The organism is Pseudoalteromonas sp. T1lg88, from assembly GCF_002964765.1.
GTDB lineage: Bacteria > Pseudomonadota > Gammaproteobacteria > Enterobacterales > Alteromonadaceae > Pseudoalteromonas.
In genome coordinates this window covers 1-57,671 of the sequence record NZ_PQCF01000001.1, presented here as the reverse complement: position 1 = coordinate 57,671, position 57,671 = coordinate 1, and the positions used below count along the sequence as shown (strand labels likewise).

The 57,671-nt window shown below is 52.3% G+C and carries 45 protein-coding genes (1 of these 45 running past the window's edge); 29 read left to right on the top strand and 16 right to left on the bottom strand.

Going from position 1 to position 57,671, the window contains the following annotated elements; genetic code table 11:
* The 4 genes from nqrE to nqrM form a co-directional block, all read left to right on the top strand.
* A protein-coding gene (gene nqrE, locus C2M34_RS00225; RefSeq protein WP_105188154.1) for an NADH:ubiquinone reductase (Na(+)-transporting) subunit E crosses the window boundary here: on the top strand, positions 1-109 show its 3' end. It extends 500 nt beyond the left edge of the window; the window shows 109 of its 609 coding nt (coding positions 501-609); its start codon lies beyond the left edge, outside the window; the stop codon is at positions 107-109.
* A gap of 17 nt (positions 110-126) precedes the next feature.
* Positions 127-1,353, top strand: coding sequence for an NADH:ubiquinone reductase (Na(+)-transporting) subunit F (nqrF, locus tag C2M34_RS00220; RefSeq protein ID WP_105257759.1), 1,227 nt, complete (start codon positions 127-129; stop codon positions 1,351-1,353).
* A gap of 90 nt (positions 1,354-1,443) precedes the next feature.
* A complete protein-coding gene (locus C2M34_RS00215) occupies positions 1,444-2,475 on the top strand; it encodes an FAD:protein FMN transferase (RefSeq protein ID WP_105213208.1) in 1,032 nt (343 codons plus the stop codon).
* A gap of 75 nt (positions 2,476-2,550) precedes the next feature.
* The gene (nqrM, locus tag C2M34_RS00210; protein ID WP_105199703.1) at positions 2,551-2,763 is read left to right on the top strand and encodes a (Na+)-NQR maturation NqrM; all 213 of its coding nucleotides are present in this window, start codon (positions 2,551-2,553) and stop codon (positions 2,761-2,763) included.
* Between the two features lie 50 nt (positions 2,764-2,813).
* Here nqrM and C2M34_RS00205 read toward each other — a convergent pair whose 3' ends face one another.
* The 6 genes from C2M34_RS00205 to C2M34_RS00180 form a co-directional block, all read right to left on the bottom strand.
* Positions 2,814-3,971: a glutathionylspermidine synthase family protein gene (locus tag C2M34_RS00205; protein ID WP_105257758.1), complete on the bottom strand. Its 1,158-nt coding sequence runs from the start codon at positions 3,969-3,971 to the stop codon at positions 2,814-2,816.
* Positions 3,972-4,559, bottom strand: coding sequence for a DUF1190 domain-containing protein (locus C2M34_RS00200; RefSeq protein WP_105199705.1), 588 nt, complete (start codon positions 4,557-4,559; stop codon positions 3,972-3,974).
* 12 nt (positions 4,560-4,571) lie between these two features.
* Positions 4,572-4,991, bottom strand: a complete 420-nt coding sequence (locus tag C2M34_RS00195; RefSeq protein WP_233999487.1) for a DUF350 domain-containing protein — start codon at positions 4,989-4,991, stop codon at positions 4,572-4,574.
* A 10-nt stretch (positions 4,992-5,001) separates the two neighbouring features.
* Positions 5,002-5,337, bottom strand: coding sequence for a PilZ domain-containing protein (locus C2M34_RS00190; RefSeq protein ID WP_105257757.1), 336 nt, complete (start codon positions 5,335-5,337; stop codon positions 5,002-5,004).
* A gap of 112 nt (positions 5,338-5,449) precedes the next feature.
* Positions 5,450-7,123: an energy-dependent translational throttle protein EttA gene (gene ettA, locus C2M34_RS00185; protein ID WP_105257756.1), complete on the bottom strand. Its 1,674-nt coding sequence runs from the start codon at positions 7,121-7,123 to the stop codon at positions 5,450-5,452.
* 93 nt (positions 7,124-7,216) lie between these two features.
* Positions 7,217-8,104, bottom strand: coding sequence for a DMT family transporter (locus C2M34_RS00180; protein WP_234398742.1), 888 nt, complete (start codon positions 8,102-8,104; stop codon positions 7,217-7,219).
* A gap of 150 nt (positions 8,105-8,254) precedes the next feature.
* Here C2M34_RS00180 and C2M34_RS00175 point away from each other — a divergent pair, with 150 nt between their 5' ends.
* From C2M34_RS00175 to C2M34_RS00140, 8 genes are all read left to right on the top strand, one after another.
* Positions 8,255-9,202, top strand: coding sequence for a homoserine O-succinyltransferase (locus C2M34_RS00175; RefSeq protein WP_105199714.1), 948 nt, complete (start codon positions 8,255-8,257; stop codon positions 9,200-9,202).
* Positions 9,192-10,247, top strand: coding sequence for a homocysteine S-methyltransferase family protein (locus tag C2M34_RS00170; protein ID WP_105257754.1), 1,056 nt, complete (start codon positions 9,192-9,194; stop codon positions 10,245-10,247). Before C2M34_RS00175 ends, C2M34_RS00170 begins: the two co-directional genes overlap by 11 nt.
* A 13-nt stretch (positions 10,248-10,260) precedes the next feature.
* Positions 10,261-12,885, top strand: a complete 2,625-nt coding sequence (gene metH, locus C2M34_RS00165) for a methionine synthase (RefSeq protein ID WP_105199716.1) — start codon at positions 10,261-10,263, stop codon at positions 12,883-12,885.
* 154 nt (positions 12,886-13,039) lie between these two features.
* Complete coding sequence (locus C2M34_RS00160) at positions 13,040-14,071, top strand: GGDEF domain-containing protein (RefSeq protein ID WP_105199717.1); 1,032 nt, start codon at positions 13,040-13,042, stop codon at positions 14,069-14,071.
* A 68-nt stretch (positions 14,072-14,139) separates the two neighbouring features.
* Entirely contained in the window at positions 14,140-16,554 is a 2,415-nt protein-coding gene (gene hrpB / locus C2M34_RS00155; protein ID WP_105257803.1) for an ATP-dependent helicase HrpB, read from the top strand.
* A gap of 94 nt (positions 16,555-16,648) precedes the next feature.
* Positions 16,649-19,429, top strand: a complete 2,781-nt coding sequence (locus C2M34_RS00150; RefSeq protein WP_105257753.1) for a DUF2339 domain-containing protein — start codon at positions 16,649-16,651, stop codon at positions 19,427-19,429.
* Between the two features lie 66 nt (positions 19,430-19,495).
* Complete coding sequence (locus tag C2M34_RS00145) at positions 19,496-20,296, top strand: ABC transporter ATP-binding protein (protein WP_234398741.1); 801 nt, start codon at positions 19,496-19,498, stop codon at positions 20,294-20,296.
* Entirely contained in the window at positions 20,293-21,288 is a 996-nt protein-coding gene (locus C2M34_RS00140; protein WP_105257751.1) for a FecCD family ABC transporter permease, read from the top strand. Before C2M34_RS00145 ends, C2M34_RS00140 begins: the two co-directional genes overlap by 4 nt.
* A 38-nt stretch (positions 21,289-21,326) precedes the next feature.
* Here C2M34_RS00140 and C2M34_RS00135 read toward each other — a convergent pair whose 3' ends face one another.
* The 6 genes from C2M34_RS00135 to C2M34_RS00110 all read right to left on the bottom strand — a co-directional run bounded on the left by C2M34_RS00135 (position 21,327) and on the right by C2M34_RS00110 (position 31,610).
* A complete protein-coding gene (locus tag C2M34_RS00135; RefSeq protein ID WP_105257750.1) occupies positions 21,327-24,812 on the bottom strand; it encodes an Ig-like domain-containing protein in 3,486 nt (1,161 codons plus the stop codon).
* A gap of 86 nt (positions 24,813-24,898) precedes the next feature.
* Complete coding sequence (locus C2M34_RS00130) at positions 24,899-27,865, bottom strand: DUF4347 domain-containing protein (RefSeq protein WP_105257749.1); 2,967 nt, start codon at positions 27,863-27,865, stop codon at positions 24,899-24,901.
* Complete coding sequence (locus C2M34_RS00125) at positions 27,852-28,697, bottom strand: sulfotransferase family protein (RefSeq protein WP_105213193.1); 846 nt, start codon at positions 28,695-28,697, stop codon at positions 27,852-27,854. The genes C2M34_RS00130 and C2M34_RS00125 overlap by 14 nt, the downstream gene beginning before the upstream one ends.
* A gap of 80 nt (positions 28,698-28,777) precedes the next feature.
* Complete coding sequence (locus tag C2M34_RS00120) at positions 28,778-29,371, bottom strand: phage tail protein (RefSeq protein ID WP_105199723.1); 594 nt, start codon at positions 29,369-29,371, stop codon at positions 28,778-28,780.
* A 10-nt stretch (positions 29,372-29,381) separates the two neighbouring features.
* A complete protein-coding gene (locus C2M34_RS00115; protein ID WP_105257748.1) occupies positions 29,382-30,350 on the bottom strand; it encodes a formyltransferase family protein in 969 nt (322 codons plus the stop codon).
* A gap of 3 nt (positions 30,351-30,353) precedes the next feature.
* Positions 30,354-31,610 carry a hypothetical protein gene (locus C2M34_RS00110; protein ID WP_105257747.1) on the bottom strand — a complete coding sequence of 419 codons (1,257 nt, stop codon included), beginning with the start codon at positions 31,608-31,610 and terminating at the stop codon, positions 30,354-30,356.
* Positions 31,611-31,943: 333 nt separating this feature from the next.
* On the opposite strand from C2M34_RS00110, the gene cobO reads away from it, so the two are divergent.
* From cobO to C2M34_RS00035, 15 genes are all read left to right on the top strand, one after another.
* Complete coding sequence (gene cobO, locus C2M34_RS00105) at positions 31,944-32,540, top strand: cob(I)yrinic acid a,c-diamide adenosyltransferase (RefSeq protein ID WP_105199726.1); 597 nt, start codon at positions 31,944-31,946, stop codon at positions 32,538-32,540.
* Positions 32,540-33,400 (top strand): cobalamin-binding protein, encoded by an 861-nt coding sequence (locus C2M34_RS00100; protein WP_105257746.1) that lies wholly within the window; start codon positions 32,540-32,542, stop codon positions 33,398-33,400. The genes cobO and C2M34_RS00100 overlap by 1 nt, the downstream gene beginning before the upstream one ends.
* A 179-nt stretch (positions 33,401-33,579) precedes the next feature.
* Positions 33,580-34,287, top strand: coding sequence for a hypothetical protein (locus C2M34_RS00095; RefSeq protein WP_158681368.1), 708 nt, complete (start codon positions 33,580-33,582; stop codon positions 34,285-34,287).
* The gene (locus C2M34_RS00090) at positions 34,288-35,697 is read left to right on the top strand and encodes a Y-family DNA polymerase (protein ID WP_105257744.1); all 1,410 of its coding nucleotides are present in this window, start codon (positions 34,288-34,290) and stop codon (positions 35,695-35,697) included.
* Entirely contained in the window at positions 35,697-38,792 is a 3,096-nt protein-coding gene (locus C2M34_RS00085; protein ID WP_105257743.1) for an error-prone DNA polymerase, read from the top strand. The genes C2M34_RS00090 and C2M34_RS00085 overlap by 1 nt, the downstream gene beginning before the upstream one ends.
* A 194-nt stretch (positions 38,793-38,986) precedes the next feature.
* Positions 38,987-40,243, top strand: coding sequence for a serine hydroxymethyltransferase (gene glyA / locus C2M34_RS00080; protein ID WP_105199731.1), 1,257 nt, complete (start codon positions 38,987-38,989; stop codon positions 40,241-40,243).
* A 149-nt stretch (positions 40,244-40,392) separates the two neighbouring features.
* Positions 40,393-40,842 carry a transcriptional regulator NrdR gene (nrdR, locus tag C2M34_RS00075; protein ID WP_105199732.1) on the top strand — a complete coding sequence of 150 codons (450 nt, stop codon included), beginning with the start codon at positions 40,393-40,395 and terminating at the stop codon, positions 40,840-40,842.
* Between the two features lies 1 nt (position 40,843).
* Positions 40,844-41,989 carry a bifunctional diaminohydroxyphosphoribosylaminopyrimidine deaminase/5-amino-6-(5-phosphoribosylamino)uracil reductase RibD gene (gene ribD, locus C2M34_RS00070; RefSeq protein ID WP_105257742.1) on the top strand — a complete coding sequence of 382 codons (1,146 nt, stop codon included), beginning with the start codon at positions 40,844-40,846 and terminating at the stop codon, positions 41,987-41,989.
* 2 nt (positions 41,990-41,991) lie between these two features.
* Positions 41,992-42,648, top strand: coding sequence for a riboflavin synthase (locus C2M34_RS00065; protein WP_105199734.1), 657 nt, complete (start codon positions 41,992-41,994; stop codon positions 42,646-42,648).
* Positions 42,649-42,665: 17 nt separating this feature from the next.
* Positions 42,666-43,772, top strand: a complete 1,107-nt coding sequence (gene ribBA / locus C2M34_RS00060) for a bifunctional 3,4-dihydroxy-2-butanone-4-phosphate synthase/GTP cyclohydrolase II (protein WP_105199735.1) — start codon at positions 42,666-42,668, stop codon at positions 43,770-43,772.
* Between the two features lie 101 nt (positions 43,773-43,873).
* Positions 43,874-44,338 (top strand): 6,7-dimethyl-8-ribityllumazine synthase, encoded by a 465-nt coding sequence (gene ribH, locus C2M34_RS00055; RefSeq protein ID WP_105188120.1) that lies wholly within the window; start codon positions 43,874-43,876, stop codon positions 44,336-44,338.
* Positions 44,339-44,347: 9 nt separating this feature from the next.
* Positions 44,348-44,758 (top strand): transcription antitermination factor NusB, encoded by a 411-nt coding sequence (nusB, locus tag C2M34_RS00050; protein WP_105199736.1) that lies wholly within the window; start codon positions 44,348-44,350, stop codon positions 44,756-44,758.
* 45 nt (positions 44,759-44,803) lie between these two features.
* Positions 44,804-45,781: a thiamine-phosphate kinase gene (thiL, locus tag C2M34_RS00045; protein WP_105213186.1), complete on the top strand. Its 978-nt coding sequence runs from the start codon at positions 44,804-44,806 to the stop codon at positions 45,779-45,781.
* Between the two features lie 2 nt (positions 45,782-45,783).
* Positions 45,784-46,269: a phosphatidylglycerophosphatase A family protein gene (locus C2M34_RS00040; RefSeq protein WP_105199773.1), complete on the top strand. Its 486-nt coding sequence runs from the start codon at positions 45,784-45,786 to the stop codon at positions 46,267-46,269.
* Between the two features lie 9 nt (positions 46,270-46,278).
* Complete coding sequence (locus C2M34_RS00035) at positions 46,279-49,392, top strand: diguanylate cyclase domain-containing protein (protein WP_105213185.1); 3,114 nt, start codon at positions 46,279-46,281, stop codon at positions 49,390-49,392.
* A 92-nt stretch (positions 49,393-49,484) separates the two neighbouring features.
* Here the strand turns inward: C2M34_RS00035 and dxs are convergent, their stop codons facing one another.
* The 3 genes from dxs to C2M34_RS00020 all read right to left on the bottom strand — a co-directional run bounded on the left by dxs (position 49,485) and on the right by C2M34_RS00020 (position 52,551).
* Entirely contained in the window at positions 49,485-51,347 is a 1,863-nt protein-coding gene (gene dxs / locus C2M34_RS00030; RefSeq protein ID WP_105257741.1) for a 1-deoxy-D-xylulose-5-phosphate synthase, read from the bottom strand.
* Positions 51,348-51,415: 68 nt separating this feature from the next.
* A complete protein-coding gene (gene ispA / locus C2M34_RS00025) occupies positions 51,416-52,303 on the bottom strand; it encodes a (2E,6E)-farnesyl diphosphate synthase (protein WP_105199740.1) in 888 nt (295 codons plus the stop codon).
* Between the two features lie 8 nt (positions 52,304-52,311).
* On the bottom strand, positions 52,312-52,551 hold the full coding sequence (locus tag C2M34_RS00020; protein WP_105199741.1) for an exodeoxyribonuclease VII small subunit: 240 nt from the start codon (positions 52,549-52,551) through the stop codon (positions 52,312-52,314).
* Positions 52,552-52,827: 276 nt separating this feature from the next.
* Between C2M34_RS00020 and C2M34_RS00015 the strand changes: the two genes are divergently transcribed.
* A complete protein-coding gene (locus tag C2M34_RS00015) occupies positions 52,828-54,750 on the top strand; it encodes a DNA topoisomerase III (RefSeq protein WP_105257740.1) in 1,923 nt (640 codons plus the stop codon).
* Here the strand turns inward: C2M34_RS00015 and C2M34_RS00010 are convergent.
* Positions 54,747-56,066, bottom strand: coding sequence for a M20 metallopeptidase family protein (locus C2M34_RS00010; RefSeq protein ID WP_442792771.1), 1,320 nt, complete (start codon positions 56,064-56,066; stop codon positions 54,747-54,749). The two genes, C2M34_RS00015 and C2M34_RS00010, sit on opposite strands and share 4 nt — an antisense overlap.
* A gap of 75 nt (positions 56,067-56,141) precedes the next feature.
* Here C2M34_RS00010 and C2M34_RS00005 point away from each other — a divergent pair, with 75 nt between their 5' ends.
* Positions 56,142-56,999 carry a tetratricopeptide repeat protein gene (locus C2M34_RS00005; protein ID WP_105199743.1) on the top strand — a complete coding sequence of 286 codons (858 nt, stop codon included), beginning with the start codon at positions 56,142-56,144 and terminating at the stop codon, positions 56,997-56,999.
* Positions 57,000-57,671 lie beyond the last annotated feature (672 nt).

Below are 57,671 nucleotides of genomic sequence, written 5' to 3'. Positions count from 1 at the left end.
GATGAAGTATTCAGACGTGCCAGACGGTCTGCGTGGTCTAGGTATTACCTTTATCACAGTAGGTCTTATGGGTCTTGGCTTTATGTCATTCTCTGGTATTTCACTATAAGGTAGCGAGGAGAAATCATGCTTGAGGTATATTTAGGCGTAGGTGTATTCGTCGCTATCGTGGTTATCTTGGTTTTAGTTATTATTGCAGCTAAATCTAAGCTAGTACCCACAGGTGACGTCACCATTGGGATCAATGGCGATCCTGAGAAAGCAATTAAAACTTCACCGGGTAGCAAGCTACTTGGTGCACTAGCAGATGCCGGTATTTTCGTATCGTCTGCTTGTGGTGGCGGTGGCTCATGTGGCCAGTGTCGCGTAGATGTGAAATCGGGTGGTGGTGATATCCTACCGACCGAGCTTGACCACATCTCTAAAGGTGAAGCCCGTCATGGCTGTCGTCTAGCGTGTCAGGTTGCCGTTAAAGGCGACATGGAAATTGAACTTGAAGAGTCTATCTTCGGTATCAAGAAGTGGGAATGTTCTGTTATCTCTAACGATAACAAGGCAACCTTCATTAAAGAACTGAAACTAGCTATCCCTGAAGGTGAGGTTGTACCTTTCCGTGCCGGTGGTTATATTCAGATCGAAGCGCCTGCTCACCATGTTAAATACGCTGACTTCGATATTCCTGAAGAATATCGTGCAGACTGGGATCGTTTTGGCTTCTTCAAACTAGAGTCAAAAGTTGACGAAGAAACAATCCGTGCGTACTCAATGGCTAACTACCCAGAAGAGTTCGGCATCATCATGCTTAACGTACGTATTGCGACTCCGCCGCCAAACAACCTAAGCCTACCTTGCGGTAAGATGTCTTCATACATCTGGTCGCTTAAATCAGGTGACAAGGTAACTATTTCTGGTCCATTCGGTGAATTCTTCGCCAAAGACACAGACGCAGAAATGGTATTCGTAGGTGGTGGTGCAGGTATGGCACCTATGCGTTCACACATTTTCGACCAGCTTAAGCGTCTTAACTCTAAGCGTAAGATGAGCTTCTGGTACGGTGCACGTTCTAAGCGCGAAATGTTCTATGTAGAAGATTTCGACGGCCTAGCTGCTGAAAACGATAACTTCGTATGGCACGTAGCCCTTTCAGATCCTCAACCAGAGGACAACTGGGAAGGTTACACTGGCTTTATCCACAACGTATTGTATGACAACTATCTGAAGGACCACGACGCGCCTGAAGATTGTGAGTTCTACATGTGTGGACCACCTATGATGAACGCGGCCGTTATCAACATGCTTAAAGATTTAGGTGTTGAAGACGAGAACATCCTACTGGATGACTTCGGCGGCTAATTTAACGATGTATATTCGTTAACATTAGGTATAAGGGCTTCCTAGCTAAGGTTAGGGAGCCTTTTCTTTTTTCTCACGCGAGTATTACAGATGAAACCTATTCTACGTGTCACGGCCTTAGTGATTTTCGCCCTTACCTTTGGCCTACTTAGCGGCTGTGATAAGGCCGGTGAGCCCGAGCAGCAAGAGTTACTGCTGCATGGTAAAACCATGGGCACTACCTATAACATCAAGCTGTATGCCACCGGCGAGCATTTGGCAGCGCTGAATCTACATGGCGACATAGAGCAGGCCTTAAAAGCCGTGAATCAGTCCATGTCGACCTATATACCCGACTCGGAAATCAACCAGTTTAACCGCTTGAGCGCGGGAGAGGTGATGGCCATCAGTGCGGACTTTCGCACCGTGACGGCGGAGTCTATCCGTTTGGGCTTCTCTACCAAGACCCTGGATGTGACCATGGGCCCGCTGATTGACCTCTGGGGCTTTGGCCCGGATAAGCGCCCGACGCAGCGACCTACGCAAGCTGAGCTTGATGCCATGGTCGCCAATATCGGCGTTGATAAGCTGACCCTGAACGAGCAGGGCTTAGCTAAGTCGGTAGACGGTTTGGAGCTGAGCTTTTCGGCGACCGCCAAAGGTTTTGGTATAGATAAGGTGGCAGACTTACTTGAGCGCCAAGGCATAGCCAACTATATGGTTGAAATTGGCGGCGAGATGCGTATTGCCGGGCACAAACCGGGGAACAAGCCTTGGGTGATTGCCATTGAGCAACCGGATGCACCAAAGGGTGAGCGTAAAATCCATCGTACCTTAGAGCCGGGCTCTATGGGCGTGGCGACCTCAGGTGATTATCGTATCTTCTATGAGATGGACGGCGAGGTATACACGCACTTGATTGACCCGCAAACCGGTATGCCGATTAAGCACGACCTGGTGTCTGTGACCGTGTTACACCCCAGTGCCATGACCGCCGACGGCCTGGCTACGGCGCTAACGGTAATGGGTACGGAGCGCGCTAAAGCCTATGCCGAGGCCAATAACCTACCCGTGTATTTGATCAGCAAAACATCGGAAGGTTTAAAAACCTATTCAAGTCCGGCGTTTAAGCCATATTTGTAGTCAGGTTAAAGCGGGCGTATAATAACGTCCGTGGCTGACTCAGCCGTTGATTGTCATTTTTAAGGGGCACAGACAATGCAGCTATTTCTTCTTACCTTTGGTCTGCTTTTGATTATTATCGCGGCGATGGCGGTAGGTGTTATCGTTCAACGCAAATCAATGGCCAGCAGCTGTGGTGGCCTGGGCTCTGTAGGCATAGAAAAAGCCTGTGACTGCGACGACCCGTGCGACAAGCGTAAAAAGCGCATGGCCAAAGAGCAAGCCTGGAAAGAGAATCAGATTCTTTAATGCCGATAAAAAAACCGCTTAAGTTAGCGGTTTTTTTGTGTCTGCAATGCTTAGCCCAAAATAATATGGGGTACAAAGCGCGAGGTGTCCTTGGTAATGGGGCCATTATCCTCACGAATAGTCAGGCCACAGCTTTTATGACCCACCACCCAGGAGCCTATCAAGGTGTGGTTGCCGGCAAATACGGGCAGAGGCGCTAAGGCCTGGGTAATAAAGCCCTCACCGCCGTAGCTGCCACCCTGATGAACGCGACCCTTGCTGGGGTGTACCCAGGTGATGTTTTCTCCCTCACGGCTAAATAAGGGTTTGCTGACATAGCCTTGTTCGAGCCCTTCGCCTTCTTCCCCGGCAAAATAGCTGGGCAGTAAATTGGGATGCCCGGGGTACATTTGCCAAAGCAGCGGTAAAATCGCCTTATTCGAGAGCACAGCCTTCCACGGCGGCTCCACAAATAGGGTATCCGTGCTTAACAGCTGTGGCGCGAATTCATCAAAAAACAGCTCTTCCCAGGGGTAAAGTTTAAATAACTGGGAGATTGGCGTGTCATCAAGGTCGGTAAGCTGGCCCTTCGCGTCTATGCCTATGTCCTCAATGGCCATTCTTATGGTCGGCATACCCCCCTGATAGGCGCAGTCTTGCAAATAGGCGACCGTGCCCTTGTCTTCCAGCGAATCGCGGCTGTGAACAAGGTGGATGGCATCCAGGTTGCTGAAGTGGTTAAAGCGGCTGATCAAGGCTTCTTGGATGCTGTTGAATTGGTCAGCACGCCTTGGCAGTACGCCCCTGTCTACCTGTTGCTCCAGCCATAGCCATTGGAAAAAACCCGCCTCGTAGATGGAGGTGGGGGTGTCGGCATTGTATTCCAGCAGTTTAGCCGGGCCTGTGCCCTGATAACTAAAGTCCATGCGCCCATACAGGCTGGGCTCTTTGTTATGCCAACTGGTGGCGACAAAATCCCAAAAGCGCTCGGGCAGGGCAAACTTCTTTAGCCAGTATTCGTCCCGAACCACCTTATCGACCAATTCCAGGCACATCTGCTCGAGCTCGTTGGTCGGGTCTTCCAGGTCGTTTTCAATTTGCTTCAGGGTAAATTGATAATAGGCGCTCTCGTCCCAATACTTTTCGCCATCGATATTGCAGAACTCAAAGCCGAAGTAATCGGCCTGAGCGGCCAAGTCTGACCGCTCAGTGATGGGTTGGCGAAACATCTAACCACCAAAGCTGCTGCGAGATGCGGCGCGACGACCAAAACCACCGCGTGAACTGGTGACGGTTTTAGGCTTGCTTGAGTAGTGGATTTGCGATTTCTTCACCATGGTGGTGCCGCGGTTATTAACCGAGCCTATATAGCCATTGTTGGCATTACGGAAACTGAAAAAGTCATCGCGGGAGCGATACAGGGGCTTGGCGCCCGAGTAGTAGCTACCGCCCAGATAGGCGTACTTTTTACGCTTTTTCTTTTTCATCAGGTCGAGGCCTTCATCGACCGCCTCGGCCACCGCGGCTATCATAAAGCCGGCCATAATGGGGCGCCAGATACTGCCTTCCTGTTCGCATTGGTCAAAGCCAAAGTCGTTTTCACACAGGCCTTCGTTGACATACTTAGGCGCTTCCTCGGCGTGGTTGGCCAGGGCTTCCTGGTACTGCGCCTGGCACACGTCTTGCTCGACACCAAAGCTCATACAGTCTTCGGTATCGTTAAAGAGCAGAGCCGACTCGTCCGGATCGCCACAACCGCTAAGCCCTGCGGTGGCACCCAGCATCAGGGTCAGTTTTAATTTACTCGTCCTTTTCATAATCACCGCTCCTTAGTAGGTAATACAAGCGGCGTTAAGAATTCCGGTCGCCAGCGAGGCGATACCTAAAAAGGCTCCGGCGCTCATATGGCCGTTGGCAATTTTTTCAGACAATTTAGGCATATACAGGCGTACTAAGAAAAAGGTAATAAGCTGCATAACACCGGCAATGACACCCCAGATGGCGAAGTCAATAATGGATACCGAGTTCACCGCGGCACTGGCAACCGGCAGGGTAAAGCCAATAAAGGCACCGCTAAAGGCAGTTGCGGCGGCGGCATTGTTTTCCTTCATCAAAGTCCACTCACAGTGGGGGGTGACTAGGGTGTATAAAAACAAAAATGCCAAAACCAACAGGTAGCCAAGGCCAAAATACATCAAAAAGGGAATAAACCCTTGCATGGATTCCATGATCATAATTGCTGCTCTCACTGAGTCTATTTTATTGTTGTTCCACCGAGGCCGGCTGTACCAGCTCTCGGTGCAATAGCTTATCATCCCCGACATTAAGTTCAATAAGACGTTTTAAATGCGTGGCGCTATCTAAGTCAATGAGGATGCAGCGTAAACCAATATGCGGCTGTTCGATATCGGTGTCGGCTAGGGTAAAGCTCAGTTGCAGTTCTGCCCCTAGGCTGGGGGGGAAGTTCTCTGGGTGGCTGATCAGGGCACCTGTAAGTGAGAGGTCGAGTAACTGGCTGGGGTAGAGATGTTGATGGTCGGTGACTAGAGTGGGGCGTTGAAACAGTACTCGGGTAAAGTGGCGACGCTCGTGCATAAACACTCCTAAAAAGCAGGGTATTTAGTCAGTGTAGTTGGCGACGGGCAATTTTGTCTATGAACAGGGGATACAAAAAAGCCCCATTGCTGGGGCTTTTGCAATTGGTTAATTAACCAATTTTCTTATATTTAATACGCTTAGGTTGTGCGGCATCGGCGCCCAGCGTTTTCTTCAACCAGGCTTCGTACTCTGTGTAGTTACCATCGAAGAAGTTGATCTGACCTTCGTCACGGTAATCCAGAATATGCGTAGCGATACGGTCAAGGAACCAACGGTCGTGCGAGATAACCATCACACAGCCCGGGAATTCTAGAATCGCATTCTCCAGGGCGCGTAGAGTTTCTACGTCCAGGTCGTTGGTAGGCTCATCCAGTAGCAAGACGTTGCCGCCGGCTTTAAGCAGCTTGGCAAGGTGTAAACGGTTACGCTCACCACCTGATAGGTCTTTTACAAACTTCTGCTGGTCATTGCCTTTAAAGTTAAAGCGACCCACGTAGGCACGGCTTGGGAATTCGAAGTTACCCACTTTTAGCACGTCCTGACCGTCAGCGATTTCTTCAAATACGGTTTTGCTATCGTCCATATTGCCACGGAACTGATCCACTGTGGCCAGCTCTACGGTTTCACCAATAGTGATTTCACCGCTATCCGGCTGCTCATCGCCGCTTAGCATCTTAAACAGGGTTGATTTACCGGCACCGTTAGCACCGATAATGCCGACGATGGCACCCTTAGGCACGGTGAATTCCAGGTTGTCGATCAACTGACGATCGCCAAAGCTCTTGTTCAGACCTTTAACCTCGATTACCTGATCGCCCAGGCGTGGACCCGGTGGAATAAATAGTTCATTGGTTTCGTTACGCTTTTGGTAATCGCTTTGCTGTAGCTCGGCAAACTGGGCCATACGCGCTTTAGACTTGGCCTGACGACCTTTAGGGTTTGAACGCACCCACTCAAGCTCTTGGGCAATTGATTTCTGGCGTGCTTTTTCCGCTTTTTGCTCTTGCTTCAAACGGGCATCTTTTTGCTCTAGCCAAGAAGAGTAGTTGCCTTCCCATGGAATACCTTCACCACGGTCAAGCTCAAGGATCCAACCAGCAACGTTATCAAGGAAGTAACGGTCGTGGGTTACCGCCACTACTGTGCCTTCGTAATCATGCAGGAAGCGCTCCAACCAGGCCACAGATTCTGCATCCAGGTGGTTGGTCGGTTCGTCGAGAATAAGCATGTCTGGCTTTTCAAGTAGCAAACGACAAATCGCCACACGGCGTCGCTCACCACCGGAAAGATGTTCAACTTTTGCATCCCATGCAGGTAGACGAAGGGCATCGGCGGCACGCTCTAGAGCGTTGTCCAGGTTATGACCGTCATGTGCCTGGATAATGGCTTCAAGTTCGCCTTGCTCTTTGGCTAGGGCATCAAAGTCCGCATCTTCCATGGCGTATTCGGCATATACCTCATCAAGGCGGGTCAGGGCGTTTTTAACTTCACTTACCGCTTCTTCAACCACTTCACGCACGGTTTTGCTTTCATCAAGTACCGGCTCCTGTGGCAGGTAACCAATTTTCACGCCCGGTTGAGGGTGAGCCTCACCTTCAAAATCTTTATCAACGCCGGCCATGATACGTAACAGGCTAGATTTACCCGAGCCGTTTAGACCAAGTACACCAATTTTTGCGCCAGGGAAAAAGTGCAGAGAAATGTCTTTTAGGATGGTGCGCTTAGGCGGCACAACCTTAGACACTCGACTCATCGAGAAAATAAACTTATCAGGTAAAACCATGAAAGGAACCTTTGCAATATGACTAAAATTATCAGCCGCTATTGTAGAGTCTCTAGGGTAAAAGCGTCAACGAAAGGCCACGTTTTTAGCCGCTTAATTTGCCAGTAGAATGCCGACGCCGGCTAGAGCTAAAACGCCGCCGAGGATCATGTTTGCGCTCACCGGCTCACGTTTAAAAAAGCCGAAGGTCATCACCATCAACGGGGCGGTGGCAAAGAGGGTTTGCGCTATGGCCGGGTCGGTGTATTTTACCGACGCTAACTGCAGCCACAGGCCGATAAAGGTGCCGAAGAATACCGCCACCAACAACCAATGCTTCTTATCTATGCCTTTTAAGCGGATTGCCTGATACAGGTCCGGGTGTTTGATCAGCGCCACCACCAAAGCCACGGTGAGGGTGCCCGATACCAGACGTATCATCGCCGCCCACAAACTACTCATTGACTCTAGGTTCATTGCTCCTTTGGACATCACCATGCCGGTGGCCTGGCACAGTGCCGCCAGCAGTGCTAAGGATACGCCGATTACATAATGACGCTTATCCAGGCTTGGTAAGGCATGCTGTGGCCGAATGGCAATCACCACCCCGACCGTGGTGACGATAATACCGACCCAAGCCAGTGTGGACAGGTAGTGTCCCAGCAACAGGATATTGAGTATGCCTGCCAAGGCGGGGGCAAGTGACTCTATGATCAGGGTACGCGCCGGACCAATATTGCGCAGGGCGCCAAAGTAGGCGCTGTCGCCGATGGCAATGCCAATAATGCCGCCGGCAATCAGCCAACCCCAGGCGGCTACTTGCTGCGGGATGTTAGAGTCAGCGGTGATAACAATTGCTGCGACCATCATCAGTGACGCCAGCAAGCCCTTGCTGACATTGAGCTGTAAGGGTGAAAGGTGATGGCTAAAGGTTTTGTAGAGCAGGGTTGAAAATGCCCAGACAATGGCGGCACAGATTGCTGCTAATTCTCCTAATCCCACCTTGGGTCCCTTATACTTAATTCGACGCGCGGCATTATGGCAAGGGAGAGCCGCGCTGTAAAATTTATATGGACGTCTAAACATCTAGAGGTTGATATTTCCAGTGGGAGGGTCATAATAGCCCTTCTAATATTTGCATTGGAGTTCACTATGCCTATTACGGTTCAGGATGCGTTGCCAGCGATTTCGCAATTGCGCCAAGAAAATGTCTTTGTGATGCCGAAAAGTCGTGCCAGCACGCAGGAGATCAGGCCCATGCGTTTGGCCATATTGAACCTGATGCCGAATAAGGTAGAAACGGAAGTGCAGTTTATTCGTTTGCTGGCCAATACCCCCTTGCAGGTCAATGTAGACTTACTGCGTCTTGATACCCATAGATCCAGCGCCAACTCCGAGCAGCACCTGGACATGTTTTATCGCTATTTCAGCGACGTAAAAGACACTAACTATGATGCGGTGATCATCACAGGCGCGCCGCTGGCCCATCTTGAATATGATGAGGTAGGCTATTGGCAGGAATTACAGGAGTTTTTCGAGTGGGCCGAGCATCATGTCACCTCGACCCTGTTTAGCTGTTGGGCCGCTCATGCCGGTTTATATCATCACTATGGTTTGAAACGTGAACTCCAGGCCAACAAACTATGCGGTGTGTTTGAACACCAGTGTTATTTCGACCACGGCGCGCTCACCCGCGGTTTTGACGATCGTTTCTTGGTGCCACACTCGCGCTATGGTCATATCGACATCAATAAAATTGCCGCGCGCGAAGATCTCGTGGTGCTTGCCGGCTCAGAGGAAGTGGGTGCCTACTTACTTAAAAACCAAAGCGGCTCGCAGGTGTACCTGACCGGGCACCCGGAATACGACGCCGATACCTTGCAAAAAGAGTATCAACGCGATGTCGACAAGGGCCTGGATGTGGATAAACCGAAAAACTATTTTCCCGAGGATAACCCGGCCTTAAAACCGTCGAAAACCTGGCAAAGCCATGCCTTCTTGTTATTTTCCAATTGGCTAAACTACTACGTGTATCAAACCACGCCCTATGATATTAATCTGGTGAGCCAGGATGTAAGGACAGATAATTATGCCGAATAAACGTCACGCCTTCGAAGCGGCCCTCAAACAGCGTATTTTAATTCTCGATGGCGCCATGGGCACCATGATCCAAAAACATAAGTTTGAGGAAAACGACTATCGCGGCGAGCGCTTTAAAGACTGGCATGTGCTGGTAAAGGGCAACAACGATTTGTTAAGCCTGACGCAACCCGAGGTGATCGCGCAAATCCATCGCGAATACCTTGAGGCCGGTGCGGATATTATAGAAACCAACACCTTTAACGCCACCACCATTTCCATGGAAGACTACGACATGGCAAGCCTTAGCCGCGAGATTAATCTCGAGTCGGCGCGCTTGGCCCGTAAGGTGGCCGATGAATTTACCGCCAAGGAGCCGAATAAACCGCGCTACGTGGCTGGTGTGCTTGGGCCCACGTCCAAGACCTGCTCTATCTCGCCGGATGTAAACGACCCGGGTTATCGTAATATCACCTTCGATAAACTGGTTGAGGCCTATATCGAGTCAACTTTGGCGCTGATGGAAGGCGGTGCCGACCTGATCTTGATCGAAACCATTTTTGATACCCTCAATGCCAAGGCCGCGGCCTTTGCGGTGGAAGAAGCCTTCGAGCAGGCCGGCACCAGTTTGCCTGTGATGATCTCCGGCACCATTACCGATGCCTCGGGCCGCACCCTGTCGGGACAAACCACAGAGGCTTTCTATAACTCCATTCGTCATATTAAGCCGCTTTCCATCGGCCTTAATTGCGCCTTAGGCCCGGATCTGCTGCGCCAGTACGTGGAGGAGCTATCCACCGTATGTGAAACCTTTACCTCGGTGCACCCCAATGCCGGTTTGCCCAACGAGTTCGGCGAGTACGATCTGGAAGCCGAAGAAATGGCCCAGGAGATCATCGACTGGGGCGAGCAGGGCTTTATCAATATCGTTGGTGGCTGCTGTGGTACCACGCCCGAGCATATTAAAGCTTTTAGCGACGGCTTAAAGAACACCGCACCACGAGCGCTCCCCGAGCTGCCGGTGCGCATGCGTCTCAGTGGCCTTGAAGCCTGTAACTTGAATTAAGGGGCTATCAACTATGACCAATACAGCCATTTTTACCAATGTCGGTGAGCGTACCAATGTCACCGGCTCGGCGCGTTTTAAGCGCCTGATCATGGAAGAAGACTATGAAACCGCCCTGGATGTGGCCCGCGAACAAGTAGAAAGCGGCGCCCAGGTGATTGATATCAACATGGACGAAGCCATGTTGGACTCCAAGGCGGCAATGGTGAAGTTTTTGAACCTGATCGCCTCGGAGCCGGATATCTCCAAGGTGCCGATCATGGTCGACTCCTCCAAGTGGGAGGTGATTGAAGCGGGCCTTAAATGTATTCAAGGCAAGGCCATTGTGAACTCCATTTCCCTTAAAGAAGGGGAAGAGCCGTTCCGTCATCAGGCAAAAATCCTGAAGCGCTTTGGCGCCGCCGTGGTGGTCATGGCCTTTGATGAAACCGGCCAGGCGGAAACCGCAGACCGTAAGTTTGCAATCTGTGAGCGCTCCTACCGTATTTTGGTAGACGAGCTCGGCTTCCCGCCGGAAGACATTATTTTCGACCCCAATATTTTCGCCGTGGCCACGGGCATCGAAGAGCACGATAACTACGCCGTTGAATTTATAGAGGGCACCCGCCGCATCAAAGAAAACCTGCCGTACTGTAAGGTGTCCGGCGGGGTGTCGAATGTGTCCTTCTCATTCCGTGGTAATAATCCGGTGCGCGAAGCCATTCACTCGGTGTTCTTGTATCACGCCATCCAAGCGGGTATGGACATGGGCATAGTTAATGCCGGCCAGCTGGCGGTGTATGACGATATTCCCGAAGAGCTACGCAATGCGGTTGAGGATGTGATCCTCAATAAAGACCCGGGTGCGGGCGAGCGCTTGGTTGAGCTGGCGCCCAAATACTCGGGCATGGCTCAGGCCGAGAAGGTGGAAGACCTGGAATGGCGCTCCTGGCCGGTGGAAAAACGCCTGGAGCACGCCCTGGTTAAGGGCATCACCGATTACATCGAAGAAGACACAGAGGCCTGTCGCCAGCAATTTGCCAAGCCCATTGAGGTGATCGAAGGGCCGCTGATGGATGGCATGAATGTGGTCGGTGACCTCTTTGGTGCCGGTAAGATGTTCTTGCCTCAGGTGGTCAAGTCGGCGCGGGTTATGAAGCGCGCCGTGGCTTACCTCGACCCCTATATTGAAGCCGAAAAGGAAGAAGGGCAGACCAACGGTAAAATTATTATGGCCACGGTAAAGGGCGATGTGCACGACATAGGCAAAAACATCGTCGGCGTGGTGCTGCAATGTAATAACTATGAGGTGATAGACCTGGGAGTGATGGTGCCGGCGGAGAAAATTCTGCAAACCGCCATCGATGAAAACGCCGATATCATAGGTTTATCCGGCCTTATTACCCCATCCCTTGACGAGATGGTGCATGTGGCCAAGGAAATGACCCGTCGCGGCTTTGAGATACCGCTGCTGATTGGTGGTGCCACTACCTCCAAGGCGCACACCGCGGTGAAAATTGAGCCTCAATACGACAAGGGTGTGATCTATGTGAATAACGCCAGCCGCGCCGTGGGCGTGGCCTCCAGCCTGTTGAGTAAAACCGCCAAGGCGGACTTTGTGGCTAAAACCAAGGTCGAGTACGAAAAAGTGCGTGAGCAACAGGCGCGTAAGAAACCGCGCTCCAAGCCCATTGGTTTACAGCAGGCACGGGCCAACCATGCCAAGCTGGACTGGCAAAACTATGTGCCACCGGTTCCCAGTAAGCTGGGCGTGCAGGAGTTCCACGATGTGGCCATAGACACCTTGCGTCACTATATCGACTGGACCCCGTTTTTTATGACCTGGTCGCTGGCGGGCAAGTATCCACGCATTCTCAATGACGAGGTGGTGGGTGAGCAGGCGCAGTCGCTGTTTGCCGATGCCAATGCCATGCTCGATAAGTTTGCCCGTGAGCGCAGTATACAGCCCAAGGGGGTGATAGGTTTGTTCCCGGCCAACCGCGTCGGCGACGACATCGAAATTTACGCCGATGAAACCCGCTCTCAGGTGCTGCTGCGTTCCTGTCAGTTGCGTCAGCAAACCGAGAAAAAGGGCTTTGCCAACTATTGTTTAGCCGATTATGTGGCGCCGAAAGGCACGCCGGATTACTTTGGCGCCTTTGCCGTCACCGGCGGCTTGGAAGAAGACGCCCTGGCCGATGCCTTTGATGCCCAAGGTGATGACTACAATAAGATCATGGTCAAGGCCGTGGCCGACCGTCTCGCCGAAGCCTTTGCCGAGTATCTGCATGAGCAGGTGCGTAAGGTACATTGGGGCTACGCTACGGATGAAGCGCTCAGCAATGATGAGCTAATTCGTGAAAATTATCAGGGTATTCGCCCGGCGCCCGGTTATCCGGCCTGCCCGGAGCACACGGAGAAGTCGAAGATCTGGGACTTGCTGAACGTCGAAGAGCGCATCGGCATGAAGCTGACTTCGTCTTATGCCATGTGGCCGGGGGCGGCTGTGTCGGGCTGGTATTTCAGCCATCCTGATTCCAAGTACTTCGCCGTGGCGGGCATTCAGCGCGATCAGGTTGAGGACTACGCTGAGCGTCAGGGCATGACGCTGGACGAAGCGCACAGATGGCTCGGGCCTAATCTGGGCTACGACTATTAGGATGATTCACATCGAATAAAGAAAGGCGGCTTAGGTCGCCTTTTTTTATGCGTTCAATCAACCCCGAACAATTTTTAACAACCCCAGAACTTGGGCATTAATATTTTTATGATACAGTAAGTTATCGAATAACAAGGATAAGTAGTGCGGATCAGTGAAAGATACTTTTAATGCCACCGATGCCGATAAGGCCCATTTCTTACGTGTATTTGCCGCGATCGGCGCCTGTACTTCCTTGATAATGGCCATTAACAGTTACCTCGATGGCTACCTGTTGCTTAGCCTGCTGTTGGCCAGCGCCGTGCTGGTGTTTGCCTTGCCCTTTGTGATAACAAAGCATGATGCCTTTATTGCTGTGCTTATGTTGTATTCCCTTTACGCGCTGATGTCGTACCTGGTGGTATCCGGAGGCAGCCATGGTACCGGGCCCTTGTGGTTATTTATTGTCTCGCCGGTGACCTTCTTCATTCGCGGTTTAAAGCAAGGGGCGGTGGACCTTATTTTACTGGCCGTGGTGGTTTTGCTGTTGTTTATCTTTACGCCCAACCTTGGCTTGTATCAATACGATAATTACCATTTTCCCGCTCGTGTGATGCTGTGCTTTGCCATTCTCTGTGCGCTGGCTGGCTTTTATGAGTATTACCGCAATAAATACAGCCGGGCGTTAATGCAACAGTTGCAGATTAATGAGCAACTGGCGCGCACCGATGCCATGACCGGGCTCAGCAACCGCCGTTATGCTCTGGAATGTCTGACTCAGCCTGGTTTCGGCGCCGGTGCCGTGTATATGTTGCTTGATGCCGATAATTTTAAGCAGATCAATGATGGCTATGGTCATCAGGTCGGCGATCAGGTGCTGCGCTTTATCGCCGCGACTCTAAAGGACCATGCCGGGCCCGATGATATTGTCGCTCGTTGGGGCGGTGAAGAGTTTTTGCTGGTGGTGCATAACACCGCGGCGCGCAGTGCCAAACGGGTTGCTACGCAGATAATGCAACATCTGCAGGATAACGCTCTGCACACAGATGGCCATAGCTTGCAAATGACCCTGAGCATAGGTGCTCACCAGCGTCAGTTCGGTGAGAGCATAGATCATTGCCTCAATATTGCCGATAAGCGTTTGTATCTGGCCAAAAGCAGTGGTAAAAACCGAGTCGTATTCGACGACGATGTGGCCATGGATTAGCCCTAGCTGCTGATCCTGAGCGGACAATGGCATACAATAGCCACCATGAATCGCTTCGTGTGAACGCCGTGCTACCAATACAACAAAGCTACCCTCAGCTTATAGAGCAACTCAGTAACCACCCCTTGTGTTTATTACAAGCGCCTCCCGGTGCCGGTAAATCAACCTGGCTGCCGCTGCAATTGCTGCGCGATGGCCACTTTCAGCGCATTATTATGCTTGAGCCCAGGCGCTTAGCGGCGCGCAATATCGCCCAGTTTTTGGCATCGCAACAAAACGAGCGGGTGGGGCAAAGCGTGGGGTTGCGTTTGCGTCAGGAAACCAAGGTGAGTGCTGACACGCGGCTGGAGATCGTCACCGAAGGGGTGTTGACGCGCATGTTGCAAAGTGATCCCGAGTTGAGCGGCGTCGACCTGGTGATCTTCGATGAATTCCATGAGCGTTCACTGGCCGCCGACACGGCCCTGGCCTTTGCCTTGGAAAGCCAGTTGCTGCGCGATGACCTAAAAATTCTGATCATGTCGGCTACTTTGGATGGCGAGCGTTATCAGCAGTTTTTCGATTGTCCCATGGTGTCTGCCGAAGGGCGCAGTTATCCCATAGAGGAAGTGTATGAACCCCTGGCGCAGAGCGAGCGCTGGTTAGAGGCCATGGCGCCGCTGGTGAAGAAGGCTCTGAGCGAACAAGAAGGCAGTGTGTTGGTGTTTTTGCCCGGTCAGCGCGAGATCAACCTCGTGGGCGAGCAACTGGCGGATTTACCGGCCGACATTGAGGTGCATAAACTCTATGGTGAGCTGGATAAACAGGCGCAGCAAGAGGCCATTGCCCCGGCACCCGAGGGTAAGCGCAAGGTGGTGTTAACCACCAATGTGGCGGAAACCAGTTTAACCATAGATGGCATTCGCGTGGTGGTGGACAGCGGTAAACGTCGCGCCGCCGAGTTTAATTTAAAAACCGGGGTCACCGAGCTTAAAACCGTGAACATTTCGCGTTCCTCCGCCACCCAAAGGGCCGGACGAGCCGGGCGTTTGCAACCTGGCGTGGTCTATCGCCTTGGTGCCAGGGAGCAGCTTGAACGCCGCGCCAGTCACGATGCCCCCGAGATGCTCACCAGTGATATCAGCCCCTTGTTGTTAGAGGCCAAGCTTTGGGGGGCCAGTCTTGACGAGCTGCAGTTGCTGGATCCGCCAACCCAGGCGCAGCAACAGCAGGCCCAGGTGTTATTACAGATGCTTGAGGTGCTGGAAGGCGATAAATTATCGCCCCAGGCCCACATCATGCACGCCATGGGTACCGAATTGCGCTTTGCCCATCTTTTGTATAAGGCCGAGAAGTTTGAACGCCAGTGGCCGGGTTTTTTACAGTTGGCGGTCCATTTTGTTGCCCTGATGGAAGCGCGTATTAGCACAGCCGCTGAGCTCAGCACGGCGCTTAATGCGCAATTGCATCGCCCCCATCCGGCGTTTCGCCAGCAGCTCAGGTATTGGCAGCAAAGGCTCAAGTTAGCGCCCAGCCAATCTTTGCCCATGTCCTTATTGCCCTTGGTAGTGGCGCTGGCCTACCCGGATCGTCTGGCCAAGCGCCGTGGGCAGGGCATGCTGATGAGTAATGGCGCCGGAGTGCAGGCGTCCGCTGAGCACTGGCTTGATGAAGACTACCTGGCCATTGCCGAGGTGGGTGGCCAAGGCGGCCTACGTATCTTTTCTGCCACCGCTTTTTGCCCCCAGCAATTACAGGAGCAGTTGCCGCATTTATTTAGCGAGCAAGAGGTGTGCGAGTTTAACGACAAAACAGCGCAGTTCACCAATGAAACCCGCTTTAAACTGGGCGCCATTACTTTGCGTAGCCAGCCTTCCTCGCAAGCCATTAGCTCGCAAATGAAATGCCAAGCCTGGCTCGGGTTGTTGCAAAAACAAGGGTGGGCGCTGCTTAAGCATCCGCAGGCGCAACAGTTGCGAACCCGCTTATTGCTGGCAGGCCAGTTAGTGGGCGCACCTTTTACCTACAGCGACGAGCAGAGCTTGCTGGCGGCGGCGCCTACGTGGCTGGCGCCTTATCTGAGTGAGGTGCAGTCATTGGCCCAATTACAGCAACTCGATTACCGTCCGGCCTTGCTAAGTTTGCTGGATTACCCGGCGCAACAGCAACTGGATCAGCAGCTACCGAGCAAGCTGGTGGTGCCTTCGGGGTCGACACATCGCATCCAGTATCAGCTTGACGGCCCGGCTAAACTGAGCGTGCGTATGCAGGAAGTGTATGGCCTTACCGAGAGCCCGAAACTGGCGCAGGGCAAGCTGCCAATTCTTATGGAATTACTGTCGCCGGCACAGCGTCCACTGCAATTAACCCAGGATTTGGCGCAGTTCTGGCAGGGCAGTTATCGTGAGGTGCAAAAGGAAATGAAGGGACGCTATCCGAAGCATTTTTGGCCCGACGATCCTGCGAATGCGCAGGCAACTACTCGGGTAAAGAGCAGAATGTAGTCAAAATCAGGTTTTAATGCGCTCTGACGCGGCGAACTTTCCTTTTTCATTTTTGTGAGTATAGTTAAACGAGTCAATAACTTAAGGTTAGGCCATGGATACGATGATCGCTTTTATGGGCTTACTAATGCTGGTTGTAGTGATCGGCAGTGTGTGCGGGTTAGTCGCGCTCACACAAATAGGTGAGCTTAAGCGTCAACTGGCGCATTTACAACGGCAATTAAAGGCTGCCCCGGGTGCTATGGGCGCAGCTGCCGCTAAGGAAACACCACCCCAGACACCTCCCGAGTCCGCTACCGCGGCTAAAGACTCGGCTGCAAGTGCGACTGCAGGCGAAACTGCCAGTGCGGCTGAGAGTGCTGCCGCAAAAACGGCACAGAGCACGGCAAGTATTACCACTAAGCCTCCTGCAAAGGCTATGGCAAAGCCTTCGGCGGCGACCACGCTTGAGCCTGCCGCCACATCCGTGGCTACTCCAGCAGCGGAGCCGCAGGAAGCGAGCTATCAGGATGCAAACGATTCTATTTTGCCGCCCAAAGACCCGGCAACGCCTGGTTTATGGCAGCGTTTTACTGCTCAATTTAAAGAGCACTGGATGGTGTGGATAGGCGCTCTGGCGTTGGCCTTTGGTGGCATTTTCTTTGTTTCTTATTCTCTTGAGGCGGGGCTCTTGTCGGTCACCGCACGTTTGGTGCTAGGTGCGGCCTTTGGCTTGCTGTTATTGGTCGGTGCCGAATATGTGCACCGTAAATTCTATCGTGACAGCGAGGCGCAATACGCCATGATTGCCTATGTGCCGGCGGCGCTGGCGGCCGGTGGTTATATCAGTTTATTTGCGCTGACCGCCCTGGCGCTGGTGAGTTATAAACTGCTGTCCCCGGGCAGCGCCTTTGTGATGTTGACCTTGGTATCTGTGGCGGCCAGTTGGACGGCGCTGCGTTATGGCCCACTGCTGGCTATTATCGGCATGTTGGGTGCTTATAGCGTGCCTCTGTGGGTCTCGACCGGCTCCTCAAATTACCTTGAACTGGTTATTTTCTTAAGCGTGCTGACCCTGAATTTAACCTTTGTGGTGCGCAAGGTCAGGCGCATGTGGTTGTGGTACAGCATCTGGGCGCTGCACCTGTTATGGCTATTGCTTATTGCCTTGGACATACCGCGTGAACACGCCATGGCCATGGTTGTTTTCGTGCCCATCAGCGTGGTGCTCTTGATTATGATCCCCCGTTTGGGCTTCTCATTTTCGCAACTTGAGCACAGGGTTTGGTCGTTTAAATCTCTGGTGCTGCAAAAGCCGGATCATGCCTTGCTGTTGGTGATCTTTGGCGCCACTGTGCTCTTCTCAAGCGGCCAGGAGATGGCTGTGCTAAGCGTGCAGTTTTGGCTGCTGAGCGCCTTGTTTGCGGTTGCTGCCTTACTTAACACCCGCTGGCAGCTGTGGCCGATACTCAGTGCTGTGTTGCTGGCGCTGCTATTAGATCAGCCTTATCCGATGAACGTTGATTTAAACCATGATGGCCTTTTGATGTTCCACGGAGCGCTGGGGCAGGCGCAAATTGCCATGGTGGCGTTTTTAGTTTACGGCTCTGTGTTTGCCAGTCGTTCCCCCCGGCATATGGGCTTTAGCTTTATAGCCGGTGGCGCCGTGCTGGTGCCCCTGGTATTGGCTTATCTGGCCTTACCGCAAGTCTGGCTGGATGATGTTAAATGGTTCTGGGTAATTGAATTGTTACTGGCCGGCGCCTTCTTGGTCTTTCTTGCCAATCGCACCCGCAACAAGGTGCAGCAGATGATTTACTGGTGTGCCATCAATGCTCACCTGGCCTTTGCGGCGACTTTGGTGTTGGGCACTCATGCCCTGACCTTGGCGCTGGCGCTTCAGGTGGTGTTGATGACTTATCTGAGTAAGCGCTTTGCGCAGCCCATTCCTTTTTGGTTGCTTAAGGCCTTGGTTACTGTAGTGGCGGGGCGCCTCACCATCTTGTGGATTGACCCATCTTATGGCAATGGGCTGAGCGAGCCTTCTTTATGGTTATATCCAAGCGTTGCGGCACTCTTTACCCTAGGTTATCGATTCTTTGCCAGTGAAGGTTTGAAACCTTGGCTGCTGGGCGTGATTTTACACGTGTTGGCACTGTGGGTAAGCGCACTGACCAGCTATGCCCTGGTGGGTCATACCATTCATTTGGAAGACTTGTCGCTGCTCGAAAAGCTGGTGCTGAGCATTAACTGGGGATTACTTGGCTGCGTTTATCTGTATCGTGCCAAAGCGGCGCAAACCATGGCGCAGTACTATACCATTGGTGCTTATCTTCTGCTCGGTGCTGCGGCCTTGTTGCAAAGTCAGCTATGGCTGGAGTACAACCCCTGGTTTGACCGCGTGCCCATGGGCGAGTCTTTGCTGAGCAGTTATGCCTGGTTATACTATTTTGCGCCGGCTGGTATTGGCGCCTGGCTTGGTTATCAACTGCGCCAGTCTCAGGCGAGCTTAAGCCGTGTGCTCTTTGGTGCCACGGGCTTTTACCTCTTTGTTGGTATCAATGCTTTGGTACGGCAATATTGGCAGGGGCCCATTATTGCTCTTTCCATGGGCGTGGAGGATGCGGAGCTCTACAGCTATTCGGTGATCTGGTTACTGCTTGGCGCCGCCTTAGTCGCCGTGAGCTTAACGCTTAACAAGCTGCTCATTCAGCGTGTCGGTGTGGCCTTATTGGCTTTGGTGATCGCCAAGGTGTTCCTGGTCGATATGGCCAACTTAACCGGGTTATTGCGAGCGCTGTCCTTTATCGGTCTTGGCTTGGCTCTGGTTGGTTTAGGGGCGCTGTTTAAGTGGTTGCAGCGCCAGCATATGCCGAGTGAACAGACGTCTGGATAGACAAAATTTACTTTAGCTGGCAATGCTTTCATAATAGCGCCTTGCCAGTTTATCTAAGTGGGTGTTGTGTCTCATCATTCTTTACTGACCGTGGAGCAGTTGCAGTGTCGTTTACAGGAGCGACAAGTGCTCGACGGCATCAGTTTTTCCTTGCAGCAGGGCGAGTTTATCGGTCTGCTCGGCCCCAATGGCGCCGGTAAGTCAAGCTTGCTGCGCTGCATTTATCGCTATTATTCCAGCGCCGTAAATGCCGTACGCCTTGATGGTCGCTGCATTCAAGGTATGGCACCGCGAGCCTTGGCTCAGGATATGGCCGTGGTATTGCAGCAGGCGCCGAGCGATATGTCCTTGACCGTGGTCGATGTGGTGGCCTTGGGTTTGTTGCCCGGCATGGCTCTGTGGCAAAGCCCGGATAGCGAGGCGCTGGCCCGGGTACAGCAAGCCATTGCCGATGTCGGCTTGGCGGCGCAGCAGCAGAAGCAACTGGCGCAACTCTCAGGTGGTGAGCAGCAGCGGGTACACATTGCCCGGGCTCTGGTACAGCGACCTAAGTTATTGATTATGGACGAACCCACCAGTCATTTAGACATAAAATATCAAATCGAACTCATGGAACTGGTGCGCTCGTTAAATTTAACCGTGCTGGCTTCATTTCATGATTTAAATCTCGCTTCGGCCATGTGCGACAAGCTGCTGGTACTCGATGGCGGTAAACTGGTTGCCAATGGCACACCGAAAACGGTGATCACCGAGTCCTTACTGAGTGAGGTGTTTGGCGTCTGTACTCAGGTTGGCGTTCATCCGCAAAACCCAGAGCATTGGCCCCTGGTGCACTATTTCTACGCTGATAGGAGCCAAAAGTCATGATAAATCAGCGTAAAATCGCCATTGTCGCGCTTGTTGTGATCGTGCCGCTGAGCGCCTTATGGGCGCTAAAGCTGGGGGCGGTTAATTTAAGCTGGTCGCAGTTACTGGCTGTGCTTGGCGGCGAGGGCGACCCCCTGTGGCAACAGATTATCTGGCAGCTCAGGGTACCGCGCGTGGCCTTGGCCTTTATGGCCGGAGCCGGGTTGGCTTTAGCCGGCGCCATGCTGCAAACCGTGACCCGCAACCCCTTGGCCGATCCTTATTTGTTTGGTATCTCCTCCGGGGCGGCGCTGGGCGTGGTGGTGGCTATGACTTTGCTTGGCATCAGTGCCGGTATTATGTTGACCCTCAGCGCCTTTGTCGGGGCCATGCTGGCCACCGCCTTGTTGCTATCCGTGGCTTTATCACTGCGCTATATGCAAAATTCCATCATGGTGCTGTGCGGTGTGGCTCTGTCTTTCGGTTTTAGCGCCCTCACCAGTTTATTGCTGTATTTTAGCGAACCCCAGGCGATCAGCGCCGTGGTGTTTTGGACCCTGGGCAGTTTTGCTCGCGCCAATCTCGCCATGCTGTTGCCCATCGCCTTGTTGTTACTGGTTGTGCTGGCACTGGTGGTGCTGCTGCGCCGCGCCCTAAACGCCCTCTTGTTGGGGGATGAAAGTGCTCATACCCTGGGGGTGAATGTGCCCATGCTACGTATTATTATGTTGCTGCTCAGTGCTTTGGTCACCGCCGTATTGGTGAGCGTGTGTGGCGGCATAGGCTTTGTCGGCTTGATGATCCCTCATTTGGTGCGCCTCAGTGGGCGTTTTAGTAGCACCCAAGTCTATCCGTTAAGCTTTGTTTGTGGCGGTCTGTTTATGCTCTGGGTGGATGTCTTGGCCCGTACCTTGATGACCAATCAGGAATTGCCCATAGGGGTGATCACTGCATCTCTTGGCAGCGCCTTTTTCTTTGCTTTGTTATACACACAACAGCGTCAACACCAATAGAGAAATAAGAGCCCCGCAACCAAGCGGGGCTCTCGGGCTCAGTTGCGCTTGGCGCGGCGACGAATGGTCACGAATCCCGCCAGTAACAGCAGCCAATACATGTTGAGCGCGCCACTGCTGATCTTACGCTTAGGTGGCTCAACCACCTCCACCGTCACCTTGGCCGTCGCCTGGGCACCAAACTCATCGGCAATCACATACTCGATGGTGGCGGTACCGCGAAACTCATCCATAGGCGTAAAGTTCAGGCTGTAGTCGGCGTTAATAGTCACCTCTCCCTGTGCACTGCTGGCCTCGACCACTCTAATGGCACGTCCCTCAGGATCGCTGTCGTTGCTAAGCACATTCAGGGTGACCTTGGTGCGATACCAGGTTTCGGCCTCGTCATCATTGGCAATTGGCGCCTGATTGGCGGCTATGTTCACCTGCACCTTGGCACTGTGTGTATTGCCTTGGCTGTCTGTAATGCTGTAGAGCAGGGTATCCATGCCCAGGTACTGACTCGGGGTGCGATAGAGTATTTGATTATCGAGGATTTCCGCCTGACCCAGAGTGCTTTCCACATTGAGTAGTTGCAGCTCGTCGCCATCGGCATCGGTGTCGTTACTGAGCACATCCAATGAGGTATCGCTGTTTTTTGGCACCCGATAGACATCATCATTGGCTATCGGCGCCTGGTTGCCCGACACGCTCAGGGCTATCACTCCGGGGTCGTCTATATAGCCGTTAACCATGCCGTCACCGTCGTTGGCGCCCCCATCTTCAAGAGTGAGTTGCACGCACCAGTGGCCAATATTCAGTCCGCTTTGCCATTGCTTGCTGCCCGGCGCCGGACAATAGCCGCGGCTTCCTAAGGCCGAGGCCACCGCATTACCCTCATCGAGATGTAAGTCCCGCCATTGTGAGGAAACGAACTTGCGGTACTGGGCATTGCCCGGCAGCGGCTGATGCTGGGGCAACACGAGATTGACGCTGCTGCCCTGAGTCGCTAATGCCGACACCACCACGCCATAGAGGGTGCCGACATGGCGCTTGTCTGGATCCGGGCTGAGAGCTTCAGGGTTTAACTGAGCACCGGCCTGGGCACTGTCGGCATAGGGACTGCTGTGCAGGCAGGTTCCCGGCTCACTGGCGAGGATAAAGTCTTGCTCCTGACCCGCCACCGCCGCCATTAGATGGCATGGGCGCAGGGCATCCAGGTGGTCGCTGACGCCATCGCCATCCTGATCGATAAAACCTTCCTCCTGATCCGGCAGTAAGTCACCGTCGCTGTCGCCGTTATCAAGCGGCGGCAAGGTGGCGCGAATATCCAATTGCCCCTGTACTGTGGTGCTCAATGCCGGAGTGCCATTGTCACTGACCGTCACTGTGACCTTATACACCCCCTCGACAAGGGTGTCGGCGGCCAGGGTCGCATCGGCACTGTGGGCATCGCTGAGAGTCAGGGTCGGCTCCAGTTGCCAGGAGTAGGTGTGGCTATCGCCATGATTGGCATCCGTCACCTGGGCATGTAACCGAATGTCCTCATCCAGGCGATACAAGGTGCGGACTTGCTGTCCTTGCTGTACCTTAATGTTAACCGCGGGGGCAAGATTGGCTTCGCTGATGGTGACCTTGTGTTCACCGCGCTCGCCAAGGTTACTTTGCTCCGAGAGGGAGATAAGTATGGTTTCGTCGCCTTCATCCAAGTTGTCATCGTAAATATCCATGCTCAGGGTGCTGTGCTCGGAATGAAATACCAGCTCGCCGTCGACCAGGGAGTGGTCGCTGTTGTCACTGCTACCGCCGACACTGTAGGGCACCACCAAGGGGTAACTGGGCGCAGAGCCGCTCAGGTAGGCATGAACCTTATGACTGCCGCCTTCACTGGCAGTACTGTCGGCAGCGAAACTGATCTGCGGATGGACGCGGACATGCTGAGCTGCAAGTGCGCTGCGGCCCTCATCATCCGTGGCTTGCCAATAGACCTTGTGCTCACCCGAGGTGAAGTACACAGGGTTATCAAGCAACTGAACTGGAATTGACTGCCCAGCGCTGTCTTGTGCCGTGGCGATACCTAAATTCACCTTGGTATAGAGCCCCGTAGCATTTGCTTCCACATCGGCAGGCACCGTCAGTTGCGGCGTACCTGCGGGAAGCTCTCCCGAGAGGGTAAAGTGCACCGTGGCACTGTCTGCAGCTCCGGCTTTGTCGACCACGCGATAGTTTAGTGCCACGGTTTCATTAAGCCCGGCTATGGGGGTATACATCAGGCCATTATCATTGATGCTGACCCCGCCTAGCTCGGCGTTAGCGGAGGTGATGGTCAGTTGATCGTCGGCATCTGGGTCGCTGTCATTGGCTAGAACGTCGAGGAAATAGCTCCCCGAGTCGGCACGGGCCAAGGTAATAACATCATCTTCCGCCACGGGCGCATCGTTTTCGCCGCTGACTGTGATCATTATGCTGGTTGGCTGGCTTTGCAAGCTACCGTCACTGGCGATCAGAGTGACACTGTCCTGGCCATTAAAATTGGCATCCGGCGTATAGCTCAGTGTGATGCCGTTTATAGTGACCTGACCATGTGCCGGCTCGACACTGACGCTTAATTCCACGGCTTGCGGGGTTTCGTCACTAATATCCAGCTCGGCCGTGAGCGTCGTATCTTCCTCTGTGCTCAGGCTGGTGGTATTGATAACAGGTGCCAGGTTCTCATCATCCTTGATGCTAATAATGACTTGTTGCGTTGCGTCCTCGATAGCCCCGCCACTGAGGGAAGTGATATCGACAATAATGGTTTCTTCGTCTTCGGTAAGAGCGTCATCAATGGCGGTAATGGCTATGCCCGCCGAGCTTGTTAAAGCGCCAATGGTAATACTCGGCGAGCGACTGTAATCCGTGTCCACCGCGGCGGTGCCGCTGTAACTTAAGGTGACGAGGATATTTTCCGGCCATTGATTATTCAGGCTATTACCTATGCTGGCGGTGAGCTGCGCCGAGCCGCCGGCTTCGTCTATGCTGCTGGTGTCACTGCTTAGGCTAATGGCTGGTAGGTTGGCATAAATGGCATCGTTCGCCTGGCTGATTGGGGCTGTATAGCTGCTTTGGTTATTTAAGCCATCGGCCAGCACCAGGTTCACCGGCACATCGGCGCTTGCGGCAATATTCTGGCCGCCATCATCAATAGTAAACTCGGCACTGTAGTTACCACCGCCTAAATCGCTAAAGCCGTTTAAGGCATAGCCGTTCACCGTACCCAAAACCAGGCTGGCGCCCGGTTCGGAGGCGTTAATACTGACACTGACCGTATCACCGACCTTATGCGCCGTATCGGCGATACTCAGGGTATTGATGACGGGCCCTGCTAAATCAAGCTGATACGTCTCGCCCCCGGTAAAGGCCGGGGTATAACCGTTGTTGCCATTCCCATTGCCCAGGGCGTCGGTAATATCCGTATTCGCCTTCAGGTCCAAGCGTAAAGTGCCACTGCCCGCCATATTGTTGACCGTAACCGTAACGCTGCTGCCACTGGATGCCGACACCATGGCTAGGGTGCCGCTGGCATCGCCACTGAGGGTGGTCAGGGCGAAATCATCGCTGGAAATATTTTGGACTTGACTGTCAAAGCTTACTAGGTAGCTGATTGCGTGGCATTAGCCGGGGGAGTACCAACCAGTGTAATACCGGTGACTCGCGGCGGTATGGTATCCAAGGCGGTGAGCGCGGTGCTGTTGGCAGTGGCCAAGCCGCCCGATGAAGCCTGCAGGTTAAAGACTTCCGAATCCGCTCCGGCGGGGCTGTAGGTTAATTGCAAGTTGGTGAAGGTGGCCGACCCTGAGCTCGGGGTGATGGAAACCGTGCTGGCATTACCATCAATGTCGCCAGTTGCCGTCATTATGGCGGTGCCTGGGCCATTGACCTCGGCGAGCGTGATACTGGTGCTATAGCCCTGATCCACCACGTTAATTGCATCCACCGCCTGGACTACGGGCACAGTGGTAAAGCTGGTGCTTTGCCATGCGGGTATCGAGGTGGGGGCGGGCTCGGTGCTAAACACCAGTTTAGTGGCCACCACATCGGCAATAACGGCATTGGCGTTGACACTGGGTAGGTCACTGCCAACGCCGTCTTGGTCATTGGCCGTTAACGTAAAGGCTTGTTGGTCGGCGGTGGCGGTATAGGTCAGGCCGCTGAAGGTGGCGATACCACTGCTGGCGCTGGCGCTGGCGTTAGTGAGCACACCGGCCGAGCCTTCGCTCAGGGTAATGGTTTCACTAAAGTCGGTATCCGTATTGCCAAATGCGTCGGAGGCTGTCACAACGGGCTGTGTCATAAGCGCACTGCCCGAGACACTGCCCGCCGGCTGAGTGCTAAAGCGCAGCTGGGTGGCCAAGACCTCTATGGGTGACCCGGTACCATTGTTGATTAGGCTGGTGGCCCCCATGCGTGTACCTGCACCTAAGGTGACATCGGTATCGCCATCAATGCTCAGCAGGTAGGCATGTTTTTCAGTCAGGTTCGTATTGTTATTGAAATAACCGTTGATGGTGTAGGTTTCATTGTCGCCATCGGCAATTGATATATTCAACCCGGAAAATGTGATCACGTCAGCGAGGGCATTGTACACACCAGTGACGTTATTCGCGTCAGGCCCACTTAATCGCCAGGTCACTTTATCACGTTCAGGGTCGCTGGAGGTGCCAGCGACCTGCACCCGGATAGCCGACACAGCCATGGCCAGATTATCGCCACCGCCGCCATCGCTTAAGGTGAAATCGAAGAGGTTAACCGCTTCGCCGCTGGTATCGACCGTGGTGGACAGAGCGACCGGTTCAATTACGCCATCCGCGGCGCTTAAATTACCATCGCTGTTAGCCGCTAACACGGTGACGGTTATATCCTGGTTCGCCGAGGTGCCACCATCGCCGTCGTTGATCGTCACACGTACATTTCGAGCTCCCGTGGTGGGGCTGACTGAGTCGGTATTTTCATAGTTGAGGGCCCGTAACAGGGTTTGTACTCTGGCTGGGGTGGCGTTGGCGTTGAAGTTGGCGGTAAAGTCGTTGCCGGCGGCGATATTATTCGCGAGCGTGCCGATCACTGTCCCCGACACCGACAGATTACTGCCGGCCGTGGGGCCCGACAGGGATACTGCGCCCGAGGTATCGACACTGAGCAGATCCTCGGCGGCATCTTCTCCTGAGGTAATGGTGGCACTGAGGTTACCGCCACTAAAATCCGAGCTGTCAGCGTCGCTGACCGTAGCATTGCTGCCTTGGTCTAGGAGTGTCGCACTGCCGGGGTAAGTATTGAGGCTATCGCCATTTAGGTTGGCGATGCTTGGCGCGCTATTGTAAGGCGTGGTATTGAATTCTATTACGCCAAAAGAAGTTGAGTTTGGTACGCAGTTAGTTCCGGTTACTCTAAATGAGGAGATGTTTGTAGTATTTCCTCCCAAAGTGAGGGTGTGTTGCCCGGTAGTGAATTCCGTGCTGGCGTAAATAGTACTACCTGAGTTATTTGTCACTTCAATACGGCAAGAGTTATAAACATCTAACTTTAGGGAATTTAGATTAAAATTTGTGTAACTAGCTGATTTTGTAAACTCTATGTGCCCTGTAGCCGTAGGGGGAGCAGGGTAGCTTAACGTATAAAGAGACTGGGTCGTGCTGTATTGATGAATATAAGTACCGCTTGGCCCGCTTGCTACTAAGTTACCATTGGCTGAGGTTTCTGTTGTGCCGCATTCCCCATTGGTTGGTAGCTCATCGGGGCAAAAGTCATCGGCAACATAGGTTGCCAGCACATCACTAAAATCCTGCAGAGTCAGGGCATCAAACGGCGATTCACTGTCGATATCGCCCTGAACGATTTCCAACTGCCAGTCGCCACCCTTATCGCTGGCTCCGGTTAGGTCATTTGATGCTGCGATGTCGGCACCGGTATGGGCGCTGAGGAGTTCTATAAACTCAATACCTTGTTCGCCTTGGGCCAGATTACAGTTATAAAAACGAATGTCGGCGCCGGCGCTCAGTTTAGTACCTAGGCGTTTGATATCGGCCACATAATCATTGAGGCTGGTGGCACTGATTTGTTGTTGGCCAACATGAATTTTTCCCTGTGAGCCATGGCTTACCCAATGTAAGGCATCGAGGCTTTTATAAGCAGCCAGCTTGCTATTAAGCTGGGCAAATATCGGCGTCTGATCATCAATTTCTATCACCTCTATGCCCGGTTTTAGGGCCTTGTAAAAAGTGGACTTATCAGGCAGTGAGGCATCTATGATCATTACTTCCTGGCTGAGCTGTCCTGCTTTTAACTCGATTCCAGCGTGGTTTGGCAGGGCAGTGGGGGAGGCGGTTATTGTGCCTTGCATCAGGCTTAAATCTGCCGGTGGCAGCGGCTTTTTGTTGCTTGGCATCTTGCTGGCATCAAAGGTCCTGTGCCTCTCCTGGCCCAGCGTGTGTGATGCCAGTGGCGTGTGCCGCTGTTGTTGCGTACGAATATAACCGCCGTAGGCCCCGGCTAAGGTGGGGAGTGCGCTCAGGCCCAAGGGCATCAGCAAGGCGGCGGCCTTATTGAGTTTAAAATGATGCATAGGTGTCTCCTTGGGGGGCTGTGGCGCAGATCAGGCTGGCTTGTGTGCCCGATGTGTCTTGCCAAAATGCCATGTCACTGTATTTGTTGAATAACTCGGGTGGCAAAATGCTGCGCCTTGGGGTGAATTTGACTTCTTTTTTGACCGTATGCAGGCCTTTGACGCCAATATTGCTATCGAATTCACCCTCTTCATATTCCACATGATTAAAGTCGTGGTCGAACGTAGGCAAGTCTAAAAACTGGTAGAGCAGCTCCATGGTGCGCGCCGGATGCTGGGTAAGTAAGTCGTAATCCACTAGCAATAAGCGCTGCGAATATTCGCCATAGTAGGCTTCTTTCAAGGCCGTCCAGGCACTGCCGAACACCCCCTGATGATGGGCCATGGACTCGCAGCGGGTATATACGGTTTGCCGGCTTTGCGGGGAATACATGCGACTGTAGTCAAAGGGGTTTTTACGATAGATGCACTCAAAGCTGTCCATCACCCAGGCAGGGTTGCGAACACAGCAGATCACCTTAAAATCGTCAAACAGCTCTACCAGCTGATGCATACGTGCCGTCCAGATACGATTGGTATCGAAGATCACCTGCTTATCGGCGTGTTCGCTGTAGTAACTATTCACCAGGCTTTGGCACAGGGCGCGGCGTTTTTGCTCGCTAAAAAAAGGGGCGAACTCACTGCCGGCACCGATTTGCTCTAAACACCCGGCCATCAGTGGGGCCACCGGGCTACTCATGGCGGCATGATAGGCGGGGTTTTGTCTTAATAAACCGGCCAACAGTGTGGAGCCAGAGCGGGGCAAGCCTGAAATAAAATGATACTGCGTCATTGTTGTTGTTCCTACCTTTATAAACGCAAAAGGGTGGCGCCTTTTGACGCCACCGAGTTACTTCCTGTTGATAAAACAGTCTAGCTTCTGGATGGATAAATGCCCTCTAACGCCATGGAGTAATTAACCCCCAGGCTGGGTTGGCTGATATTAAAGGCCTGGCTATTGCCCGGGCTCTGTACCGGGGCGGTGCCGCTGAGGGTGACACCCCCTAGTGCGACCTCGGTGGCGCTGTTGCTGGGGGCATAGATTTTTTCCGGGGTATCACTGCGGCTATCGCCGGCTACGGTCGTTGCAAGTACATAGCCAGCTTGCGGCGTTTCCGTGGTGCCGCCATCCGTAGTGGCGCTCAGGGTTCCCGTTACGCCGTTAAGGTTAGCCTCGGCGGTATGAGCTGGAAGCTCGTTCACCGATAAGATATGTGTTTCCGCACCGCGTTTTTGGCCCATGGTCCAAGGCGTAAGGCCCGGTCCTGAGCCTTGGCTCACCGCTGTTCTGCCACGCAAATCGGGCAGCGCAAAGTTAGTGCGACCGTCACCGCCAAAGTTGGTGCCTACTAACGAGAAGAGCGCAGTGTACTCGGTGATAGGCAGCAATTGCCCATCACAGGTGGCCCAGTTTCTTGGTGCAAAGTTAAAACCAAAGGGCTGAATTTGAGCGATAAAGGGGTCCATGTAGTTGTCCTTATACTTGCTGTTGTAATGGGTGCGGTGGGCGTTGCAGCTGCTCACCGGCATCGAGGTAAATTAATTGTGCTAAACGTTCGGCGCTCATAACGCCTAATTCGCAGGCGACAATATCCAGGCGAATACAACCATCCTGCGTATTGACGACCAGCCCCTGCGTCGAGGAAATCATCACTATGGTGCCCGGTGCCGTGCCATAGCCCGGGTAATCGGCCAGGCTGACTTGAATAAGCTCAACCGCCATACCTTTAATATTGAGCAGCACCCGGCCATAGTGACCGTTATGAGCGCGTGTGAGCGCCTCAATTTGCGCCCCGGTGAGGGCATTAAAATCCAGTGTGATAAATTCCGGCGCAGCACTTGTTTGGTCTGCTTTTTGTCCCTTTGGCGGCAGTGCGACTGTAGCGGTTGTGAGCTGGTGAAAAAGCTGTTCCAGGCTGCTAAGAGCCAGATAAGCGAAGCGCTGAACCAAACTGGCATAAGTATCTTGACCGCCAAGGGGCAGCGGCAGCTGCAGCAGAATGTCGCCACTATCGAAGTGCTCATTCATGACATGCCAGGTCAGGGCACTGTATGTTTCTTGGTTGCGCAGCTGCCAATAGATGGGGTCCCTTCCCCCGTAAGCGGGCAATGGAGACGCATGGCAGTTATAAATTCCTAACCTGTAGTGTTCGAGGACCGGTTGCGGTAATAAATGACTAAAGCCCAGGCACAGGGCAAGATCGGCGTTAAAGTGCGGTAAGTGGCTGGGAATTAAATGCAGCTTCTCCTTGCATACCACTTCAAAGGGAATGCCATTGGCTTGCAGCTGATTCAACAGCTGCAGCAAGGGCTCTTGTCTGTGCCCCAATGTTTGCGGGTCCGGGGTGATCACCCCGACAAGCTGCTCAGTGGCAAATAGCGCCTCAATACAGGGCCAGGCAAACAGGCTGCTGGCATACACAAGAGTCCTGGGTTGTTCCTTCATTGCCTATTCCTTAATGACCAAAAAGCCGGGAAGACCGCTTAAACTGTAGTAAAACCTCAGGGTGTCGCCAGAATTTGCCAAGGTGTCATCCGCTTGCGGGTCGCTTGGGATAAAGTTGATGCAGACACTGAGATCTGGAAGCGGATGGGTGATCCCCGAGTCATACAACCCGAGTCGCTCATCGGCGAACAAGCTGATCTGGGTGTACAGACTCAGGGTTTGTTTATTGGCATGCTCGGCGAGCTGAGGCAGAACCAAGGTAGCGGCACCAAGCAGTGCTTGTTGTTCAATCTGGCTAGGAGCTATGGCCCTGAGGCTTTGTGCCGTGATCGACATGACCACGCCGAGCTCGGTGCGTTGTTGGCTAATGGCCCTTAATTTTTCACTGAGTTGTTGGGCACTGAGACCCTCATTGCGCCACTGCTCCACATACTCAAGCTGGGCTATATTGAGCATGGCGTGAACATCGACCTGCTGCGGAATGAGGTAACCATTGTTACTTAACTGCTGAGCAAAATGATGGGCAATGGCGAAGTGTCCTTCCCGACTAAAGCCATGTTGCATGGCCTCGACAATGACCAGATCGAAGAGCATAGGGGCGTTATAAGCACAGGCATCACCACAATACATTTGCTGTATGTATTCTTGCAGCCCCAACTCGGTGATCAGCTTATGCAGTGAGGCGATGGCCCCGGGTTGAATATCGATCAGGGTGATGCGCAACCGCTCGCCGCTTATGCCCTGGCGTTGATAGTGACTCAACAGTGGCAACAATAAAGGAGCAAAGGGGCCGCAGGCGGGATAGGCGATAAAGATTTTTTCCTGGCCGCCACCAAATAAGGCGGTGATAGCCTTGTCTATGGCGCGCATATAGGCGCTCACCCGTAAACCATCTTTAATGGTGTGAATACAGTGATCTGGTGCCATTACCAGGCCGTGTTTACTGATAAACTGTTGGCTGCGTTCGGCTTTAGCAATATCGGCGTGTTGATAAACGGCGTTATAGGCCGTAAAAAGCGAATTAAAAAGCGGGGTAACCAGCTCGCGGCTTGGTTTATGTGCTTGCAAAATGGTGGCAGCGGTGCCGGCGTTAAGTGTTTGGAGTTCTTTTTTTGTAAGTGTTGGTAAAACTTGGGTGCTGAGCTGTTGCTTTAGTAAACTACGTTGTTGCTGGTGGGCAAACAAGCCGGCAACGCTGCCGTCACAAAGGTGAGTTTGGTTGCAATTGGCTATGGATTGTTGATCTTTATAGGCGTGCATGACAAGGTTCCGTTTATTGCCCTTTAGTCAAGCCTAGTCGCGAGTTGTGGGATTGCCACTATTTGTAATCAGATGAAATATTTCACTTAATAATAAAGACTTAGTTCTCTCAACTTTGATGCTCGACGTTCTTATATTGGCGACGGGAGATAAGTTGGGCATCTTGGTCATTGCAATATTGTCAGTATTCTCGCAAGTAAAAATGTGCGTTGTGAATGGGTATAATGGGTGCGGTATAGAGCCGACAGGCATAAACATTAAAACGAGCCCCTGTCGGGGTGTGATAATCGTACCTTGATATCAGTAATCTAATTTAGTTCATGGAGTCGTGGCATGACGGATAAAAATGCGCAGCATCAAAAGCGCCAACAAAAAGTAAAGGCCGAAGTGGATAAGCGTATTGAGCAGGCGCAGACGGAGCAGGGCATATTGCAGGTGATCACCGGCAATGGCAAGGGCAAGTCGACCTCCGGCTTTGGTACCGTGGCACGCTGTGTCGGTCATGGGCAAAAAGCGGCGGTAGTACAGTTTATTAAAGGTCTTTGGGAGTGTGGCGAGCGCAACCTGCTGGAGCAGGTGGGTGTGCCCTTCGCGGTAATGAAAACCGGCTTTACCTGGGAAACGCAAAACCGTGAGGCCGACACTCAGGCGGCGCAGGCAACCTGGCAACAGGCCAAGCAATTTCTCGCCGACGAGAGCCTAGATCTGGTCCTGCTCGATGAGCTCACTTATATGCTGACCTATGACTATATCGATTTAGACGAGGTACTGGAGGCGCTGGCAAATCGACCGAAAATGCAATCTGTGATCGTCACCGGGCGTGGTGCCCACCGTCGTTTAGTGGAGCTTGCCGACACCGTCAGTGAGGTGCGCAATGTGAAACACGCCTTCGATGCCGGGATTAAGGCACGCGCAGGGTTTGATTACTAATGGGCATCTCTCGCTGGTTAGCGACCTTTACGGCGCTCTTTTTTGCCAGTGTGGCTGCAAGTGCGGGTGCAAGTGCGGCTGCAAGTGAAGAGCCTACGGCGGTACAGCAGCGTATTGTCGCCCTCTCTCCCCATATAGTGGAAAACCTCTATGCCATAGGCGCCGGCGAGCATCTAGTGGCCAGCGTCGATCATGCTGACTACCCGGAGCAGGCCAAGGCCTTGCCTCGTGTTGGCGGCTATTACGGGGTGCAAATAGAGAAAATATTGGCATTAAAACCCACCTTGGTAGTGGTGTGGCAAGGCGGCAATAAGGCCGCCGATGTGGAAACCCTGGAACGCTTAGGGGTGCCCTTGTATATCAGTAATATACAAGGGGTGGAGGACATTGCCACCGAGTTGCGACAACTAGGAAAGCTCACCGGTAATGTGGCCCAGAGCGAGCGGGTGGCCGCACAATTTGAGCAAGGTTATCAGCGCTTGCAACAAGATTATCGGCGCAGTGAGGGGCAAAAGCCCAAGGTGTTTTATCAACTTTGGTCGGCGCCCATGATGACGGTCAATAACAACACCTTGATTGGCAAGGCGATTACCCTGTGTGGCGGCGAGAATGCCTTCGCCGATAACAGCACCGACTATCCGCAGATCAGTGTCGAAAATGTCGCTCTGGCGCAGCCGGATATTATTGTTTTAAGCAGTGAAAAAAATGCCGCCGAACAAACCCAGCAGTGGCAACAATGGGGCATGATCCCGGCGGTACAAAATAAGGCGATCCGCGCCATCGACGCCGATTTGCTGCATCGCTACAGCACCCGAATACTCGATGGCATTAGCAAACTATGCCTGGCTATTAATTCGTAATAAGGTGTTTTTAGCTTTTTCAGTTTCTTACAAGCCCAGCCCAACACGCTGGGCTTTTTTGTTTTCCTCCTCCTGGCAAGCCTCTGCACCTGTCTTTTTGCTCGAATAAAATCGATCCTTTGTGCATCCGCGAAAATTATTTATACTGTATTTATATACAGTATTTTGAGGTGATGTGGATGAACACAACTTTAGCAGCGATGCACCATCAAGGACTGATCTTCAGCGCCAATCAAGACCGGGGCGCTGAGCAGCAAGAAAGCGAGGCGGTGCTTAGCAGTGGTTTTTCGGCCCTGGATCGGCTGCTTGGTGGCGGCTGGCCGCAGAGCGGGGTGATCCACCTTAGCAGCGAGCCGGCCATAGGCGAATTTGCCCTGCTACAGGGGGCGTTGGTGAAGGCGCGCGAGCAAGGCCTGGTGGTGCTCATTAATCCGCCGGCAGAGCCCTGTATCCAATGGTTGCTTGCCCAAGGTGTTGCTCCTGCCCGCTTACTGATTTTACGCCCGCAAAGTACGGCGCATGCGCTGTGGGCCGCAGAGCAATGCTGTCGCAGCAGCAGTTGTGCCCTAGTGTGGCTGTGGCATCAGGGTCTGTCGTTTACTCAGGCGCGGCGCTTTAGCCTGGCGTGTCAGCAATCACAGGCGCTTTTGGTGCTTGTGGATTATCAGTGTCAAAGCTCGGCCTTACCGGTGCAAATCAGTATGCGATTGCAACAGCGGCAACAAGGCTTGCAGCTTGTTTTATTGCGTCAGCAAGGGCGTTTTGCCCGTGGCGAGGTGACCTTGAGTAAGGTGCAGCTCTGGCCCTTTCTCCGCCATAGCCACAAACAAATGGCGTCATCTTTGACACAGCTGCAACCGGCTGCCCAGCATTACGAGGTAGGGTAAATGTATTTGGCTGTGTATTGTGCGCACTTGCAATTGCAGCGTCGGCAGTTGCAGGAGCCTGCGGTCTTGGTGGCCAAAGAGCATGTGGTGCAAGTAAATGCTGCGGCGCAGCGTCTGGGTGTGCGCTTGGGTATGGGCCTGGCCAGTGCCGCGGCGCTGTGCGCCACCTTACAAGTGTATCCCTACGAGCCTGAGCTGGAGCGGCAATTATTGCAGGAGCTCGCGGCGCACTGCTATCAAGTCTGTGGCGACATCATCCTGGCCGGCAGTGATTGTTTGATTGTGGTGGCCACCAGTATGCGGGCTCTCTATCCCAGTACAGAGCAGCTTTTTGGCGCCTTAGCGCCGGTCATTCGTGCCTTTGTGCCGCATTTTTACTATGCCTCGGGAGAGAGCATGGAGGTGGCGGAGCTCTTGGCCCGCGAGCAACGAAACTTTATCAGTGATGAGGCAAGCGTCTGTCGCCAGCATCTGGCCCGCGTTGAGGTGACGGATCTCTTACTCGCAGTCGAACATAAACAGCAATTGGCGCGCTTAGGAATTGAGCGGGTCGAGCAGCTCCTAGCCCTGCCCATGAATCAGCTGCGCCAGCGCTTTCATTATGAGGTGGTGGATTATTTAACCCGTCTACAGGGGCAACTGCCCCATGCGGGCCTTGCGAAAAAGTCCGGGTATTATCGCTTTTACCAGCCAACCCAGAGCTTTAGTGAAAGCCGGGAGCTGAATTTTGAAATCGATAACTGTGAGCGTCTGTTGCGGCCCTTAACTCAGTTGTGTGAGTGTTTGTGTCGTTATCTGCGCCAGCATCAATTGCATACTCAACGCCTGGTTTTTAGTCTTTTTTTTCGCGAGCAAGTGGCACTGGAACTCTGCTTAGACAGTGTTGAGCCACAAGGACAGCTGGCTCCTTGGCAGGCCTTACTGGAAATTAAGCTGGCGGCTTTAGTGCTGCCGGCGCCGGTCATTGCCATACGTTTGCAGTGCGAGGAATTTGTCAGCGCCGACGGTCACAGCGAAAACCTTTTTGCCAAGCGCCAGCAGGGGCTGGCAAAGCAACAACTGCTGAGTTTGCTTAACGCCCGTTTAGGGCCGCAGCATTGCTATCGTCTGCAACCGGGGCGGGCGCATATCCCCGAATTTACTCAGGTGCAGGAGGCCACCTTGCATCCTTATCAAGATGGGCTGCCCGCATCACCGCAGGCCCTCTTGCGACCCAACTTTATGATCGAACCCGTCCCCTTACAGGAGCAACTTTGTTTACTGCGCGGCCCGGAGCGGATCCAAAGTCATTGGTGGCAGCAAGCGCAGTTAGAGCGCGATTACTATATCGGTGAAAACAGTCGTGGCCAGTTGTGCTGGGTGTTTAGGGATAAACACAAGGGCTGGTTTATACAGGGGTATTTTGCCTGATGGCCGGCACGTACAGTGAATTATTTTGCCAAAGTAATTTCAGCTTTTTAACCGGGGCCTCACACCCGGAAGAGCTGGTAGGCAGGGCCGCGGAGCTGGGTTACAGCGCCCTGGCCTTATGTGATGAATGTTCGGTGGCGGGGGTGGTCAGGGCCCATAGCCACATCAAGGCGCAGCAATTGCCCATTAAGCTGATCGTTGGTAGTTACCTTTGCTACGAGGAATTAGAGCTGGTGGTGTTGTGCCCCACCAAGTCGGCGTACAGCCAGCTCTGTCGGGTGATCACCAATGCCCGCAGGCGCTGTGAAAAAGGGCGCTATCAACTCAGTGAATGGGATTTAAAAACCCTGAAGGGCTGCATCCTGATCTGGCTCGTACATGGGCGCAGCGAAGCAGCGAAAACGGCGGATAAAGAGTGGGGGCCCTGGTTGCAACGCCATTATGGCGAACAGCTTTACTTAGGTGTGCGCCGTGAGCTCAATGGCTTTGAACCTGAGCAATTGGCCTATATACGCACCCTGAGCGAGCAATGGCAGATAAGCGAAGTGGCGCTCGGTGCCGTGCTAATGCACACGCCGGAGCGCCTGCCTTTACAGCATGTGCTCAGTGCCATTAAGCAAGGGCAAACCGTGTCTTCGCTAGGACAGAGCCTGTTAGCCAATGCCGAGCGGGCTTTGCGCCCTTTGGACAAATTAGCCAAGCTGTTCAGTCCGGCCCAGTTGGCAACCAGTGAGCAGATTGCGCAAAGCTGCGCCTTTAATCTGGATGAGCTCAGTTATCAGTACCCCTATGAACTGGTGCCGCAAGGTCTAAGCGCCAGCGAACATCTTAAATCCCTGGTAGAACAAGGGGCGAGGAAGCGTTTTAAGGGGGTAGCGCCGCCGGCGATCCAAGCTACCATAGACAAAGAGCTCGCGCTTATTGCCGAGCAAGGCTATGAGCCCTTCTTTTTGACTATTCACGATATTGTGCAATTCGCCAAACGCCACGATATCTTGTACCAGGGGCGGGGCTCTGCGGCGAACTCTGTGGTCTGCTATTGCCTGGAGATTACCGCCGTCGACCCCAGACAAATCGATGTTTTGTTCGAGCGCTTTATCTCCAAAGAGCGCAACGAGCCGCCGGATATTGATGTCGACTTTGAACACCAAAGGCGCGAGGAGGTGTTCCAGTATATTTATCAAAAATATGGTCGGCAGCGCGCCGCCCTGGCCGCGACCGTGATCACCTATCGCTTAAAAAGTGCCATGCGCGATGTGGGCAAGGCCCTTGGTTTTAGCGACACTCAGCTTGATTATTACATTAAGCAACTTAACCGCCGCCACGGCGGCGGGCAATGGCAGGCGCAGCTGATCCAACTCGGGCTCGACCCTGAGGCGACCATTAACCAGCACTTTTTCCGTTTGGTGGATGAAATAAAGGGCTTTCCCCGGCACCTGTCACAGCATGTGGGTGGCTTTGTGATCTCCGAAGGACCGCTGCATGAGCTGGTGCCCGTTGAGAATGCCGCCATGCTTGAGCGCACCGTGATCCAGTGGGATAAAGACGATCTGGAGAGTTTAAAACTGCTTAAGGTGGATGTGCTGGCCTTGGGTATGTTGAGCGCTATTCAACGCAGTTTTAAACTTTTGGAAAAGCACTATCAGCACAGTATTAGCATTGCCGATATTACTCGCCTGGGGGATGACCCTCAGGTATATGCCATGTTGCAAAAGGCCGATACCGTGGGCGTGTTTCAAATTGAATCGCGGGCGCAAATGAGCATGCTGCCACGCCTGAAGCCGCGTTGTTATTACGACCTGGTGATCCAAATCGCCATTGTGCGTCCCGGGCCGATTCAAGGGGACATGGTGCATCCCTATTTACGCCGCCGTGACGGCGATGAAGCGGTGGAGTACCCCTCCAAGCAGGTAGAGCAGGTATTAAAGCGCACTTTGGGAGTGCCCATTTTCCAGGAGCAGGTGATCAAGGTGGCCATGGTTGCTGCTGGGTTTAGTGGGGGCGAGGCCGATCAACTGCGCCGCGCCATGGCCAAGTGGAAACGCGACGGCGAGCTGACCCAGTTCAAACAAAAGCTGATCGATGGCATGCTGCAGCGCGGTTATGACTATCAGTTTGCCGAGCGTATCTATCAGCAAATTTGTGGTTTTGGCGAGTATGGCTTTCCCGAGTCCCACTCCGCCAGTTTCGCGGTGTTGGCCTATGTGTCGGCCTATTTAAAATACTACTACCCCGAGGTGTTTTTCTGCGCCTTGGCAAACAGCTTACCCATGGGCTTTTATTCCCTCGACCAATTGGTTCAGGATGCTCGGCGTCACAATATCAACATACTGGCCGTAGACGTAAATCACTCCCTCTGGGAGCATCAAGTCATACGCCAGGGCGAGCATGTTGCCGTGCGTTTGGGTTTTTGCTGTATCAAGGGCTTTAGCGCGGCAAGTGCAGATAAGCTGATTGCGCAGCGCCCTACGTCGGGCTATCGCAGCATTAGCGAGCTTTACCATCATGGTTTACAAGAAGGGGAGCTGGAAACGCTGGCCAGCAGCAACGCCCTGGCGGCCATTGCCAAGGACAGGTTTAACAGCCGCTGGCAAATTATGGATAAACAGCAGCGTTTGCCCCTCTTTGCCGATGATGAAAGCATTATGGAGGAAGAGTCGGTCTTGGCGGCGCCCAGCGGCATCCAGGATACCTTGGAAGACTACGCTAGTATGGGCGTTAATATGGGAGCGCATCCATTAACCTATTTACGTCAACAAGGCTTGTTTAGCAATGCTAAGAAAGCCAGCGAATTAAGCCAATGCCGTAATGGCGCCAGTGTCACCATTGCCGGTTTGGTCACCGGGCGTCAGTCGCCGGGCAGTGCCGCGGGGGTGACCTTTTTAACCCTGGAAGATGACACTGGCAATATCAATGTGGTGGTGTGGCTGGCCACCGCCAAGGCGCAGCAAAAAGCGTTTTTAACGGCTCGCCTGCTGGAGGTTAAAGGTGTGGTGGAGCATCATAAAGGGGTGGTGCATGTGATTGCTGGGCGTTTAATCGACCACAGTGATAAATTACCGGCTTTAATTCTAAAGAGTCGATTTTTTCATTAGTAATAAAAATGGCTTTCGGTTTATTTATTTTAAATTTTTATGTATTAGATAAAAAAATATCATTTTTTTAGGGCTGTGAAAAAAATTCAATCCCTGTTTAAATAAGCTCAACCTTAGCCAATAGGCAAACGCGCCGTTTAAGCGTACAATAGCGGCCTTTCATATCGACAATCACGTTGCACCTAGGAGACAGCATGTTAGAACGTAACATGAACATTGCAGACTTTGACCCAGAATTAGCTAATGCGATGAACGCAGAAGTAGCTCGCCAAGAAGAGCACATCGAGCTTATCGCATCAGAAAACTACTGTAGCCCTCGCGTACTTGAAGCACAGGGTTCACAGCTAACTAACAAATATGCAGAAGGCTACCCGGGTAAGCGTTACTACGGTGGTTGTGAGCATGTTGACGTGGTTGAGCAACTGGCTATTGACCGTGCGAACGAGCTATTCGGTACCGAGTATGCAAACGTACAGCCGCACGCGGGTTCACAAGCAAACGCCGCTGTTTTCCAAGCGCTTCTTCAGCCGCACGATACCGTACTAGGCATGAGCCTGGCACACGGTGGTCACTTGACTCACGGTGCACACGTAAACTTCTCAGGTAAAATGTACAACGCTATTCAGTACGGCCTAAACGAAGCAACCGGTGAAATTGATTACGATCAGGTTGAAGCGCTAGCGCTTGAGCACAAGCCAAAAATGATCATCGGTGGTTTCTCTGCTTACTCAGGTATCGTTGACTGGAAACGTTTCCGTGAAATCGCTGACAAAGTAGGTGCTTACCTGTTTGTTGATATGGCTCACGTTGCTGGCCTTATCGCCGCTGGTGTATACCCAAGCCCAGTGCCTTACGCGCACGTGGTAACAACCACTACGCACAAGACGCTTGCTGGTCCTCGTGGTGGTCTAATCGTTTCTAACTGTGGTGACGAAGAGATCTACAAAAAGCTAAACAGCGCCGTATTCCCAGGTGGCCAAGGTGGTCCTCTATGTCACGTAATCGCGGCTAAAGCGGTTGCTTTCAAAGAAGCGCTACAGCCTGAATTTAAAGCATACCAGCAGCAGGTTGTTGCTAATGCTCAAGCCATGGTTGAAGTGCTACAAGAGCGCGGTTACAAGGTAGTTTCGGGCAAAACCGACAACCACCTGTTCCTTCTTGACCTGATCGACAAAGACATCACAGGTAAAGATGCCGATGCTGCCCTTGGCAATGCCAACATCACGGTAAACAAGAACTCGGTACCAAACGATCCGCGTTCACCGTTCGTAACTTCTGGTCTACGTATCGGTTCTCCGGCTATCACTCGCCGTGGTTTCAAAGAAGCCGAAGCGAAAGAGCTAGCTGGCTGGATCTGTGACGTACTAGACAATATCGAAAGCACTGATGTTCAGGCACAAGTGAAAGAAAAAGTGAAAGCAATTTGCGCTAAGTTCCCTGTTTACGCATAACAGCGTGAAATAGCTATTACACAAACATTTGTGTATGATAAAGGCCGCAATTTTTGCGGCCTTTTCGTGTTTATGGGGTGCTAATGTGCACAGTAAACACGATGCAGTAGCTTGCGGCCTTTTTGTTATCTACAGGAACCCCATTCACTATGCATTGTCCTTTCTGCAGCGCTAAAGACACCAAGGTAATTGACTCACGTCTGGTCGGTGGTGGCCACCAGGTTCGTCGTCGTCGCGAATGCAATGACTGTCACGAACGTTTTACCACCTTTGAAGGGGCGGAATTAGTGATGCCACGGGTGATCAAGCGTGATGGTTCCCGTGAGCCCTTTAATGAAGACAAGTTGCAAAATGGCCTGCATCGCGCCCTCGAGCGTCGACCAGTAAAAACAGAACAAATCGATGAGGTGGTGCATCAAATTAAATCGCAAATTCGCGCCACTGGCGAGCGTGAAGTCAGCTCACAACTGATAGGCGAATGCATTATGGAAGCGTTGAAGGGTCTGGATAAGGTCGCTTATGTGCGCTTTGCTTCTGTCTATCGCTCGTTTGAAGATATCCGTGAATTCGGTGAAGAAATCGCCCGCCTAGGAGACTAAGATGATCTTCAGTGCGGACGATAAGTGTTATATGCGCCGGGCCATTGAGCTGGCGTATCTAGGTCGATTCACCACCACCCCCAATCCCAATGTCGGCTGTGTGCTGGTTAAAGATGGTCAGATTATCGGTGAAGGTTTTCACCAACAAGCGGGGACAGCACATGCTGAGGTGCATGCACTTGCGGCGGCCGGTGACAAGGCCGAAGGCGCTACCGTATATGTAACCCTGGAACCCTGCAGCCATACCGGCCGTACCGGCCCCTGTGCCGGCGCCCTGATCAAGGCCAAGGTGGCAAAAGTCATTTGCGCCATGCAAGACCCTAATCCACAGGTCAGTGGTCGCGGCATGAAGATGCTGGCCGAGGCGGGCATAGAAGTCGCATCTGGTTTGCTTGGCGATGAAGCCGAAAAGCTAAACCTCGGCTTTTTAAAGCGCATGCGCACCGGGCGCCCTTATGTTACCTGTAAGCTGGCCGCCAGCCTGGACGGTAAAACCGCCCTGGCCAATGGTGAGAGTAAATGGATCACCGGGCCCGAGGCACGTAAAGATGTGCAGGCGTTTCGCGCCCAGCACTGTGCCATTTTAAGTGGCGCCGATACCGTGCTGGTGGATGACGCTAAGCTCAATGTGCGTTTGGACGACACGCAACTGGCCGAGTATGTGCTGCCGGAGGTGCGCCAACCGCTGCGGGTGATCTTAGATAGCCGTTATCGGCTGACCCCGGATTTAGCGCTTTTTCAACAGCCCGGCGAGATATTATTAGTGCGCTCACGCACAGCCAGTGTGACGCGCAAAGAGCTTGATAAACAGTCCCTGTGGCCCAACAATGTAACCGAGTTGATGTGCGAAGGCCTTGAAAATGGCCAGGTTAATCTCGACGCCTTGCTGGCGGAGCTGGCGCAGCGCGATATTAACTCAGTTTGGCTGGAGGCGGGGGCGACCCTGGCCGGTGCCATGGCGCAGCAGCAACTTATTGATAGCTACATTGTTTATATTGCGCCAAAATTAATGGGCAGTGATGCCAACGGCTTGTTAACTATGGGCCCCTTTACGGCCATGACTCAAGTGCCAACCCTGCACTTTAGCGATATGACCCCAGTTGGTGAGGATATTCGCCTTACCTTAGAACAACTTAGAGTAGAATAGCCATGTTTACAGGCATTATTGAAGCAACGGGCACGCTCAGCTCCCTGACCTTGGTTGATGGCGACTTAAGCGTGCGCGTACAAAGTGACAACTTGGACATGAGTGACGTCGCGCTTGGCGACAGTATCGCTACCAATGGCGTCTGTTTGACCGTTACTGAAAAATTCAGCGATGGTTTTAGTGCTGATGTCTCAAAAGAGACCTTGTCACTGACGCGTTTTGCGCATTACCAGCGCGGCCAGCGGGTCAATTTAGAAAAGGCTCTGCAGCCGATTTCACGCCTGGGCGGGCACCTGGTTTCCGGCCATGTGGATGGCATTGCCGAGGTGGTAAAAGTCAGCCCTAATGCCCGCGCCATCGACTATTGGTTAGCGGCGCCGGAAGCGCTGATGAAATATATTCCCTACAAGGGCTCGGTGTGCATCGATGGCGCCAGTTTGACCGTTAATGAAATCGACGGCAACCAGTTTAAATTAACCATAGTGCCGCACACACTGGCACAAACCACGATCGCCGAATTTCAGGTTGGCACTAAGGTCAATCTCGAGGTCGATCAAATAGCGCGTTACTTGGAGCGCCTAATTCAAGGGGCGCAAGCTCCGAAAGCAGAATCAACAGTAACCGAAAGCCTGCTGGTGCAGGCCGGATTTATCAAATAACACATAGTGGGCAAGATATGAGTTTGAATAGCGCAGCGGAGATCATCGAAGACATTAAAAATGGCAAAATGGTCATCTTGATGGACGACGAAGATCGTGAAAACGAAGGCGACCTGATTATTGCCGCCGAGCACATCAGTGCTGATGCGATTAACTTTATGGCGACCTATGGCCGCGGCCTGATCTGCTTAACGCTGACACAAGAGCGTTGTGAGCAATTGGCACTGCCGCTGATGGTGAAAAACAATGGCGCCCAGTTCTCGACCAACTTCACCATGTCTATCGAGGCCGCCAAGGGTGTAACCACAGGTATTTCTGCCGCCGACCGTGCGCGCACAGTGCAAGCCGCCGTGGCCAAAGGCGCGGTAGCCGAGGATATCGTTCAGCCTGGGCATATTTTCCCGATTATGGCCCAGCCTGGTGGTGTTTTAACCCGAGCTGGTCATACCGAAGCTGGCTGTGACTTAGCCCGTCTGGCCGGTCTTGAGCCGTCGTCTGTAATTGTCGAAATCCTGAACCCAGATGGCACCATGGCCCGTCGCCCTGAGCTGGAAGTGTTCGCTAAGGAGCACGGTATTAAGATGGGCACCATTGCCGATCTTATCGAGTACCGTAACCTTAATGAAACCACCATTGAGAAGGTTGCCCAGTGTAAGCTGCCGACCGAGCATGGTGAGTTCGAGCTGGTAACATACAAAGACACTATCGATGGTCAGCTTCACTATGCCATGGTGAAGGGTGAAATTAACGACCCAACCTTAGTGCGTGTGCACCTGCAAAGTACCTTTAACGACATTCTGCTATCCGATCGCGGTGCCGATCGCAGCTGGACGCTTTCTAAGGCCATGGATTACATTGCCAAAAATGAAGGGGTACTGGTTATTCTTGGCAAACAAGAGTGCAGCGAGGATATCGAAGCCATGGTCAAGGCGTTTGCCATGGAAGATGAAGGTCAGCAGGCCAATCATCGTAAATTCCAGGGCACCTCGCGTACCGTGGGCATTGGCTCGCAAATCCTTGCGGATTTGGGCATTACCAAGATGCGCCTGATGAGCATGCCGAAGAAGTATCATGCGCTGTCAGGCTTCCACCTTGAAGTGGTTGAATACGTACAGCCAGAATAAGCAGCTATTTTTTTTCAGTTATGGTATGATGCGCGGCAATTTTGCGATACCCCCTAATTCGCCCCGCATCACGCGTTGGCAATATCAATAAAGGTTTATAAATGAAAATTATTGAAGGTAACAAGTTTGCACCGGGCAAAAAATTTGCCATCGTGATTTCACGTTTTAATGACTTCATTGGCAGCAGCCTACTTGATGGCGCGGTGGATGAGTTAAAGCGCACTGGCAACGTCAGTGACGACGACATCACAGTAGTTTACGTACCGGGCGCCGTTGAGTTACCACTTGTGGCTAAGCGTCTTGCCGCTAAAGGCGAGCACGATGCCATTATCGCCCTTGGCGTTATTATTCGTGGCGGCACACCGCATTTCGATCTGGTTGCCGGTGAGTCGAACAAGGGTCTGGCACAAGTATCGCTAGAGTATGATGTACCAGTTGCTTTTGGTGTATTAACCACGGAAAGCATCGAGCAAGCCATTGAGCGTGCTGGTACAAAAATGGGCAACAAGGGTGGCGAAGCTGCACTAAGTGCCCTAGAAATGGTTAATGTTTTAGACAAAATTTAAGGGTTCACAGTGAAACCAGCAGCTAGACGCAAAGCGCGCGTATTGGCCTTACAGGCCGTTTACTCTTGGCAAATGAGTGGCAATGCCATTGCCGACATCGAACAGAATATGTTGCTTGAGAACGACATTTCTAAGGTTGATGTAGAGTATTTTAAAGATCTCGCTCGTGGCGTGGCCGTTAACTTTAAACAGTTGGACACCATTTTGGCTCCGCACCTAACGCGTCCTTACGAAGACATCGACATGGTTGAGAAAGCCATTCTGCGTCTAAGCGCGTATGAGTTAAAGTTCCGTGAAGACGTACCTTACAAGGTAGCGATTAACGAAGGCATTGAATTGGCAAAAACTTTTGGTGCCGAAGACAGCCATAAATTCGTTAATGGTGTGCTGGATAAGGCGGTCAAGGAACTGCGTAGCTAAGCACCTGACAACAAGGAGAGCCGGCTCAGGCCGGCTTTTTTGTGTATGCAAGAATTTGAATTAATTAATCGCTACTTTAAAGGCCGTGGCATCAGTCGTCGCGACGTTAACTTGGGTATTGGGGATGACTGTGCTCTAGTCACAGTGCCGCAAAACAGCCAGTTGGCGGTCACCACAGACACCATGGTCAGTGGCGTGCATTTCTTTGAAGATATGTCACCACGAGCCTTGGGACATAGAGCCATCGCCGTAAACCTGAGCGACTTGGCGGCCATGGGCGCCGAGCCGGCCTGGGTGTCGGTGGCTTTAACCTTGCCTCATGCCGATGCGCAATGGCTGGAAGAATTTACTGCGGGCATGCATGAAATTGCCGAGTATTTTAATGTCCAGATCATAGGTGGCGATACCACTCAAGGGCCGCTTACGGTAACCGTTTGTGCCAAGGGCACGGTTCCCGAAGGCAAGGCCATTACCCGCAGTGGTGCCAAGCCAGGCGACTGGATTTATGTCACCGGCCCGCTTGGGGATGCCGGATTGGCGGTGGAAGCACGCAAGCAACACCTGGACATAGACCCGGAGTGGCTGAAAAAATTAACTCATAAGCTTGAATACCCGACGCCGCGCGTTGCTGCGGGGCAGGTGCTGCGCGGTTATGCCAGTGCCGCCATCGACATCTCCGATGGTTTACTGGCGGACTTAGAGCACATCCTTGAGATGTCTCAGGTCAGTGCCACCATACAGGCCGATAAGATCCCTACCACTGAGGCGTTCCGCCAAAGTATAGAGGGTGAAGCCAAATGGCCGTATATTCTGGCCTATGGCGACGATTACGAGCTGCTTTATACGGTGCCGGAAAACCACAAGGCCATGCTCGATAACAAGCTTAACCAGTATGGTATCGATGCCGTTTGTATCGGCCAGATCCGCGGTGGTGAAGGCAAAGTCGACGTCTTTGATGGTGAGCATAAGCTGGATATCAGCGCCATGGGATTTGAACATTTTGCCGAGGATGACGCATGCTAAGCATGACCAGTAACAGCTATAATTTACGCCGTGGCCATCAGTTCTTAGGTCTTGGCTTTGGCCTGGGTTTAAGCCCCAAGGCGCCTGGCACTGTGGGCACCTTTGCCGCCTTGCCCTTTATCTTTATGACCATGAACTTTCCGCTGTGGCTGCAACTGGTATTTGCGGTGGTGATCTCTGTGCTGGGTATCTGGGCCTGTGGCAAAACCGCCGATGATTTGGGCGTACACGATCACCCGGCAATCGTCTGGGATGAGGTGGCTGGTTTTTATATCACCATGATAGGTGCGGCGCTGAATTGGCAAACGCTTTTGGTTGGCTTCTTATTATTCCGCTTCTTCGATATCGCCAAACCAGGACCGATACGCATGCTGGATAAACGCCTACACGGTGGTTTGGGCATTATGGCAGACGATATTTTGGCCGGGATTTGCTCTCTAATTTGCCTACAGGCGTTAATTAAAGTAGGTTATTTGCCTGGACTATAAGTTTTGAACATGGGTGTGACATTGCTGCGGTTTTTACAGTCACTTTTGCTGCTGGCGGCGACGCTGATAACATCAACGGCGTCGGCATCTATTACCGATTATGTAGTCAAACAATGGAACACACGTAATGGCTTGCCTTCGCAATCCTTAAAGAGTGTGACCCAGGACAATCAGGGTTATATTTGGGTCGGCACCCAGTTCGGCCTCAGTCGCTTCGATGGCGAGCACTTCACCAACTTTAATGAGCAAAACAGCAACTTCCTAAGCAGCAACGCCATTAACAAGCTGCTGATAGATAAAGAAGGCCTGCTGTGGATCGGCACCAAGAAAGGGGTTTCTGTGCTCGACCCCAATTCGATGAACTACTTTCAGTTCGGCATTAGCGGTCCGGTGCGCGATATCTTGCAAGATGACAAGGGCAATATCTGGGTTGCCGCTAGCGAACTTTTTTATATCGAGCGTAACCAAATTGCCTTCCACCTTGACGAAGAGCAGCGCCGCCGCAGCGGCCGCATGCAAAGCCGATTAACTGCGATTAACCAGATTTCCGTCAGCAAGATGGCGCTGGCGCCGCAAGGTGTTTGGTTGGTCAGTGAAAATCACCTCTTGCGCCTAACCAATATGTCGTCCTCATCATCCAGGCTGCGCTTAAAAATCACCGCCCGGGTGACCTTGCCCGAGCGCTTGGCACAAACCATAATTCATGATTTGGCCTGGCTTGAAGGGACTCTTTATCTGGCGTCTGAGCTCGGCGCCTATTTCCTTGATATAGACGATGAATTACGTCCCTTTGCCTTGCCAAACGCCAGTAATGCCGCCGTTTATAAGTTTATGAGTGACTCCGATGGGGCGCTGTGGATTTCGACCTATGGCCGCCTTTTGTATCGCGATAACTCCAAAGAGTGGCAGTGGGTGGAGCCGGCAGCACTGGATCAAAGCATCTGGTTTTCAGACATTTACCGTGACGATCAAAACAATATTTGGCTTGCCAGTTTTAGTGAAGGCTTGTGGCTGGCGCATGCCGGGCGGGTAGAGCGCCACAATGCCTTATCAAGCATGACCGAAGCCGTGATGGCGCTGACCCTCTCTCCTAAGGGGCAACTTTGGGTTGCCAACCGCTCTGGAGTCGGTTATTTCGATCAGGACAATAACTTCGTCAATCGTATTCCTCGCGCCAAGCTCAGACGCAGCGCCGTGCACGATATGCATTTTGTCGGCGAGCGCCTCTATATTGCCACCGACCGCGGTGTCCTCTATTTTGAAAATGAAGAACTCTTTAATATAGAAGCGCGCGAGCTGCGCCTTAACCCTGTGTTTGCCATTAGTGAGGCCAGCGCCGGTGGGCTTTGGTTTGGTACAGGTCGAGGCATGTATCGCCTTGGTTATAAGGGGCTGACTCCCTTTAACTACAATGCGGTGCTCGACAGTAAATTTATCACCTTTGTCGTCGATAAGGGCAAATATGGCCTGATCGGCACCAGCCAGGGCGGCTATATCTTCTCCGACAAGGGCATAGAGCGTGCCGGTGATAACACCGCCCTTGAGAGCGCTTATGTCACCAGTATCTTAGAAATAGACGGGGTGGGCACTTTAGTTGGCTCACTCAATGATGGCCTTTTCTATCGCAGTACCAAGGGGCGTTGGCATCAGCTTGATGTTTCTAACGGTCTGCCTTATGGCTCCATCTTTAGTTTGCATTATGACAAAGATCTGCAGCGGGTCTGGGTCAGCACCATGAAGGGTGTGTATCGCATGCCGGTGGAGCAATTCTCCGATGAAATAGGCAACTTGCAGGTGGAGCAGGTGATCTCCTCCTACGACCGCCAATTAGACGGTAAGGCCAGCCAGTGCTGTGCCGGTTTAGGCCATGATGCGGTTGCCGATAATGGCAGTTCGATTTGGTACCCCAGTTTGCAGGGGGTGGTGGAAATTCCCAAAAGCGTGCAGCTGTTTGGCCAGGATCCTCTAGCTCCTCAGGTGGAAAGCATAGCGACGCCACGACGCACCCTTTACACGGGCGCCTTGGGCAAGAAACCAGTGCTTGATACCGATGAGCGCGACCTTACCATCAGCTACACCGCCATCGACTTTTATGCGCCGGCGGAAGTGGAGTTTCGCTATCGCTTACAGGGTTTGGACAATGACTGGCGCTACGCCAACAATCGCCGCGAGGCCATTTATACCAATTTACCGCCCGGGCCTTTTGTCTTTCAACTTGAAGCCAAGCGCACCAGCGGCAATTGGCAAGAGGCCAGCAGCGCAGAGTACGCCTTTACCGTGCCACGTCGGTTTGATGAAACCATTTACTTCCGTTTGCTGATCGTTTCTTGCTTCTTCTTTATTTTGTATCTGTTGCTGTGGGTCTTTAGGGCACAGGAGCGACGTAAACAGGCGGCGTTGGAAAGCTTGGTGGAAGAGCGCACCCTGGAGCTGCGTGACGCCAACGACAAGCTCAATCAGGTTAACTCTCAGTTGAAGTTAGTGAGCCATTCCGACGAGCTGACCGGGCTGCGCAGCCGCCGCTTCTTGTTCGATCAGCTGCCCAAGGATATAGAGCACTATCAGCGCAATGCAGAGTCCTTGCAAAAGCAGGGTCGTGCCCTGGTGCTGGTAATCGTCAATATCGACAACTTCTCGCGTATAAATGATGCCTACGGGCCACTAAGCGGCGATAGCTGCTTGCAGCAAATGGCGACCCTGCTTAACTCCTGTACTCAAGGGTCGGACTATGTGGCGCGCTGGAGTGGCGATGAGTTCTTATTGCTGCTGCGTGACTTTGAGGTCGATCAGGTTAATCTCTTTGTGCGTAATCTGTGTAAGTCCATCGCCAGTAAGAGCTTCTTACTGCCTAATGGTAAAAAGATTAACCTCAGCGCCTCCCTAGGCTGGTCCTGCTATCCCATGCCTTTATTAGGCGGTCAGGTGATCGGGTGGGAAACCTCTGTGAATCTGGCGGATATCGCCCTGCATCAAGTGAAAAAGCGCGGCGGTGATGGCTGTGCGCATATCGAATTTGATGATCAGCTTGATGCCTTTGAGTTCGAGCAAAGCGAGAATCTTGATGAGCAGATAGCGACGCTGCAGAGCTCGTCCCTGGCGGATATTAAGATTTGGATGCGTTAAGCCAGAGCTAAGTCTTTGGTCTCTATGAGCCAAAACACGGACAGAAAAAAGGAGCGATATCGCTCCTTTTTGCTTTTATTTAGCTTTGCTAGTTACGCTAACCAAGCTTTAACTTGTCGCTCGATACCGGCGCTATCCAGGCCAAGCTCTGCGTGCATTTCCTGCTGGGTACCGTGCTTGATAAAGACATCCGGCAGGCCTAAGTGTAATACCGGCTTAAGCTGCTTGCTTTGTGCCAGATATTCGCTCACCGCTGAGCCTGCACCACCGGCAATCATATTGTCTTCCAAGGTCACCAGGTGCTCATGGGTAGCGGCTAATTCATCAATCAGCGCCGTATCCAGTGGCTTAACAAAACGCATATCTACCAAGGTGGCATCCAGTGCTTCGGCGGCTGGCTCGGCATACTCGAGTAGGGTACCGAATGACAGTATGGCCACACCTTTACCTTGACGAAGCACACGGCCTTTACCAATTTCAAGCGCTTGCATTTGTGCATCGAATTCACCCTCACCGGCGCTGCCACGGGGATAGCGCACCGCTGCTGGCTTATCCAGCTTGTGGCCGGTGTAAAGCATGTTGCGGCATTCGTTGGCATTGGCCGGAGCCATGATCACCATATTAGGAATGCAGCGTAAGAAGCTTAAATCATAGGTGCCCTGGTGAGTTTCACCATCGGCGCCAACCACACCGGCACGGTCGATAGCAAATAACACAGGTAACTCTTGCAGGGCAACATCGTGGATCAGCTGATCATAGGCGCGCTGTAAGAAAGATGAGTAAATCGCCACCACAGGATTTAATTGCTCGCAGGCAAAACCAGCGGCTAAGGTCACAGCATGCTGCTCGGCAATGGCCACATCAAAATACTGCTCTGGGTATTCCTTGGAGAAACGCACCATGCCTGAGCCTTCACGCATGGCCGGGGTAATGGCCATCAGGCGGCTGTCTTCGGCGGCCATATCGCATAGCCAGTCGCCAAAGACTTTGGAAAAGGTCGGCGCGCCAGGCTTTGACTTGGGTAACTTGCTTTCGCTTGGGTCGAATTTGGGCACAGCATGGTAACCGATAGGATCGGCTTCGGCTGGCTTATAACCTTTACCTTTTTGCGTTTTCACGTGCAGTAGCTGCGGACCCTTAAGGTTGCGCATATTGCGCAGGGTGTCGACCAGCATATTAACGTCGTGGCCATCAATGGGGCCGATGTAATTAAAGCCCAGCTCCTCGAAAAAGGTGCCAGGGATCACCATGCCTTTCAGGTGCTCTTCCATGCGGCTGGCCAGCTCTTTGACTGGCGGCAGACCGGAGAGCAGCTTTTTGCCACCTTCACGAATATTAGTGTAAAAGCTGCCGGAAAGAATACGAGCGAAGTGGTTATTCAAGGCGCCCACGTTTTCCGAGATAGACATCTCGTTATCGTTGAGGATCACCAGCATATCCGACTTCACATCACCGGCGTGGTTCATGGCTTCGAAGGCCATACCTGCGGTAATAGCACCATCGCCGATCACGGCTACGGTTTTACGTCCTTTACCTTCTTTTTGCGCCGCAATAGACATGCCTAACGCCGCAGAAATCGAGGTACTTGAGTGACCCACACTAAAGGTGTCGTACTCGCTTTCGCCACGGTAAGGAAAAGGGTGCAGGCCATCTTTTTGGCGGATGGTGTGCATTTGCTCGCGACGACCTGTGATCAACTTATGCGGATAGGCCTGGTGACCCACATCCCAGATCAAGCGGTCGAATGGCGTGTTATAGACATAATGCAACGCCACAGTCAGCTCCACCGTGCCTAAACCTGAGGCAAAATGGCCACTGCTTTGTGATACGGAGTTCAGTAGGTAGTCCCGCAATTCATAGCTAAACGCGCCTAGCTTATCTTGAGCCAGGTCGCGCAGTTGTGCAGGTTCATCGACCTGATTTAAAAGGGGATACTTGCTACTATCCAAATTCATGCGTTTTATTATCCTTCACTGCGATGGCCCGAGTATATCAAAATGGGCACGGCCATCTGTAGTAATTTTTAATGATCTCGGGCGATGATGTATTGCGCCAGTTGCGCCAACATCCTGGTGTCATAGGGCAGGTTATCGAGGGCGGCAATGGCCTCGTCATAGAGCTGCTGTAGTTTGGCTTTTGCGCCATCTAAGCCAAGCAGAGCCGGGTAGGTGGCTTTACTGGCGGCCTCATCCGAGCCCTGCGGTTTGCCCAAGGTCTGGGTGTCGCCTTCTATATCTAAAATATCGTCTTGCACCTGGAATGCCAGGCCGATGGCCTTGCCGTATTTTTGCAGTGCCGCTTGCGTATCGCTGTCGCCCTTGGGGGCGCATAAATAGCCAAGTTCGATGGCGCAGCTTAGGAGCGCACCGGTTTTGGCATTATGTATCTGCTCAAGCTCGCTTAAACTGATGTCTTTTCCTGTTGCGGCTATGTCCAGGGCCTGGCCGCCGACCATGCCGAGCAAACCAGACGCTCGGCTTAGGCTTTGTACCAGGCGAATTTGCGCACCAGCCTCTAGGTTAAAGTCACTGCTGCTTAGCAATTCAAAGGCGATGCTCTGCAAGGCGTCACCGGCCAAAATGGCATGGGCTTCATCATAGGCAATATGGCAGGTGGGGCGACCACGGCGTAATTCATCGTCGTCCATGGCTGGCAAGTCATCATGCACAAGGGAATAGCTGTGAATACATTCGATGGCCGCGGCGGCCTTATCAAGATCGCCCTTGTTGGCACCGAGCATGGAGCCGACGCAATAAACCAAAAACGGACGCAGTCGTTTACCGCCATTTTGTACGCTGTATTGGCTGGCCGCGAGGATCCTTGGTTGGGCATCTTGCTGGCTGTGGAAATAGTTTTCCAGGGTGTGCACTACGTCTTGCTGCGCTTGCGCTAAGGCTTGTTTTAATTCCACAGTGACTATTACTCTTGAGGGTCCATAGGCGTTAATTCGCTGTCGAGATCATTACTCATCAGCATGCTTACCTTTTGCTGTGCATGATCCAGTTTTTGCGCCGAGACATTGGCCAGGCTGATACCACGTTCAAACTGCTTTAAAGAATGTTCCAGCGGCATATCGCCTTGTTCCATCTCAGTGACAATTTGGCTCAGTTCATTGATTGCGTCCTCAAAGGTGAGGTTTTCTGGTTTTTTTTGGGCCATTGCCTGCGCTCTCGTTACTGAATTGCTAAGAGCGCCAATTTTAGGGGGATTCCGTGACCAGGTCAAAGGCGGTGATGATTTTCGACCACTTAGAGCCAGTGTAGTTGTTTTTAATCTGCAGATTTTAAATAAAGGGTTAAGTACTTGAAGTGGCTCGGTAGCAATTTAAAGCATGGGTGCGCGTTACTTAGTGGGCACTAGCTCTTAATACTCTTTCATCAAAAGTAAAAATGCACTACACTCTTTCTTACTGTATGGATGAACAGTTGTTGTGCTATGAAGCTATATATTGCCGAAAAACCTTCCCTTGGGCGTGCCATTGCTGCCGCTTTACCTAAACCCCATAACAAAAAAGACGGCTATATCGAGCTGGGCAATGGCGATTGCGTGACCTGGTGTATCGGTCATCTATTAGAGCAGGCTGAGCCCGATGACTATGATGCCGCTTATAAAAAGTGGCAAGTACAGCATCTACCCATAGTGCCACAGCAATGGCAACTTAAAGCCAAGAGCAAAACCCGCAAACAACTTACCCTAGTCAAAAAGCTGATCAAGCAAGCTTCGCAAATTGTTCATGCCGGCGACCCCGACAGGGAAGGGCAACTCTTAGTCGATGAGGTGATCTCCCAAGCCAATGTGAGCAAGGCTAAAAAGCAAAGTATTCAGCGTTTACTGATCAGTGACCTAAATTTACCCGCAGTGAAAAAGGCCCTTGGACAATTGCGTGCCAACGCGGAATTTATTCCACTTAGCGTCTCGGCTTTGGCGCGCTCCCGTGCCGATTGGCTGTTTGGCATGAACCTCACCCGGGCCTATACCCTTGCGGGCCAAAAAGGCGGCTATAAGGGTGTGCTCTCCGTTGGCCGGGTGCAAACGCCCATCCTTGGCTTGGTGGTAGCGCGGGATAAAGAAATTAAAGAATTTGTCAGCAAGCCCTTCTATGAAGTAGAAGCCCTGATGCGCACTCAAGAGCAACAAGGCTTTACCTTAAAGTGGCAACCGAGCGAAGCCTGCCAACCTTATCAGGACGAACAGAGTCGGGTATTAGTCAAGGCCTTGGCCGATAACGTTGTTTCCCGTATCAAGGGGCAGCATGGATTGATCACTCAGGTCAAAAGGGCTGAAAAACAAGAGCAGGCGCCCTTGCCTTATAACCTGTCGGCACTGCAAATCGATGCCGCCAAGCGCTTCGGGTTGCCAGCCAAAGCGGTACTTGATACCTGCCAAAGTCTTTATGAAAAACATACCTTGATCACCTATCCACGCTCGGATAATAGGTATTTGCCTAAGGATCATTTTCAGCAGGCGCCTGCCATTATCGATAGCGTGATTGCCAACGGCGTGTTTTCAAAAGAGCAGCTGGCTACCGCGGATCCGTTAAGAAAAGCACGTTGCTTTAACGATGCCAAGGTTGCCGCTCACCATGCCATAGTGCCGACCAATAAAAAGACCTCGGCGCAGCTCACAGAAACGGAGCGCCGTGTTTATGAGCTGATCTGTCGCCAGTACCTGATGCAATTTATGCCGGCCTACCGTTATCACCAAACCGATGTGGAAGCAGAGATAGCCGGCGGCACATTCACTACCAAGGCCAAAGAAGAGATAGAACGCGGCTTTAAGGTGTTATTGCCCAATAAAGAAGAAAAAGAAGCGCCTAGCTTACCGCCTTTAAGCCTGGGTCAGCAGGTACTGTGCGAGGATGCGCGCCGATTAGATAAAAACACCACACCACCGGCGCATTTTACCGATGCCACCTTGCTTGCAGCGATGACTGCTATTTCCCGCTATGTGAAAGACCCGGATATCCGTAAGGTGCTGCGGGAAACCGATGGTCTGGGTACAGAGGCGACCCGCGCCAGCATTATCGAGTTATTGTTTACCCGTGGCTTCCTTGCTCGCAGTGGCAAGACCATTGTTGCCACAGAAACGGGTGTGGCGCTGATCAATGCCTTGCCTGACACCCTTTCAACACCGGATATGACCGCTCATTGGGAAATGGCCTTGGCACAAATTGCAGAGAAACAGCTTAAGTACGATGATTTTATGCAGCCCTTGGTTGGGCAACTAGGGGCATTAATTGAAGAAGCAAAAACCTGTGACAGTCGTCAGTTTTCACATATCAAGAGTCAGGTAAAAAGGAAGTTTAAGGGCGCGAGAAGAAAGAGCCCGCGCCCGAAAAGCAGTAAAGCTCAGGCTTAGTTTCTATTAAACAAGGCCAATGCTGCATTACTCATGGCGTTGACCCCAGTTGGAATCGCCTTTTGGTAATCCGGAGCAAACTTACTCGAATGTAATGACGGTAACTGGGTATTGTTTTTCATTGCCTCCTTGTAAGTATCAGGGTCTACACCACCTAGCCAGAATAGGGTAATAGGCAGCTTGTCTTCGGTACGGCCATATAAACCAAAGTCTTCACCGGCCATGACTGGCTCGGTCAACTCAACATTATCGGCGCCAATGGCCGCTTTAATGGCCTGGGTGACGCGAGCGGTTTGCTCTGGGTTATTGTAGGTCGAGGGAATAGACTCGGCCTCATGAACCACCACTTCAGGGTAAAGTGATTCTTCAAGCCCGGCACTGGCGGCAATACCCGCGGTAATGCGCTTAATCGCCGCAATCTGTTGTTCGCGTACCGCCGGGTTATAGCTGCGTAATGTCAGCTGGAGTTTGACCTCGTTGGAAATAACATTGTGCTTACTGCCCCCATGGATTGAACCTACGGTGACTACCGAAGGCTCAAGAGGAGAGAGTTCGCGGCTGGTGATCGTTTGTAAGGCCAGCACGATACGAGAAGCCAGCACCACGGGATCGATAGTGGTATGCGGGTACGCACCGTGGCCGCCTTTGCCTTTGACATGAATATCAACAGAGTCGACGCTGGCCATGGTGTACTCCGGCTTTAAAGCAACCTTACCCGCGGGCACACTGGCACTGACATGCAGGGCTAAAATATGATCCGGCTTGGCAAACTGGCTAAAGAGCCCTTCGTTTAACATGGCCTTGGCGCCGGCACCCACTTCCTCGGCGGGCTGGGCCACCATCATTAGGGTGCCTTGCCATTGGTCTTTGTGGGCGACCAAGTGCTCGGCGGTGCCAATAAAGCTGGTCATGTGAATATCGTGACCACAGCCGTGCATCACGCCGACCTCAGTCCCTTCTTTATTTAGCACCTTCACCTTAGAAGCATAGGAAACGCCGGTTTGTTCGGTGATGGGTAAACCGTCGGTGTCGGTGCGGATCATAATAGTAGGGCCTGCACCATTTTCTAGCAGTCCGACCACGCCATACCCACCCACCTCAGAGGTGACCTCAAAGCCCAGACGTTTTAGTTGCTTGGCGATTTTCTTGCCGGTTTGTTGTTCTTGTAACGAGAGCTCAGGGGATTGGTGTAAGTCCAAATAGAGCTTTTCCAGCTCGGGCAGGCGCTCGTTAACCTTAATAGCGGCGTCGGCGGGCAATGCCGTGGTTAATAATAACGCCGTGCTCGCTATTGTCATATTTTGCAGAAAACCCATAATATTCCTTACACTTGTAATTGTGATCTTTGACTCCATATCAAAGCCTAATTCTAAATAGATGGCAACTTAACCATGACGAATCAAATTCAACTTACTGCTGAAAATATTCAGCAGGTTTTAGGACAAACTTCCGAAGACAATATCGTTGCCTTGAGCTTCTACTCGGCGCAGAGCCATGAATGCCAAGAGCAGGCACGTATTCTCGATGGTTTAGCGCAGCAATATCAGCAGCATCTTATCGTTGCTACCCTGGACTGTGACCTTCAGCAAGCGCTGGCCAGCCAGTTGGCGCAGCAAATTGGTTTGCAGACATTACCCACCTTAGTGCTATTAAAAGGTGGCGCGCCGGTGGATATGTTGCCAGGCGCGCAAAGCGAGCAACAAATAAAAGAAGCATTGCAAAAGCACCTGCCACAGCCGGAAGATGCTTTATTACAGCAGGCTAAAGCAGCGTTGGCGGCGGATAACCTGAATGATGCCTTTAAATACGCCAAGCAGGCCTATGAAATCGACCCGCAGAATGCTCGAATTAAGCTGGTGCTAACCGATATCTGCATCCAAATACATAAGTTGGATGATGCAAAAGCCTTGCTAGATACCATAGCGTTGGCGGATCAGGACGCCTACTACAACAATATCAAAGCAAAATTAGAGCAAGCAGAGCAAGCACAAGACTCTCCTGAGATCCGCTTATTGCAGCAGGAAATTGAGCAGCAAGGCGATAATTTAGAGCTTAAGGTGAAACTGGCGGTGGCTTTTAATGATGCCGGTCGTAAAGCTGAAGCGCTCGAAACTTTATTTTTAGTGCTAAAGAAAGATCTTAACTTTGCCGATGCGAAGAAGTTCTATCTTGATATTATCGCCAGCCTACCTGAGGGGGATGCCCTGGCGGCGGCGTCACGTCGAAAACTATATAGCATTCTTTACTAGGGCTATTTTTGAGTACCTACATATATAGGTATAGATATGACTACGGCGAGCTTAGGCTCGCCGTTATTATTTTTAGATTCCTACCTTGATCTTTACCGCAGTTGTTCAATACTTAGTAGTCCTGCCACGGAAGAATCATAACAAGGCCTGAATTCAAGACCTGAATTTGGCTACTTAACATCCGGTTTTGGGTGCTTATTAATCAATTGATACGCAAAAGGCTATTTTTCGCAATTTTCTTTAAAAAAGGGGTTGCGTCGAAATCGAATCTCCCTATAATGCGACCCCACTGAGACGGCAGGCAGCAACGCATAGCGAGGCGCTAGCGACTCAGGGAGTCAAGTAAAACTGAGTTTTGAGGCTTTCCTTGAAAAAAGAAACTTTCTCAAAATTAAGTGTTGACAACAAATCAGGGTTGAGTAGAATGCACAGCCCTCGAGACGCGAAAGCAACTCGAAACCGGGTAACCGGAATGTTCTTTAAAAATATGAAGCACTCATCTGTGTGGGCACTCGTACAGATTGAGTTCTAACAGCAGATTCTAGTTCGCTAGATGACGCAAACAAATTTAGAGTCTCAATGTTTTTCCTTAAATGGAAAGTGAGTGACCAACGGCAATAAATTTATTTATTGCAGCACAGTCAATTCGATATCGAAAGATATCATCACAGT

Bases quoted from the DNA above. Each gene is read 5' to 3' on its own strand.
- C2M34_RS00065 (WP_105199734.1), top strand. From the start codon at position 41,992: ATGTTTACAGGCATTATTGAAGCAACGGGCACGCTCAGCTCCCTGACC.
- C2M34_RS00100 (WP_105257746.1), top strand. From the start codon at position 32,540: ATGGGCATCTCTCGCTGGTTAGCGACCTTTACGGCGCTCTTTTTTGCC.
- dxs (WP_105257741.1), bottom strand. From the start codon at position 51,347: ATGAATTTGGATAGTAGCAAGTATCCCCTTTTAAATCAGGTCGATGAA.
- C2M34_RS00190 (WP_105257757.1), bottom strand. From the start codon at position 5,337: ATGCACGAGCGTCGCCACTTTACCCGAGTACTGTTTCAACGCCCCACT.
- C2M34_RS00115 (WP_105257748.1), bottom strand. From the start codon at position 30,350: ATGAAGGAACAACCCAGGACTCTTGTGTATGCCAGCAGCCTGTTTGCC.
- C2M34_RS00095 (WP_158681368.1), top strand. From the start codon at position 33,580: ATGAACACAACTTTAGCAGCGATGCACCATCAAGGACTGATCTTCAGC.
- C2M34_RS00130 (WP_105257749.1), bottom strand. From the start codon at position 27,865: ATGCATCATTTTAAACTCAATAAGGCCGCCGCCTTGCTGATGCCCTTG.
- C2M34_RS00170 (WP_105257754.1), top strand. From the start codon at position 9,192: ATGCCGAATAAACGTCACGCCTTCGAAGCGGCCCTCAAACAGCGTATT.
- C2M34_RS00150 (WP_105257753.1), top strand. From the start codon at position 16,649: ATGGATACGATGATCGCTTTTATGGGCTTACTAATGCTGGTTGTAGTG.
- C2M34_RS00215 (WP_105213208.1), top strand. From the start codon at position 1,444: ATGAAACCTATTCTACGTGTCACGGCCTTAGTGATTTTCGCCCTTACC.
- C2M34_RS00010 (WP_442792771.1), bottom strand. From the start codon at position 56,066: ATGGGTTTTCTGCAAAATATGACAATAGCGAGCACGGCGTTATTATTA.
- C2M34_RS00120 (WP_105199723.1), bottom strand. From the start codon at position 29,371: ATGGACCCCTTTATCGCTCAAATTCAGCCCTTTGGTTTTAACTTTGCA.
- C2M34_RS00140 (WP_105257751.1), top strand. From the start codon at position 20,293: ATGATAAATCAGCGTAAAATCGCCATTGTCGCGCTTGTTGTGATCGTG.
- glyA (WP_105199731.1), top strand. From the start codon at position 38,987: ATGTTAGAACGTAACATGAACATTGCAGACTTTGACCCAGAATTAGCT.
- C2M34_RS00125 (WP_105213193.1), bottom strand. From the start codon at position 28,697: ATGACGCAGTATCATTTTATTTCAGGCTTGCCCCGCTCTGGCTCCACA.
- ribBA (WP_105199735.1), top strand. From the start codon at position 42,666: ATGAGTTTGAATAGCGCAGCGGAGATCATCGAAGACATTAAAAATGGC.
- cobO (WP_105199726.1), top strand. From the start codon at position 31,944: ATGACGGATAAAAATGCGCAGCATCAAAAGCGCCAACAAAAAGTAAAG.
- nqrM (WP_105199703.1), top strand. From the start codon at position 2,551: ATGCAGCTATTTCTTCTTACCTTTGGTCTGCTTTTGATTATTATCGCG.
- C2M34_RS00200 (WP_105199705.1), bottom strand. From the start codon at position 4,559: ATGAAAAGGACGAGTAAATTAAAACTGACCCTGATGCTGGGTGCCACC.
- nqrF (WP_105257759.1), top strand. From the start codon at position 127: ATGCTTGAGGTATATTTAGGCGTAGGTGTATTCGTCGCTATCGTGGTT.
- ribH (WP_105188120.1), top strand. From the start codon at position 43,874: ATGAAAATTATTGAAGGTAACAAGTTTGCACCGGGCAAAAAATTTGCC.
- C2M34_RS00035 (WP_105213185.1), top strand. From the start codon at position 46,279: ATGGGTGTGACATTGCTGCGGTTTTTACAGTCACTTTTGCTGCTGGCG.
- thiL (WP_105213186.1), top strand. From the start codon at position 44,804: ATGCAAGAATTTGAATTAATTAATCGCTACTTTAAAGGCCGTGGCATC.
- C2M34_RS00135 (WP_105257750.1), bottom strand. From the start codon at position 24,812: ATGGTGTCGGCATCCAGTGGCAGCAGCGTTACGGTTACGGTCAACAAT.
- C2M34_RS00110 (WP_105257747.1), bottom strand. From the start codon at position 31,610: ATGCACGCCTATAAAGATCAACAATCCATAGCCAATTGCAACCAAACT.
- nrdR (WP_105199732.1), top strand. From the start codon at position 40,393: ATGCATTGTCCTTTCTGCAGCGCTAAAGACACCAAGGTAATTGACTCA.
- C2M34_RS00085 (WP_105257743.1), top strand. From the start codon at position 35,697: ATGGCCGGCACGTACAGTGAATTATTTTGCCAAAGTAATTTCAGCTTT.
- C2M34_RS00020 (WP_105199741.1), bottom strand. From the start codon at position 52,551: ATGGCCCAAAAAAAACCAGAAAACCTCACCTTTGAGGACGCAATCAAT.
- C2M34_RS00015 (WP_105257740.1), top strand. From the start codon at position 52,828: ATGAAGCTATATATTGCCGAAAAACCTTCCCTTGGGCGTGCCATTGCT.
- C2M34_RS00090 (WP_105257744.1), top strand. From the start codon at position 34,288: ATGTATTTGGCTGTGTATTGTGCGCACTTGCAATTGCAGCGTCGGCAG.
- C2M34_RS00005 (WP_105199743.1), top strand. From the start codon at position 56,142: ATGACGAATCAAATTCAACTTACTGCTGAAAATATTCAGCAGGTTTTA.
- C2M34_RS00040 (WP_105199773.1), top strand. From the start codon at position 45,784: ATGACCAGTAACAGCTATAATTTACGCCGTGGCCATCAGTTCTTAGGT.
- ettA (WP_105257756.1), bottom strand. From the start codon at position 7,123: ATGGTTTTACCTGATAAGTTTATTTTCTCGATGAGTCGAGTGTCTAAG.
- metH (WP_105199716.1), top strand. From the start codon at position 10,261: ATGACCAATACAGCCATTTTTACCAATGTCGGTGAGCGTACCAATGTC.
- C2M34_RS00175 (WP_105199714.1), top strand. From the start codon at position 8,255: ATGCCTATTACGGTTCAGGATGCGTTGCCAGCGATTTCGCAATTGCGC.
- C2M34_RS00205 (WP_105257758.1), bottom strand. From the start codon at position 3,971: ATGTTTCGCCAACCCATCACTGAGCGGTCAGACTTGGCCGCTCAGGCC.
- ribD (WP_105257742.1), top strand. From the start codon at position 40,844: ATGATCTTCAGTGCGGACGATAAGTGTTATATGCGCCGGGCCATTGAG.